General features: G+C 43.1%; 57 protein-coding genes, 3 tRNA genes and 1 pseudogene (2 of these 61 running past the window's edge). 25 read left to right on the top strand and 36 right to left on the bottom strand.

Annotated elements, in window-relative coordinates; genetic code table 11:
* The 7 genes from EIH25_RS06880 to EIH25_RS06850 all read right to left on the bottom strand — a co-directional run.
* Positions 1-850 carry the 5' portion of a Dam family site-specific DNA-(adenine-N6)-methyltransferase gene (locus tag EIH25_RS06880; RefSeq protein ID WP_124100032.1) on the bottom strand. Its footprint begins 1,046 nt before the window's first position, so 850 of the gene's 1,896 nt are visible here — the first part of the coding sequence; it begins with the start codon at positions 848-850; its stop codon lies off the left edge, out of view.
* Positions 851-865: 15 nt separating this feature from the next.
* Positions 866-1,081, bottom strand: a complete 216-nt coding sequence (locus tag EIH25_RS06875; protein ID WP_124101287.1) for a helix-turn-helix transcriptional regulator — start codon at positions 1,079-1,081, stop codon at positions 866-868.
* A 189-nt stretch (positions 1,082-1,270) separates the two neighbouring features.
* Positions 1,271-1,516 carry a DUF6061 family protein gene (locus tag EIH25_RS06870; RefSeq protein ID WP_124100030.1) on the bottom strand — a complete coding sequence of 82 codons (246 nt, stop codon included), beginning with the start codon at positions 1,514-1,516 and terminating at the stop codon, positions 1,271-1,273.
* Positions 1,513-1,812, bottom strand: a complete 300-nt coding sequence (locus EIH25_RS06865; RefSeq protein WP_124100028.1) for a hypothetical protein — start codon at positions 1,810-1,812, stop codon at positions 1,513-1,515. Before EIH25_RS06865 ends, EIH25_RS06870 begins: the two co-directional genes overlap by 4 nt.
* Before the next feature lie 145 nt (positions 1,813-1,957).
* A complete protein-coding gene (locus EIH25_RS06860; protein WP_124100026.1) occupies positions 1,958-3,274 on the bottom strand; it encodes a plasmid recombination protein in 1,317 nt (438 codons plus the stop codon).
* 395 nt (positions 3,275-3,669) lie between these two features.
* A complete protein-coding gene (locus EIH25_RS06855) occupies positions 3,670-3,924 on the bottom strand; it encodes a complexin-2 (protein ID WP_124100024.1) in 255 nt (84 codons plus the stop codon).
* A 131-nt stretch (positions 3,925-4,055) separates the two neighbouring features.
* Positions 4,056-4,907 (bottom strand): AAA family ATPase, encoded by an 852-nt coding sequence (locus EIH25_RS06850; RefSeq protein ID WP_347561950.1) that lies wholly within the window; start codon positions 4,905-4,907, stop codon positions 4,056-4,058.
* A gap of 3 nt (positions 4,908-4,910) precedes the next feature.
* On the opposite strand from EIH25_RS06850, the pseudogene proA reads away from it, so the two are divergent.
* Together proA and EIH25_RS06840 are read left to right on the top strand one after the other, a co-directional pair.
* A pseudogene (gene proA / locus EIH25_RS06845) lies at positions 4,911-5,195 on the top strand (gamma-glutamyl-phosphate reductase); the annotation flags it as partial.
* Positions 5,196-5,484: 289 nt separating this feature from the next.
* Entirely contained in the window at positions 5,485-5,808 is a 324-nt protein-coding gene (locus EIH25_RS06840) for a hypothetical protein (RefSeq protein ID WP_124100022.1), read from the top strand.
* Between the two features lie 246 nt (positions 5,809-6,054).
* Here the strand turns inward: EIH25_RS06840 and EIH25_RS06835 are convergent, their stop codons facing one another.
* The 4 genes from EIH25_RS06835 to EIH25_RS06820 form a co-directional block, all read right to left on the bottom strand.
* Positions 6,055-6,423: a hypothetical protein gene (locus EIH25_RS06835; RefSeq protein WP_124100020.1), complete on the bottom strand. Its 369-nt coding sequence runs from the start codon at positions 6,421-6,423 to the stop codon at positions 6,055-6,057.
* Positions 6,424-6,448: 25 nt separating this feature from the next.
* Positions 6,449-7,132 carry an HAD family hydrolase gene (locus EIH25_RS06830; RefSeq protein ID WP_124100018.1) on the bottom strand — a complete coding sequence of 228 codons (684 nt, stop codon included), beginning with the start codon at positions 7,130-7,132 and terminating at the stop codon, positions 6,449-6,451.
* Positions 7,133-7,210: 78 nt separating this feature from the next.
* Positions 7,211-8,755: a glutamine-hydrolyzing GMP synthase gene (gene guaA / locus EIH25_RS06825; RefSeq protein WP_124100016.1), complete on the bottom strand. Its 1,545-nt coding sequence runs from the start codon at positions 8,753-8,755 to the stop codon at positions 7,211-7,213.
* A gap of 192 nt (positions 8,756-8,947) precedes the next feature.
* Complete coding sequence (locus EIH25_RS06820; protein WP_124100014.1) at positions 8,948-9,391, bottom strand: MarR family transcriptional regulator; 444 nt, start codon at positions 9,389-9,391, stop codon at positions 8,948-8,950.
* A 568-nt stretch (positions 9,392-9,959) separates the two neighbouring features.
* Between EIH25_RS06820 and EIH25_RS06815 the strand changes: the two genes are divergently transcribed.
* The 9 genes from EIH25_RS06815 (at position 9,960) to EIH25_RS06775 (ending at position 18,708) form a co-directional block, all read left to right on the top strand.
* A complete protein-coding gene (locus EIH25_RS06815; protein WP_124100012.1) occupies positions 9,960-10,439 on the top strand; it encodes a hypothetical protein in 480 nt (159 codons plus the stop codon).
* Between the two features lie 38 nt (positions 10,440-10,477).
* Positions 10,478-11,134: a hypothetical protein gene (locus EIH25_RS06810; RefSeq protein WP_124100010.1), complete on the top strand. Its 657-nt coding sequence runs from the start codon at positions 10,478-10,480 to the stop codon at positions 11,132-11,134.
* Between the two features lie 22 nt (positions 11,135-11,156).
* Positions 11,157-12,272, top strand: a complete 1,116-nt coding sequence (locus EIH25_RS06805; RefSeq protein ID WP_124100008.1) for an ABC transporter permease — start codon at positions 11,157-11,159, stop codon at positions 12,270-12,272.
* A gap of 5 nt (positions 12,273-12,277) precedes the next feature.
* Positions 12,278-13,390 (top strand): hypothetical protein, encoded by a 1,113-nt coding sequence (locus tag EIH25_RS06800; RefSeq protein WP_124100006.1) that lies wholly within the window; start codon positions 12,278-12,280, stop codon positions 13,388-13,390.
* Between the two features lie 14 nt (positions 13,391-13,404).
* Positions 13,405-14,070, top strand: coding sequence for an ABC transporter ATP-binding protein (locus tag EIH25_RS06795; RefSeq protein WP_124100004.1), 666 nt, complete (start codon positions 13,405-13,407; stop codon positions 14,068-14,070).
* A 677-nt stretch (positions 14,071-14,747) separates the two neighbouring features.
* Entirely contained in the window at positions 14,748-16,697 is a 1,950-nt protein-coding gene (locus tag EIH25_RS06790; RefSeq protein ID WP_124100001.1) for a cellulase family glycosylhydrolase, read from the top strand.
* A gap of 789 nt (positions 16,698-17,486) precedes the next feature.
* Positions 17,487-17,720, top strand: a complete 234-nt coding sequence (locus tag EIH25_RS06785) for a hypothetical protein (RefSeq protein WP_124099999.1) — start codon at positions 17,487-17,489, stop codon at positions 17,718-17,720.
* Positions 17,710-17,910 carry a hypothetical protein gene (locus EIH25_RS06780; protein ID WP_124099997.1) on the top strand — a complete coding sequence of 67 codons (201 nt, stop codon included), beginning with the start codon at positions 17,710-17,712 and terminating at the stop codon, positions 17,908-17,910. The genes EIH25_RS06785 and EIH25_RS06780 overlap by 11 nt, the downstream gene beginning before the upstream one ends.
* A gap of 3 nt (positions 17,911-17,913) precedes the next feature.
* Complete coding sequence (locus tag EIH25_RS06775; RefSeq protein WP_124099995.1) at positions 17,914-18,708, top strand: zonular occludens toxin domain-containing protein; 795 nt, start codon at positions 17,914-17,916, stop codon at positions 18,706-18,708.
* 183 nt (positions 18,709-18,891) lie between these two features.
* Here EIH25_RS06775 and EIH25_RS06770 read toward each other — a convergent pair.
* Both EIH25_RS06770 and EIH25_RS06765 read right to left on the bottom strand, forming a co-directional pair.
* Positions 18,892-18,981, bottom strand: a tRNA-Ser gene (locus tag EIH25_RS06770).
* Between the two features lie 45 nt (positions 18,982-19,026).
* Positions 19,027-19,115, bottom strand: a tRNA-Ser gene (locus tag EIH25_RS06765).
* Between the two features lie 336 nt (positions 19,116-19,451).
* Between EIH25_RS06765 and EIH25_RS06760 the strand changes: the two genes are divergently transcribed.
* From EIH25_RS06760 to EIH25_RS06745, 4 genes are all read left to right on the top strand, one after another.
* Positions 19,452-20,012, top strand: coding sequence for a manganese efflux pump MntP family protein (locus EIH25_RS06760; RefSeq protein WP_124099993.1), 561 nt, complete (start codon positions 19,452-19,454; stop codon positions 20,010-20,012).
* Between the two features lie 170 nt (positions 20,013-20,182).
* Complete coding sequence (locus EIH25_RS06755; RefSeq protein ID WP_124099990.1) at positions 20,183-21,097, top strand: M15 family metallopeptidase; 915 nt, start codon at positions 20,183-20,185, stop codon at positions 21,095-21,097.
* A 412-nt stretch (positions 21,098-21,509) separates the two neighbouring features.
* Entirely contained in the window at positions 21,510-21,698 is a 189-nt protein-coding gene (locus EIH25_RS06750) for an alpha/beta-type small acid-soluble spore protein (RefSeq protein WP_124099988.1), read from the top strand.
* 209 nt (positions 21,699-21,907) lie between these two features.
* The gene (locus EIH25_RS06745) at positions 21,908-22,456 is read left to right on the top strand and encodes an acetylglutamate kinase (RefSeq protein ID WP_124099986.1); all 549 of its coding nucleotides are present in this window, start codon (positions 21,908-21,910) and stop codon (positions 22,454-22,456) included.
* Between the two features lie 140 nt (positions 22,457-22,596).
* Here the strand turns inward: EIH25_RS06745 and EIH25_RS06740 are convergent, their stop codons facing one another.
* The 9 genes from EIH25_RS06740 to EIH25_RS06700 all read right to left on the bottom strand — a co-directional run bounded on the left by EIH25_RS06740 (position 22,597) and on the right by EIH25_RS06700 (position 30,531).
* On the bottom strand, positions 22,597-23,382 hold the full coding sequence (locus EIH25_RS06740) for an RnfABCDGE type electron transport complex subunit B (RefSeq protein WP_243113109.1): 786 nt from the start codon (positions 23,380-23,382) through the stop codon (positions 22,597-22,599).
* Between the two features lie 38 nt (positions 23,383-23,420).
* Entirely contained in the window at positions 23,421-24,656 is a 1,236-nt protein-coding gene (locus EIH25_RS06735) for a 2-hydroxyacyl-CoA dehydratase (RefSeq protein WP_124099982.1), read from the bottom strand.
* Between the two features lies 1 nt (position 24,657).
* Positions 24,658-25,233 carry an RnfABCDGE type electron transport complex subunit A gene (locus tag EIH25_RS06730; protein WP_124099980.1) on the bottom strand — a complete coding sequence of 192 codons (576 nt, stop codon included), beginning with the start codon at positions 25,231-25,233 and terminating at the stop codon, positions 24,658-24,660.
* Entirely contained in the window at positions 25,230-25,928 is a 699-nt protein-coding gene (locus tag EIH25_RS06725; protein ID WP_124099978.1) for an electron transport complex subunit E, read from the bottom strand. The genes EIH25_RS06730 and EIH25_RS06725 overlap by 4 nt, the downstream gene beginning before the upstream one ends.
* Positions 25,918-26,478 carry an FMN-binding protein gene (locus tag EIH25_RS06720; protein ID WP_124099976.1) on the bottom strand — a complete coding sequence of 187 codons (561 nt, stop codon included), beginning with the start codon at positions 26,476-26,478 and terminating at the stop codon, positions 25,918-25,920. Before EIH25_RS06720 ends, EIH25_RS06725 begins: the two co-directional genes overlap by 11 nt.
* Positions 26,475-27,413, bottom strand: a complete 939-nt coding sequence (locus EIH25_RS06715) for an RnfABCDGE type electron transport complex subunit D (protein WP_124099974.1) — start codon at positions 27,411-27,413, stop codon at positions 26,475-26,477. Before EIH25_RS06715 ends, EIH25_RS06720 begins: the two co-directional genes overlap by 4 nt.
* Positions 27,414-27,428: 15 nt before the next feature.
* Positions 27,429-28,733 carry an electron transport complex subunit RsxC gene (gene rsxC, locus EIH25_RS06710; RefSeq protein WP_124099972.1) on the bottom strand — a complete coding sequence of 435 codons (1,305 nt, stop codon included), beginning with the start codon at positions 28,731-28,733 and terminating at the stop codon, positions 27,429-27,431.
* A 63-nt stretch (positions 28,734-28,796) separates the two neighbouring features.
* The gene (locus EIH25_RS06705) at positions 28,797-29,804 is read right to left on the bottom strand and encodes an FAD:protein FMN transferase (RefSeq protein WP_124099970.1); all 1,008 of its coding nucleotides are present in this window, start codon (positions 29,802-29,804) and stop codon (positions 28,797-28,799) included.
* A 73-nt stretch (positions 29,805-29,877) separates the two neighbouring features.
* Positions 29,878-30,531 (bottom strand): helix-turn-helix transcriptional regulator, encoded by a 654-nt coding sequence (locus EIH25_RS06700; protein ID WP_124099968.1) that lies wholly within the window; start codon positions 30,529-30,531, stop codon positions 29,878-29,880.
* A gap of 243 nt (positions 30,532-30,774) precedes the next feature.
* On the opposite strand from EIH25_RS06700, the gene EIH25_RS06695 reads away from it, so the two are divergent.
* The 3 genes from EIH25_RS06695 (at position 30,775) to EIH25_RS06685 (ending at position 33,174) form a co-directional block, all read left to right on the top strand.
* Positions 30,775-31,407, top strand: a complete 633-nt coding sequence (locus tag EIH25_RS06695; protein WP_124099966.1) for a histidine phosphatase family protein — start codon at positions 30,775-30,777, stop codon at positions 31,405-31,407.
* Between the two features lie 66 nt (positions 31,408-31,473).
* The gene (locus EIH25_RS06690) at positions 31,474-32,322 is read left to right on the top strand and encodes a hypothetical protein (RefSeq protein ID WP_164489186.1); all 849 of its coding nucleotides are present in this window, start codon (positions 31,474-31,476) and stop codon (positions 32,320-32,322) included.
* Positions 32,323-32,340: 18 nt separating this feature from the next.
* The gene (locus tag EIH25_RS06685; protein WP_124099962.1) at positions 32,341-33,174 is read left to right on the top strand and encodes an RluA family pseudouridine synthase; all 834 of its coding nucleotides are present in this window, start codon (positions 32,341-32,343) and stop codon (positions 33,172-33,174) included.
* 425 nt (positions 33,175-33,599) lie between these two features.
* On the opposite strand, the gene EIH25_RS06680 is transcribed toward EIH25_RS06685, so the two are convergent.
* The 4 genes from EIH25_RS06680 to EIH25_RS06665 all read right to left on the bottom strand — a co-directional run bounded on the left by EIH25_RS06680 (position 33,600) and on the right by EIH25_RS06665 (position 37,747).
* On the bottom strand, positions 33,600-34,049 hold the full coding sequence (locus EIH25_RS06680) for a GNAT family N-acetyltransferase (protein WP_124099960.1): 450 nt from the start codon (positions 34,047-34,049) through the stop codon (positions 33,600-33,602).
* A 162-nt stretch (positions 34,050-34,211) separates the two neighbouring features.
* Complete coding sequence (locus tag EIH25_RS06675; RefSeq protein ID WP_124099958.1) at positions 34,212-35,543, bottom strand: trypsin-like peptidase domain-containing protein; 1,332 nt, start codon at positions 35,541-35,543, stop codon at positions 34,212-34,214.
* Positions 35,544-35,628: 85 nt separating this feature from the next.
* Positions 35,629-36,963, bottom strand: coding sequence for a HAMP domain-containing sensor histidine kinase (locus tag EIH25_RS06670; protein WP_243113108.1), 1,335 nt, complete (start codon positions 36,961-36,963; stop codon positions 35,629-35,631).
* A 79-nt stretch (positions 36,964-37,042) separates the two neighbouring features.
* Positions 37,043-37,747, bottom strand: a complete 705-nt coding sequence (locus EIH25_RS06665; RefSeq protein WP_124099954.1) for a response regulator transcription factor — start codon at positions 37,745-37,747, stop codon at positions 37,043-37,045.
* A gap of 691 nt (positions 37,748-38,438) precedes the next feature.
* On the opposite strand from EIH25_RS06665, the gene EIH25_RS06660 reads away from it, so the two are divergent.
* The 5 genes from EIH25_RS06660 (at position 38,439) to EIH25_RS06640 (ending at position 42,544) form a co-directional block, all read left to right on the top strand.
* Positions 38,439-38,711 (top strand): co-chaperone GroES, encoded by a 273-nt coding sequence (locus EIH25_RS06660; RefSeq protein ID WP_124099952.1) that lies wholly within the window; start codon positions 38,439-38,441, stop codon positions 38,709-38,711.
* A 45-nt stretch (positions 38,712-38,756) separates the two neighbouring features.
* Positions 38,757-40,394 carry a chaperonin GroEL gene (groL, locus tag EIH25_RS06655; protein ID WP_124099950.1) on the top strand — a complete coding sequence of 546 codons (1,638 nt, stop codon included), beginning with the start codon at positions 38,757-38,759 and terminating at the stop codon, positions 40,392-40,394.
* A gap of 262 nt (positions 40,395-40,656) precedes the next feature.
* A tRNA-Arg gene (locus EIH25_RS06650) sits at positions 40,657-40,733 on the top strand.
* A gap of 672 nt (positions 40,734-41,405) precedes the next feature.
* Positions 41,406-41,855 (top strand): hypothetical protein, encoded by a 450-nt coding sequence (locus EIH25_RS06645; protein WP_124099948.1) that lies wholly within the window; start codon positions 41,406-41,408, stop codon positions 41,853-41,855.
* 56 nt (positions 41,856-41,911) lie between these two features.
* The gene (locus tag EIH25_RS06640) at positions 41,912-42,544 is read left to right on the top strand and encodes a DUF5710 domain-containing protein (RefSeq protein ID WP_124099946.1); all 633 of its coding nucleotides are present in this window, start codon (positions 41,912-41,914) and stop codon (positions 42,542-42,544) included.
* 106 nt (positions 42,545-42,650) lie between these two features.
* On the opposite strand, the gene EIH25_RS06635 is transcribed toward EIH25_RS06640, so the two are convergent.
* Positions 42,651-44,513: an ATP-binding protein gene (locus EIH25_RS06635; RefSeq protein ID WP_164489185.1), complete on the bottom strand. Its 1,863-nt coding sequence runs from the start codon at positions 44,511-44,513 to the stop codon at positions 42,651-42,653.
* Between the two features lie 451 nt (positions 44,514-44,964).
* Here EIH25_RS06635 and EIH25_RS06630 point away from each other — a divergent pair, with 451 nt between their 5' ends.
* On the top strand, positions 44,965-45,174 hold the full coding sequence (locus EIH25_RS06630) for a hypothetical protein (RefSeq protein WP_124099942.1): 210 nt from the start codon (positions 44,965-44,967) through the stop codon (positions 45,172-45,174).
* 45 nt (positions 45,175-45,219) lie between these two features.
* Here the strand turns inward: EIH25_RS06630 and EIH25_RS06625 are convergent, their stop codons facing one another.
* The 8 genes from EIH25_RS06625 to EIH25_RS06590 form a co-directional block, all read right to left on the bottom strand.
* Entirely contained in the window at positions 45,220-46,131 is a 912-nt protein-coding gene (locus tag EIH25_RS06625) for a site-specific integrase (RefSeq protein ID WP_279254441.1), read from the bottom strand.
* Positions 46,132-46,472: 341 nt separating this feature from the next.
* Complete coding sequence (locus tag EIH25_RS06620) at positions 46,473-47,312, bottom strand: helix-turn-helix domain-containing protein (protein WP_164489184.1); 840 nt, start codon at positions 47,310-47,312, stop codon at positions 46,473-46,475.
* A gap of 280 nt (positions 47,313-47,592) precedes the next feature.
* A complete protein-coding gene (locus tag EIH25_RS06615; RefSeq protein WP_124099936.1) occupies positions 47,593-48,768 on the bottom strand; it encodes an Ig-like domain-containing protein in 1,176 nt (391 codons plus the stop codon).
* Between the two features lie 29 nt (positions 48,769-48,797).
* The gene (locus EIH25_RS06610; protein WP_124099934.1) at positions 48,798-49,532 is read right to left on the bottom strand and encodes a M23 family metallopeptidase; all 735 of its coding nucleotides are present in this window, start codon (positions 49,530-49,532) and stop codon (positions 48,798-48,800) included.
* A 2-nt stretch (positions 49,533-49,534) separates the two neighbouring features.
* A complete protein-coding gene (locus EIH25_RS06605) occupies positions 49,535-51,358 on the bottom strand; it encodes a type IV secretory system conjugative DNA transfer family protein (protein ID WP_206425694.1) in 1,824 nt (607 codons plus the stop codon).
* Between the two features lie 15 nt (positions 51,359-51,373).
* A complete protein-coding gene (locus EIH25_RS06600; RefSeq protein ID WP_124099932.1) occupies positions 51,374-52,045 on the bottom strand; it encodes a hypothetical protein in 672 nt (223 codons plus the stop codon).
* Positions 52,046-52,067: 22 nt separating this feature from the next.
* Positions 52,068-52,514 carry a single-stranded DNA-binding protein gene (gene ssb, locus EIH25_RS06595; protein WP_124099930.1) on the bottom strand — a complete coding sequence of 149 codons (447 nt, stop codon included), beginning with the start codon at positions 52,512-52,514 and terminating at the stop codon, positions 52,068-52,070.
* Entirely contained in the window at positions 52,474-52,764 is a 291-nt protein-coding gene (locus EIH25_RS06590) for an AbrB/MazE/SpoVT family DNA-binding domain-containing protein (RefSeq protein ID WP_124099928.1), read from the bottom strand. The genes ssb and EIH25_RS06590 overlap by 41 nt, the downstream gene beginning before the upstream one ends.
* Before the next feature lie 458 nt (positions 52,765-53,222).
* Between EIH25_RS06590 and EIH25_RS06585 the strand changes: the two genes are divergently transcribed.
* The gene (locus EIH25_RS06585; protein WP_124099926.1) at positions 53,223-54,047 is read left to right on the top strand and encodes a hypothetical protein; all 825 of its coding nucleotides are present in this window, start codon (positions 53,223-53,225) and stop codon (positions 54,045-54,047) included.
* A gap of 535 nt (positions 54,048-54,582) precedes the next feature.
* On the opposite strand, the gene EIH25_RS06580 is transcribed toward EIH25_RS06585, so the two are convergent.
* Positions 54,583-57,671 carry the 3' portion of a SpaA isopeptide-forming pilin-related protein gene (locus EIH25_RS06580; RefSeq protein WP_124099924.1) on the bottom strand. The gene runs 691 nt beyond the window's last position, so 3,089 of the gene's 3,780 nt are visible here — the last part of the coding sequence; its start codon lies beyond the right edge, outside the window; the stop codon is at positions 54,583-54,585.

Here is a 57,671-nt window from a genome sequence, read left to right as displayed (position 1 = left end):
GCAAAGTCTGCTGTTTAGGCGGAATAGCTACAATTACATCTTCGCCTTTTCGTGTATTTCCGTTGCAAGAAATATGGCGTTTTGTTTGGATTACGTCAATGGTGAACGGAGCATACAGTTCATGCACCAGCGGATGGTTGGAATTAGTCAGAATAACATGACATCCTCGTTCGTGGAGCTGCATAATCATCTTCGCAAGCTCTACGTGATCTTCTTCGTAAAACTGTTCCTTCGTATAGCGCTTAAAATCTGCATATTCAGAGATAGGCAGATACGGAGGATCAAGAAAAACAAAGTCTCCGGGTTGAGCGTAATGCTCCAACACAAGCAGATAATCACCACAGAGGATTTCTGCCTTTTTCAGTGCTTCAGATGCGGCGTATAATCCTTCTTCGTCGCAGATTTTCGGGTTTTTATATTTGCCGTAAGGCACATTAAACTTGCCTTGCTTATTTACACGATATAATCCATTAAAACAAGTATGATTAAGAAAAATTGTTCGAGCTGCCGCTTCAGCTTGGGGCAAGGAAGTCCATTCCTGTTCTCTAACAGCATAAAACACTTCTTCTGTATTAGCGTATTTTTTCAAACAGGAAACTACATCGTCAACGTGATCTGCAATCTGTCGATACATATTGATCAATTCTGGATTGCTGTCGGCAATGATGGCGTTCTCCGGCTGTAATGCAAAGAACATTGCACCGCCGCCAAAGAAGGGCTCAATGTAACGACCATAAGAGGAAGGTACTTTAGGCAAAAGATCATTTAACATTTGCGTCTTTCCGCCTGCCCATTTGAGAACAGGCTTTGCTTGAATTGCAACGTTTTTTCTAACGGCTTGTTCTGCCATTGTGCTTTCCTCCTTTCATTTTGATGATGTATCTGGTGTAAGCTCCATTATATCTCCGATATCGCATTGTAATGCGGTGCAGATTTTCACCAGAACATCGGTCGTAACATTTTCATTTTTACCAAGCTTCGCCATTGAAGCATGACTGATACCTGCAGCAACACACAGATCTTTCTTTTTCATATCTTTATCAATTAAGATTTTCCATAATTTTTTATAACTAACCGCCATATCATTCACTCCAATAGCAAGTTTATCCGCTTCACAAAAAACTGAATCCAATTCAGCAAACGCTGATTTTAAGGATAGTATAGCATACTTCACTTCTTTTTTCAATGGGGTGAATGTAAATAATCATCGAAAACTCAACAAATTTGCACGAAATGCCCGCAGAATCGGCTCCTGCGGGCTATTTCTCACTCAGTTTTCAAAGGGCTTATATTGCGTGACCGCTTTCAAATACTTCTCCGGATCGCCGTTCAGTATTAGATCGGCGTACTCCAACGGCGCATTGTAGATCAGCCAGTCCAGCTCTGACCTCTGATACATATTGTCGGCAACCTCGTTCTCTACGGCGATGGTGTCAATGGAGATCATTGTACCGTCCGACAACCGCAGCTCCACGCAGGCGGTGTCGATGTTGAATTCACAAGATAAAATTTTCACTGTTCGCTCCTCCTTAAATTTTTAATGTATTTCTTTGCCAGTTCACCGGCAGCCTTGCAGCGTTCCTCTGTGTAGGGCGCTGTCAGCTTGAAGCCGAAGCGCCCTTTCTTGACTTCAAAGGTTTTACAGCCCAGCTCGTCATCGTCGATGAGCTTACATTCGTGGGGATATGATTCGGCAAAGGTGGTCATTCTGTTTTTGAGATCGGTGTTGTAGGTGCTGACCTCAATCCAGGGGCTGTCCTCGTCAAAATAGATGGCGGTTGTCTTTTGCTTCTTGGTAAGACCTGTTTTCATAAATACCTCCGATTTTTGAGATTTTTTCACGGTTCTACACCCGTGAAAAGTGGTGGATTTTCCGATAGGATTGAGCCAAACGATGCGGACTTCATTCAGCTCGCTCCCATTCGGAAATTTTTGTTTTTTACGGCTCTACACGCTATCAGCGGGCATCGTCCCGATTGCGGGTTTTATTGCGATTTCCCTTGAAGAAATCCCATAAATTATTTCGTGAAATGACTTCCTCATAGGTGTGAAGCCTGCTGCGGAGACGGTCGTTTTCTTTCTCCAAATCTGCCGTGCGGAGCCTGCCACGGACAGATTTGTATTCTGCAAGCTCCTTGGTCGCCTCGGAGAGTTTGCTCGTCAAATCTGCGATGGTGCTTCGCAGTTCAGCTATCAGCTTGTGTGCGGCATCCAGGGCTTTTTGCAGTTTACTTTCTTTTTTCTCCTGCGTGACGTGCTTCTTTGCCGCTGTGACCACCATATCAAAATCGTCCTTGTCCACCGTGACCTTATTGCCGATCAGAGTGGGCTTTGCTTCGATTGCATCAATTCGCTTGATATCAAGTTTTTGACTTTTGATACGTTCCTTGGTTTTGTCAAGCTGCTTGGATTCCTCTTCCTGTGCTTCCTGCAAATCTTGGATTTCCGACTGGAGTGCCGTCCTCGTATCCTGCAACTCGGACAAACGCTCCTGCTCCTTCATCACCTTGAATTGCGTTACCGTCAGATGTTCCTCGGAGCTGCCACGCTCACCACGCTCCACATCGGTGTATCCGGCTTTTCTCATATATTCAAAGAAATCATCCTGCAGCACCGAATAGGATTGCTTGAGAACAACTTTGCCGGTTTTTGTTTTCAGCGGCTTGCCGTCCTCACCGATAACCGGCTCGGAAGTCCATTTCTTGCTCATGCTCACCTGCATGATTCGCTCCTTGACCGTTCCGACCAGGGCGGGGTCTTTACAGCGTTTTGACCATTTGATTTTCTTTTCGACCACCGGCACATAGACTACATGAAGATGGTAGTGATATACGTCCTGCCCCAAGGCATCAAACATTGCCCGGTTGCGTTCATCGGCGTGCATCACAGCCGATAGGATATACTGTTCGCCGCCTACGATTTCCACGGCGGCTTTGTAAGCATCGGCGTAAAACTGTTTTGCGTAATCGTAGCCGCCGTGATTGTAGAAGTATGCGGAGTTTACGTCGAAAACCAATTCACCGACTTTCTCGGCATCGGCTTTCAGACCACGGGTGGAGATCGTTCCGTCTGCCACCATTTGCTCAAATATTTCAGCGTAACCGGCAGTCGGTTTTTTGAAATGGACGTTCATCGAAGTTCGCTCCGGGACGATATCTTGATTGGAATAGGATTCGTTCTCTCGTTCATTATGACTTTGTGTTTTCCCAATGTCAGCATCGGGAAGCTTTGCGTTTCTTGCGCTTGTACGATGGATACCATCGCCTCTTGCCATAGGCATTTTCCTCCTGTGTTTTATTGGCGTTGTAGGGGTAACGATTTCGGAGAGACACTTTTGCGAAAGTGTAATAACCCACTATGATACTTTCATCCTACGGCTGCAAAGTACCGTGGGCTCTCCGAGGGGGTATGCGGCTTCTGCGGAAGCCTTACCGTCTTTTTCGGCTTGCAGGTAGTACCCAAACCTCAAAAAACGGTGTGGTCGGTATCTTGTTCGCATCGTGGTTTTGCTCACTTCATACCACCCACCGGCAGAGAGAATTTTGAAAATCCTCTCTGCCATCCATCTCAAAATCTGCGGATTTTTCGATGGGGACGGGGGATGCGTCGGGGCTGTGTCAGCCAATGCTTTGCCTTGTCTGCCATTCACAGGAGCGTGGCACGCTCCTGTCATAGCTCCCAAGGAGGAGTAGTCCAGCGATAGCTCTGCGGCACTCCACGGCGGTCAAGATATTCCTGCCTTGCCTGCTCCCGCTGTTCCTCGGTGGGGGCGGTTTTGTACTGCGAGTAAAGCTGACGGTTGAGCATCGCATCCAGCTTTTGCTTCAAGCCTTGTCTTATATCTTCATCGAAATCATCTTCGCCGTTCAGATGGTAAAGCACCAGATCGACGAAAAGCTCATAGGGTATCTGTACGGTTTTCATTCGCTTCCTTCCTTTCCGATAAGCTTCGAGCAAGGAGCTTATCGCCTATCCGCAACGATAGCGACGATTGCGACGGTTATATTGGTGGTATCAATTTCATCGTTGCGACCGTCGCAACCGTCGCACTTGGGTTATTCAGCAGCTTCCGTAATCGTGTAGGTCAGCGTGACCTTGCGCCCGGAGTGCTTGGCTTTGTTCTCATAGCTGATACCGTATTCGTCCATCAGCCTGCCGCATTTGACGTTGAGATATTTGGTTAAGGCGTTGGCTGCCATTCCTGTGTTGACCGCCTCGGCAAGTTCTGACGGCGAACCTGTCCACTCTCGCTGTTCTGCCGATACAAGCCTTGCCACAGCTTCCAGCACCGCATCGGGCGGCTCTTTATGAAGCTCTGTTTCCGTCTTGTCGAGATTCCATATCTGCGTTTCGGGGTCTTTGCTCAGATAGAGGATTTGGTCTTGCTGGTCACGCCCTACCACGTCGATGGTGGCTTCCAATGCAGTTCGCTTTTTCTTCTGCATCAGCAGAGAGCCGTCTGCACAGCCGAGTAATCCCGTTGTACCGGAGATCATTTCAAAGGTATCTCCTGCAGGCTGTTTGCGTGTGTGGTGGACGATGAGAACACAGATGCAATGCTTGTCGGCGAATTGCTTGAGTCTGCCGATAATCTCATAATCGCTGGCATAGCTGTAAGCCTCGCCGCCGACCTCACGGATTTTTTGCATTGTGTCAATAATAATGAGCTTGGTGTCTGGGTGTTCCCCGATAAAGAAGTCAAGCTGCTCATCGAGTCCGTTGCCGATTTTATTTGCCACCGTTGCGAAGTGGAGCCTGTCGCTGTCCTCTACGCCATACATCATAAACATACGGCTTTGGATTCGCTGATAATCGTCCTCCAGGGCAAGATAGAGAACGGTGCCGGGATGCACGTCGTATTCCCACAGCTTTTCTCCTGTGCTGACGTGGTAGGCGATTTGTGCCACCAAGACGGACTTGCCGACGCTCTGGAGCATATTGCGAAAGACTCGACGGGTCATTCGGAGTGCGTAGTGACCGAAAGCCTGTACGTCGCCGAGGAATTTCAGAGCCGGGTAGATTCCGCCTGCGTATATGTAAACTGCTCCACGCGCTTTACCGACGGGGAGGAGTTCGGCTTGGGCGCGGAGGTAGGAATATCAACCCAGAAGCTTCACGCCAGAGGTCCAATGGGCTTAAAGGAGCTTACCACCACAAAATTCCTTATCAACGGCAGCGGTCAGATAAGGTCCTAGCCCTGACGCAGCGACAGCTGCTTTCGCTTTTTATGCTCTTATAAACAAGAACGGATCGCTTTGATTATACAAAACCGTAATTGAAGCTCTTTGCGCTTGGGCTGAACAAGCGGGGAAATAGAGAAACGGAGAAATCACAAAGGAACAATACGACCAATAGAGTTACCGCTATCCTTAACCTGACGCCGCACAGCGATGGGCGAAAGCGTCTTCACGGAAACTCAGCGGCGCAATGATTAAAGCGTTTAAAGGATAAACTGAAATAATTTCAGATGGGCAGGTAATCATAGTGGCAAAATATGAAATGAAGTATATGTTTGACTGGGGTTCAGGGACCTGCGTTTGGAGTATCAACGATAATGCAAACGACAGATACGGCTATCCTGTTATGATTGACGATTTGCCTATAAGTCAAGAACTGAAGGACGACCTTGAAACTGTAATTGAAAAGCACGATGAAGCTCTGGATTGGTCTGATCCGGCAGGAGATCTATTATGGGATCAAGAGCAAATCGAGCAGTTCACGCAAAAAGCGGTTTGTCTTTATAATCGATTATGTAATGAGTTAGACTCGGATTACAAAATTATCTTATGGAAGCATTGCTTGATATAAAATTGAAACAGACGCAAAAAGGCATTACCGACTGCATAAGTCAGTAATGCCTTTTTATAATTTATTAAGATGATTGTACTCGCAAACCACTTGAAACACACAATAAATGCATTTCGCGGTCTGCAAATTGCCCTTAATTACATGGTGCTAGAACCATGTATATAAATCATTAATAAAGAAAATATCAATTCGCTACTCACCATCATTCTAATCAACAAATTGGGAAGTTGTCATTTGTATTATTACCTACAATGCCGTTATCCAAAAGCATATGGCTGAAATTGCAGAAAAGGGTGTCATTACAAGCTTTTCTTTTTTGCTTTTGGAAATAAAATTAATAACTGTATTAAATGAGAGATATATTGCCATAACAATACAGATTATTTTTGTTATATTATCCGAAAACCATAATGGTATAAATCCTCCCATTTGCAAAATTATAACTACAAAAAATATTTGTAAAACAAGTTGTCCTACCAAAATAATTCTTAATCCCTTTGGAAAAATCTTATACTGTCCGCCCATTGTCAACTCCCCTAAAGGTAAACCACAAATTATGAGAATTGATAAGACAATTACTACCGAAAAAACGCTTGCTCCAATTATCGCTACCACTCTTTAAACTCCATAAATCACTGATTTAACAGCCTAATATTTGACAAAGCTGGCTTATGTCGTTTACCGAAAAAGTCTGCCCGTACTTATTCCCCGACTTCTTTCTGTCAACCAATGCAGTCTTAATTCCAAGTTGAGATGGAGCGATAATATCCTCTTCAGAGGAATCACCGACATATAGAACTTCCTCCGGGGAATAGCCGCACTCGTTCAGAATTGTTAGATAGAATTTTGGATTTGGTTTATACGCCGTTAAGCCTTCCGAGGTGTAGATTTTTCCGAAAACAAGCCCGTTATAATCAAAATTTTGAAGAAGCGGTTCTGTGTCAGTATTTGAGGCAATGATAACCTCATATTCTTTTGATAATCTCTTGATTGCTCCGGAAACCTCTGGATAAACAGCGCGGTTATAAAGGCTCTCCAACATAATTTTGACATCTTCCTGATAATCTCCTGCTATTCCATAAACTGAATACAACTCTGACAAATCTTTTATAAAGATTTCCCTCTCGGTCAAAAAGAGGGGTTGGCGCATCCGTTTTTTATGCAGTTGCTTCCATTCAGCATAAAATGCTTGAGGTTCAATTTCAGAATGGTTTTTCGATAAAATGCTTTCCACAGCATTGATTGATCCCGTTCCCGTAGAAATCAGTGTTCCATAAACATCAAAAAAAACAGCCTTAATTTTCATGTCCTCATCTATTTTCATCAAATCCCGATAGATTTAACCTCATAAAATGAAATTAAACAACCTACTTGCAATTAACTTTCTTGTACTCCTTAGATACTATTCCCACTCAATAGTTGCCGGCGGCTTTGTAGTTATATCATACACTACCCTGTTGATGTTCTTAACCTCGTTTACAATACGGCTTGAGCAGGTTTCGAGGACCTCGTACGGGATACGGGCGAAATCAGCAGTCATAAAGTCGGTCGTAGTAACGCCTCTGAGCGCAAGGGTATAATCATAGGTTCTGAAATCTCCCATTACGCCTACCGAACGCATATCGGTAAGCACCGCAAAATACTGATGTATCGAACGGTCAAGTCCGGCCTTTGCGATCTCCTCACGGAATATCCAGTCGGCGTCCTTAAGAATTTCAAGCTTTTCGTCCGTTATCTCGCCTATGATCCTTATTGCAAGTCCGGGTCCAGGAAAGGGCTGACGCCACACAAGGGTTTCCGACAGCCCCAGCTCCTGTCCCAGCTTTCTTGTTTCGTCCTTGAACAGCATTCTCAGCGGCTCGATTATCTCCTTGAAATCAACGTAATCAGGAAGTCCGCCTACGTTGTGGTGCGACTTGATTACCGCCGCGTCGCCCGAACCGGATTCTATAACGTCAGGGTAAATCGTTCCCTGAGCCAGAAAATCAACCTTTCCGAGCTTCTTGGCTTCAGACTCGAAAACCCTGATAAATTCTTCGCCGATAGTCTTTCGTTTGGTTTCAGGATCGGAAACGCCTCTCAGCTTATCCATAAACCTGTCCTTGGCGTTGACCCTAACAAAATTAATGTCCCAGTCCTTAAACGCGGCCTCTACCTCGTCTCCCTCATTTTTGCGCATAAATCCGTGGTCTACAAAAATACAGGTCAGCTGTCTGCCTACCGCCTTTGAAAGCAGCGCCGCCAGCACTGAGCTGTCTACTCCGCCGGACAGAGCAAGAAGAACCTTTCCGTTTCCTACCTTTTCGCGGATCTGCCTGATCGCGGTTTCGGCATAGTTTTCCATAGTCCAGTCGCCTTTGCAGCCGCAGACATTTTTCAGGAAGCTGTCCAGCATTCCGAGTCCATACTGGGTATGATTGACTTCGGGGTGGAACTGAACCGCGTAAAGCTTTCTTTCCTCGTTAGCCATAGCGGCGACAGGACAGCCGGCAGAATGAGCCACGATTTTAAAGCCCTCGGGAACCTCGGATATATAATCGGTGTGGCTCATCCAGGAAACCGCCTTTTCAGGCATATCCTCGACCGCGCCGAAAAGCGCGCAGGATCTATCATAACAGGTTTCCGTCTTGCCGTATTCGGAGGTTACGCAGTTCGCGACCTTTCCGCCCAGCATATGGGCCATCAGCTGGGAACCGTAGCATATTCCCAGTACGGGAATGCCAAGCTCAAAAATTCTCCTGTCAACGCTAGGAGCAGCTTCACCGTAAACGCTGTTGGGTCCTCCGGTAAAAATAATGCCGCTGGGAGCAAGCCGCTCTATTTCGTCGATCGTTACCTTGTTATAGGGCTTGACCTCGCAGTAAACATTACATTCGCGGACGCGGCGGGCAATAAGCTGATTGTACTGACCTCCGAAATCCAGAATAAGAATATGCTGATGTTCCATAGGCTTTAACTCATTCCTTTTCTAAAAAATATATAATAAATTATACCATGCTCCGGCTGTATTTGCAATAGCCGCGGCTGATTTTACAGGTAAATTTTTTTGCATACATAAAGGCAATACCGCACCGCCGCTGCCCCGCGGCATTTATATGCAGTATTGCCTTTTTGTAAATTCTCGGTAAGCCGAGGGTACTCATGCCTCGGCTTTTTTCAGTATTCCGATTATCTGCACCACCGCGTCGTGAAACTTTTCCATATCCTCATCGGAAATTCCGTTGAACTGATCCAACAGATCTCCCATTATTTCAGCCTTGGTCTTTTCAATAAAATCGTCTGCCTTTTCAGTAAGACGGATATTGATTATACGTCTGTTGCTGTTGTCCTGCATCCGTTCAATAAAGCCTTTTTCAACAAGCTGCGCCACAGCACGGGTTGCCTGCTCGTTGCTCGTATTGATCTTTGAAGCAAGCTGCGACATTGTAAGCTTTTCCTCGATGGCAAGCGCCAGCAGTATTATCTGCTGAGTTCTGGTTATCCCATATTTACGCTTATCAAAGGTATCAAAAACAAGCTTCCTGCAAAGCGGATACAGCTCATACATTGCGCCTATACAAGCAGTTCTTGTTTTGTTGTTCATATAAGATCGGCTCCTGTTGTTATGTAATATACATCTAATATTATAACACTCCTATGCCAAAAGTCAAGTCTTTGCCCATTTTCTACGTTTTTTTCGGCTATGCCGCAGAGCTGTCAGTCCGCAGGAGCTGACGGCAAGGCTATAGACATAAAACGATTTGACGGCAGAGGTTTTGATTCCTCAGGCAGCCGCCGCTTTTTATACAGGGAGCTTTTATTTTTCATATTATGGCTCTGCTGCGACACGATTCTACATTATTTTTATTATAAGGGTTATTTTTGGATTAAATCCAAATTATGTTGACATATAGCGGAACTTATGGTATAATAGGAGTAAATTAGAATTTATTAAAATATAATACTGGGATTTATATATTAAATAACGCTGAAATTTGCTGTAAAACTTTTGCTTTCGGCGTTTTAAAAAGGGGTGAGTCCGATGAAGAATAAAAAACTGCACAAAATTATCTCGCTTAATTTGTGCGGTTATACGAAATAAGCTTAACGGCATAAAAAACCATTGCTCGAAATACTATATTATAGTATAATTGGAAAGGAAAAATAAAGCTATGAAAAACATAAAAAAATACGTTAAAACTATTTTATCAGCAGGCATTATCATGAGCGTTTTCGCAATCAACGCAAGCGCGAATACCTTGCTGACAAAGCGGGTGGACGCTGTTCACAACGGAACCTCAGGCTCAGCTTATTCGTCCTATGTAGCTGTAAATACTACGGTTTTCGACGGAACCAAGCTTTATTGGACGGCCTCTGTCACAAATAAGCCCAGTTCTTCAACATACAAGAGCGCCGCTGCAAGCTGGAAGCTTTATAAGAATACCCAGCTGTTTTCTAATATCGGTTCGGCTTCCAATATTTCAGTAGGCAATACAACGTCAAGCGGAACGGTTTCCAGATTTATAGGCACCGGAAACAAAACATACGGACGCTTGAATAATATGTACAGGTTTTATATAAATGTTACCTGTCCCCCTGCTTACAAGTATATTACTACGTTTAATGCCGGAGGCGTTTTCTACGGAACATAATCAAAACGCTGTGCTCCGGTTCAAAAGGAGAAATGTTTATGCAGGATCTCAGAGAAATCATGGAATTTGTGTCGTCCCTTTTTAAGGGACGGCAGATCGATATTATAACCGGCGGCGCGTTCAAGGCTATATTTCTTGTCCTTTGCCTTGCGGTTGTCCTTCCTGTAGGTATCAGGAAAAAATACAGAACGGCGCGTATTCTGCTGATCATCCTTTCGGTATTTTCATACCTGACTTATTTTTCATATACATATATGCCCTTGCCGTTGGGACCCGCTGACGTAGAATACAACTTCGACAGCGTCAATCTTGTTTTGCAGCAGATGTGGCCGCCGCTGTTTGATATTGATTTTTTCAGAGATTTTTCCCTTGTAATTAACATATATCTTAAACCGTTCGCGCTTATGCTCGCGTTTTCGTTTATATGTACCGTAACCTTCAGAAAACTCAGAAAACCGGCCTTTTTTGCTGTTTTTGCCGTATCGGCAGTTGCTTTTGAAATCGTGTACGTCCTCGTCTGCAATTTTATTTCCGGAGGACTGAAGTATATTTACGACCTTACGCTGCCGTTCGCGGAGCTTTTCGCATTGATCGTCGGATATCTCCTTGCAAGGCTGCTGATATATCTTAACAGGGATACTGTCGATAAAATTTTCGCGGCTAAAAAAACCGCGATAAAAGAAAACGTAATATGATGGAGCAAAATAAGGGAGCAAAATGCGTTACATAAAATTCTTATTGTCAGAAACCTTTTCTGAATATAAAAAAACTCCGCTGCTGACCATAACGGCGTTTTTTACTCTGACCGTATGCTTTTTCAGCGTTTTTGTCAGTCTCAGAGTGCTTCAGAAAAATGTTGTCATATACCGTGATATCGAGCTGGCAAAGCGTACTTATTCCAATATTCTTGCAGTATCAGGCGACGACGGGGCTTCAGGCGCGGCGCTTGAGGATACCGTCCGAATGATCACATCGGAGCTTAACGGAAAAATAACCGGCTGTACTTTCAGTTACAGCGATGACAGCTTCCTGCTTCGCATAAAGGATTTCGGAGATATGCCGGGAATAACGCTCTACCCTGTTTCCGGCAGCGGTTCGTTTGAGCAGTTTGAAAATCGTATAATCGAGGGCAGAGGCTTCAGCGAAAATGAGCTGGAGGGTTCCGAGCCTGTAATAATCGTAGAAAAAAATCTTATGTATAACGGAAGCGAGATTTCAGTCGGGGATACGGTGACTCTGGGAGGAAAAGAGTTCAAGATCATAGGCATAGGAGGCGTTACTTCCGCGCCATTCGGAAGTATTGCACAGCTGAACGAAGCCGTTTCGATGAACGCCGACAAAATCGTCCTGCCGGACAGCGATAAGGATACGCAGGCCGAGCTGAAAGAAATACTGAAAACGGACGAGGAGCTGCTGTCGGATTATGAGCGGTCGGAGAACGATAACAGCAGAATACATACCGACCAGATCCTCATATCCGTTATGATCGCAGCGCTGGGAGGCATTATAACGATCACTCTTTTCAAGCAGATATTGAGAGAACAGCTTTCAAGAATCGCTCTTCTTAAAATCTGCGGCTGTCCCGATAAATGCGTCGCCGCCCTGCTTGTAACGGAAATAGTCTTTTACGAGCTGATCTCATTTGCCGCTGCCGCCGTAGGCTTCAGGCTTTGCGACGGGTTACTAAAAAAATGCTATCTTCCCAACGCGGTAAGCTTTTCGGCGCAGGCGGAGGTTCTTGTCATCGCGCTTGTGATGATAACCGCTTTTAATATGCCGTCAATAATCAAGGTGTCAAAAGTAAAGCCTTCCCGAATTGAAGTAAGGAGGTAGACGTCATGAAAAGATATTTGCCGCTTGTGCTTGACAGACTGAGAAACAACGTTGTGCTTTCGGTGATTCTCTGCATACAGTTTCTTATCATGATTTGCTGCGCCGCGATCTGCTTCGGCGAGCTGGAATTAACACGGCTGAAGCATAAAATGTACGAGGAAAGCAATCTGTCTGAATTTTATTATGTAGCCATGACCGACGACGAGGAGGCTTCGGAAAAAATAAAAAAGGCCGTTTCGGAATCTGGCGCTGAGCTTATGACCTTTGATACGATAAACGGCTATGACTCGTTTACAAATATCACTTTCTATTCAAAATCTGTATTTGACAGCGTAGACATTCATCTTTCAAAGGGGGAAATGATAGACTTTGACAGGGACTATAACGGAAGCGTTCCCTGTCTGGTTTCCTCCGAGGCCGCAAAAAAATACAAGGTCGGAGGTACATATACGATAGAGAACGAATACGGCGCTGTCGGAAGCTTTTACGTTTGCGGCACGGTAAAAAACGATTTGTTTCTGAGCGAAACCTACAGCGGATTTTTCTACGATACGACGATGATAATCGCCTATGACAAAGATAATATTATAAATAAAACCAATAACAGCCTCGGGCATTTTGAAATGATAAACACACAGGGTATAGACGGGTTTGAAGAAAAATATTCCGCCTTTATAGATAATCTGTATTTTCAGCCTTACGACTATTTCTATCAGAGCTTTCAGAAGCTTGAGCAAGAAAAAATAATGCCTTTTGTCGTGCTTGCCGTAACGTTTTTCGGGCTTTCCCTGACAGGACTTGTTTCCTACGGCGTCGTGTCCGCCAGATTTACCAAAAGACAGAACGGAATATTCTGCCTGTGCGGAGCCAAAACGCGAACGATCGCGGCAATTTCGTTTATGACGGTTCTTGCGCTGGTGATGATTCCGGCTGTTGTTTCGATACCAGTGATATTAAGAATCAAAACCGGTACCAATATAGGCGAAACAACGCTGATAAACGCCAACGGGTATTTTCTTTCCGTAGCAATATGCGCCGCTGTGCTTGCCGTGTCCGCCGTGGTTTCCGTTGCACAGATAAACAGAAAAAGAATAATAGAATCGGTAAAAGATTTTTAATTCGGAGGAGCAGAATGATAAAACTGGAGAACATAACGAAAATATATAACCAAGGAAGCCGAGCCGCCGTAAATGCTCTTAACGGAATAGACCTTGAGGTAAGCGACGGTGAACTGCTTTCGGTGATCGGAAGATCAGGCTCGGGAAAATCCACTCTGCTTAATATTATCGGCTGTATCGACACGCCTACGGAAGGAAGGTATTTTCTTGACGGCGAGGAAATATCGAAGCTCAGCTCTTCAAAGGTTTCGCGTATCCTTAACAGAAAGATAGGCTTTGTGCTTCAGGATTTCGGCCTGATGCTGGACAGGACGGTATATCAGAATTTGTCCTATCCGCTTATATTCAATTCCTCGTTAAAACAAAGCGAATTCAGGCAGCGCATAATGAAGGCTCTGGAGCTGGCGGGACTGCCGCTTCACGGCAATCCCAAGTGCGGGGAGCTTTCCGGCGGACAAAAGCAGAGAGTCGCGATAGCCAGAGCGATAATAAACGAACCGTCAGTTATACTTGCCGACGAGCCTACCGGCGCTCTGGACTCAAAGACGTCGGAGGAAATAATGAAGCTTTTTAAAACGCTTAACGATGAAGGCAGAACTGTTATAATCGTTACGCACGACCGAAATGTTGCCGCTCAGTGCAATAAAATTATTGAGATATCAGACGGCAGAATTATATAAATATGATTTTTTCCAATGGAAATAAGGGCATATGTTGAAAGGGACGGGTCGCTGCAGTTTTTACACTGCGGCGGCTCGTTTCGCGTTTTGCTGATTTTAATTCGGAGCAAAGCCCGATGTGAGCTCGCGGGGTATCAGCTGCGACGAAGCAACCTGCGCCAAACGCTGTCTTTTGACAGCGAAGAGCTTATAGCTTCTCAGACTTTCAGTAGGGGAATCCCCCCTACTGAAAGTCTGAATTGACCCCGCCGCCTTAGAGAGGCGAACGCCTTCTAAAGAAGGCGGGGGACATAGGCGCTAGGTTATAAATGTTTTCGCCTCCTGACAAATCAAATGAATACAGATTAATACAATTATATAGACCGCTAATAATTTTAGCATAAATTAGCTTGATTTGCATTGAAAACGAATACAAAATTAACTGAAAGTTTCGCTATCGTTTTCGTAAAAACTTAAATAAAATTATAGCATAGCCCCATAAAATCGCTTTTGTTTATGACATTTCAACAAAAACTTTTCTGAAATATTAGATATTTATACGAAATATATTTAAGTAAACGTTTTACAAAAATATTTTTATTGACATTCTAAATTAATGATTATATAATTTGCTTGTAAACAAAATTAATACCGGTATTAACAAGCTTTAAAACCTGAATTAAGCAAAAGGAGTTTTTATGGTGCAGACAAAAACATCTTACGGCAGATGCGCAAAGGTATTTGCGGCAGTTATTTTTGCTGTCGTAATTTGCATGGGCTTTTTTGATTTTTCAAAAGCAAATGCGGCGTCGTCCGGATTCTATGTAAGCGGAACCTCGATATGCGACGCTAACGGAAACGCGTTTGTTATGCGCGGCGTAAACATTGCTCACGCGTGGTATTCCGACAAGACTGAGGAATCAATCAGAGGCGCGGCCGACCTGGGAGCAAACACAGTAAGGATCGTGCTTTCAAACGGAGCGCAGTATTCAAAAACAAGTTCTTCGGAAGTACAGAATATCATCAATATGTGCAAATCGAATAATGTGGTTTGCATACTTGAGGTTCACGACGCGACCGGAAGCGACAACACCTACGATCTGGACAGGTGCGTGGATTACTGGATCGAAATGAAGAACGTACTGAGCGGCAGCGAGAAGTATGTGATCGTGAATATCGCCAACGAATGGTACGGTTCATGGAACGGCTCCCCGTGGGCGGAAGGCTATAAATCAGCTATACAGAAATTAAGAAACGCGGGAATTTCAAATATGCTGATGGTCGATTCGGCAGGCTGGGGACAGTATCCGGATTCGATCAAGGATTACGGCAGGTCGGTGTTCAATGCCGATCCGGATAAAAATACGGTTTTCTCCATTCATATGTACGAGTACGCAGGCGGAACCTCGTCTGCGGTAAAAAGCAATATTGACAACGCGCTGGGAATCGGCGTTCCTGTAGTGATCGGTGAATTCGGCGCGCAGCACTCCAACGGCGACGTTGACGAAGCAAGCATTATGAGCTACTGCACTCAGAAGAACGTCGGCTATCTCGGCTGGTCGTGGAAGGGCAACAATTCTGATCTGAGCTACCTTGACATTGCAAACAGCTGGGACGGATCAAGCCTTTCAAGCTGGGGAAATACGCTTTTTAACGGTACAAACGGCATTAAGTCAACCTCAAAAACCTGTTCTGTATACAGCGGGTCTTCAGGCTCAGGCTCCTCGTCGTCCGGATCGTCAGGATCTTCCGGAACTACCACCGACCAATACGGCGGCGTTTGGGGACTTGACGGAACATACTGCATAAAGAGCGTACACAGCGGAAAATACCTTGATGTATATTACGGCAAGGCGGATAACGGAACAAACATACAGCAGCACTCCAAAAACGGTACGGACGCGCAGAAGTTCAAGCTTGTAAGCGACGGAAACGGCTACTATACAATTTTTACCGCGGCGTCAGGTTACAGAAGCTGTCTTGACGTTTACAACTGGAGCAGGGAAAACGGAGCGAATATCAATCAGTGGGAATATCACGGCGGCGACTGCCAGAAATTCCAATTTGTAAAGATCGGCGACGCGTATGCGATAAAGACCAAGATCACCGACTGCTATTCCTGTCTTGACGTTTACAACTGGAGCACTGCGGACGGCGGAAATATCGCTCAGTGGGAATACTGGGGCGGAAACTGTCAGCTGTGGTACCTCGAGCCGGTATCTGAGTCTTCGTCGTCAGGTTCCTCCTCGTCGGGTTCGGAATCCTCCGGCGACAGCTATACGTCCCTGTTCTGGGGCGAATCGAGCGCAGGCGCATGGCAGCAGGCGGCTTCGGTGATGACGTCAAAGAACGGCGGAAGCTTTAATGCGGCTGACATCAGATCCAACGGATATTTCTATGTGGAATATTCCGGCACGCAGAATCAGGTGGAATTTATTCTCCAGAGCTGGTCCGGCGGCGCGGAATGGGCCAAGGTACAGCCGAGCGAAACCGGAACGGCTAACGGTCATTACTACGCTAAATATTCCTATGACAACTGCAAGGCTGCATTCGGCAGCTCCGATTTCAGCGGAAAGCTTGACCAGATCCATGCGGGCGCGGCAAACAGCGGAATCACCGTTTATTCCGTATGCTACTGCTACTATTGATAAGCACGAACCGCAGGCGAATTAACGCCTGCGGTTATTTTAAAACTTCGCGTTAGACGCGGGGTTCAGTGGAGCTTTAGCGATGAGACGTTAACAAAAACCTCCATATGATAAAATAAAACTACGGTCTGGCCAACTGTAGAGACAAAAGAGGAGATACAAAACAATGATAACAGACGAGGAAATTTATAAAATCTATTTTTTGCTACCTGATGATTTAAAAGAAAAGTTTCTTATATATTTGAAAAGCTTAAAAAATGATTAGTTTTCGTCTTGTAATGTTTTAAACATTTTGTAGGCTAGCATTTTCTTTTCATCAGATAACTTTGAAACAATTTCAATAACTTCTTTATCAACCGCTGTCAGCTCTATGCCTTCAGCGGTTTTTTCTTTGCCTGTAAGCAGAAAATCTGTTGATACTTCAAAGTAATCTGCTATTTTTTGAATTATCGCACCATTTGGAATACTTCCTTTTTTCCATGCTGTTCCTTGTTCCTGACTGCAAGCATAGCCTTGTTACCGCCCTACTTTATGACAATATTAATATCTTTTTTTACTATTATGCTTGCTATAGTTATTATTAAATTTGTAGTTTAAAGGGGTTGGTTATGTGAATTTCTTTGACAATATAAAAGCTATTTTCAACGGTATTTCATATATTTTAGGTCACAGAATAATTTTAGGTTCATTTTCTTTAAGCCTTGGCTCTATATTTATTGGTATATTGATTATTTACGCAAGCTGCACTTTGCTAAATTTTTTGTTTGAGAAAGGCGGTGACTAGTTTTGTTGGCTATATTAAAAATCTTTCTTTTTGGAATGTTTCTTGTTTTATTGTATTCCGCTTTGGTTGGCACTTTAAAATTTATAAAGGATTTACATGATTTTAAGCAGGAAAAGCAATTCAGCGGAAACAGAGAACAGCTTATAAAGCAATTAATGTTCGAGGAAGAGTGGAAAAGGTCTTTTAAAGATATTGACTTGAAAAACATATTGAAAGACGGTGATTATAATGTTTATTGATGAAAAAAATCCTGTAATCATGCTTTTAAAAATTTTAGGCTGTGATTTAACGGCAATATCAGAAATCAGTACATGGAAAGAAATGTGTATACTAGGTTTTGAATTTCTGTTTGCTTGCTTTATTCTTTATTGGTTTTTTAAGATGTTTTATAACCTTATGATTCGTTTTATGTCTGGAAAGTGGGTGTAACTTTTGATTCTTTTCGATTATTATAAACTTCTTCCTCGGTTTATTATGTATCACACCTATGACCGTTTAGAATACGCTTATTTTAACCTTAAAATGCTTTTTAATGGTTGGGGTATACATCTCTTTACGGGTCGTTTCGGAGCAGGCAAAACAAGCCTTATGATGATTAAAGCGTATGACTTATGTGTCCGATATCCTCAGCTTAGTATTTTAACTAACATCAAAATAAAGAATTTTCCTGCGCATACTGAAATCTTAGAATTAAATACGGCTCAGGATATATTAAACGCTCCGCAAAACTGTTTAGTATTGATAGATGAAATAGGCACTATATTTAACAGCCGTGATTTCTCAGGCGGTAAAAAAGCTGTTCCTAAGCCATTGTTTCAACACCTTTGTCAGTGTCGTAAACGCAGAATGATGATTTATGCTACTGTTCAGCGTTTTAATCTTTTAGATAAACAAATTCGTGATATTACCGCTACGGTAACGGCTTGTTCCTGCCATTTTCAGCACCCTTTTTCAAGATTGCTTACTGGTTATACTTATGATATTGAAGAGTATGAGATGTGGAATGAAAATCATACTTATATACCCAGAGCTATGTATAATGAAAGCTATATACAGACTAATCAGGACAGACAACTGTATGATACTTCAGAACTTGTACAAGGTATGTTGAATAAAGAATATTTGTCAGATGATGAGATACTTAATAACAGAGGTATTACAAATAATGACTTAACACCATTGGATAAAAAACAGAATAAGAGCATAAGAAAGAGGACAAGAATATAAATAACCGTCTGCACTGGTTGCCCTTGGGCAACGTGCAGACGGTTATCTTTTTGGGTCATATTTTTGGTCATACTTTCTTTATTTTTGGTCATATAAATGCATTTTTAAAACATTTGTTTTAATGCTGATAGATTAATAAAAAGCCTATTTTACGCCATTTGCGCAAAATAGGCTTTTATCTTCTGGCGCGGATTGAGAGATTTGAACTCTCGCGCCCCTTTCGAGACCTACTCCCTTAGCAGGGGAGCCCCTTCACCACTTGGGTAAATCCGCATGACGAATATATAATAAAACAGCGGAAAGCCTCCGCGAAAAAAATGGCGGACAGGGTGGGATTCGAACCCACGGTACGTTGCCGTATCACCGGTTTTCAAGACCGGCTCCTTAAACCACTCGGACACCTGTCCAGATAACTTGCAAGCTGAACAAAAACACTTACTGTTTTACCTGCGACTTTAATATTTTAGCATATTTTTTACTGCTTGTCAAGTGCTTTTTTTAAAATTGTTACAGCCGCCGGCTTACATCAAAAAACAGTTGATTCCGCTTGACATCTGCCGCAAAATATGCTATAGTATTTCAGTACCCTTGAGGGAGTAGTCAGCAGGCCTTGCTACGACGGTCTGCGGTAATGTCGACACAATGATTTTTTAATCCGGTATTATCTGAAAAGACGAGACTCACGGGCAGCGTTTCCGCGTTGCCTGTGAGCCTTTTTATTTTGACTGAGGAGAGAGATTTTTATGGGAATTGCCGAGCTTTTTATTCTGGCTGCAGGGCTTTCTATGGACGCGTTTGCAGTTTCAGTGTGCAAGGGGCTGGCGCTGAAAAACGTTCGGGCAGCGCATATGCTTTTGGCTGGGCTGTGGTTCGGGGGATTTCAGGCGCTTATGCCTGCGATAGGGTATTTTCTGGGAGTAAGCTTCAGTGAGAAAATACAACAGTTCGACCATTGGATAGCGTTTGTGCTGCTTTGCTTTATAGGCGCAAATATGATAAAAGAGTCCGTGAGCGGCAGCGCGGACGGCGCGGACGCCTCAATGAAGCCGAAAAATATGTTTTTGCTTGCCGTTGCTACAAGCATAGACGCTCTCGCGGTGGGAGTTACGTTCGCGTTTTTAAAAATCAGCATAGCGCCTGCGGTTTCGCTGATAGGCGCAGTAACCTTTGCTTTTTCAGCCTTGGGAATAAAGATAGGCAGTATTTTCGGAACAAAATATAAGTCGAAGGCTGAGCTTGCAGGCGGCGTTATTTTGATCCTGCTGGGTGCAAAAATCCTTATAGAGCACCTGTTTCTTTCGTGATAAAGTTTTGAGCCTGTTTAAATACTGCGCGTCAAGGTGTTTGGTATCGCCTGTTATTTTTGCCGCTTCTGAAATTGTTCGTAGCGCCGTGATTCGACTTGATTTTCATTGCACATGGTGCTATAATTAGAAAAACAGAATAATTGATAAAAAAATAAAGGACGTTATTTATGGATTATAATAAAGACGAGCTCGGACAGAATACAGATCAGACAAATAGTGAAGCTCCGCTTGGATCCGCGCCGATTCCTCAGGCGCGCCGCAGAACGGTTCAACAGATAAGACGGGACAGAATGCAGGCGATTGCCGTTATGATCGTTTTCGGACTGATCGTTGCGGCTTCTGTGATTTATTTTGTCACTTCGGGAAATAATAACGATGACGGCGGCTCGACGGTTAAAACCGACAGCGACCGTACCTCCTCCGGCGTATCGTCGGAAATCAGCTCGGCAGCGCCGGAGAAAGATTCCTCGATAAAAGACAGCCGATCTGAGGAGGAAAGCCGATCCGAAATAAAAGAAGCTGAAGGTCACGAGGTTGAAGTGATTGACGGAAGAACCTATATAGACGGGATACTGATAGTAAACAAAACCTACAGTATTCCCCGAACCTATGCGCCCGGAATGGACAGCGCCGCTGAGGAAGCGTTTTATAATATGGCGGGCGACGCTTATGCCGACGGGATAGTGCTTTATATCTGCTCAGGCTACCGCAGCTACGACGAACAGGAGCAGCTTTATAATTCCTATGCCGCTGAAAGAGGAGTAGAGGAGGCGGACGAGGTTTCCTCCCGTCCGGGTCATTCGGAGCACCAGAGCGGACTTTGCATGGACGTAAATACAACGGAATTCAGCTTCGAGGGTACGCCGGAGGCGATCTGGCTGGAGGAGCACTGTGCGGACTACGGGTTTATTATAAGATTCCCAAAGGGAAAGGAAAGTATAACCGGGTACGCCTATGAGCCGTGGCATATAAGATATGTAGGCGAAGCCGCCGCAAAGGAGATAACCGCTCAGGACATCTGCCTGGAGGAGTATCTTGACGTAACCTCGGACTATGCAAACGCGCAGGACGCTCAGAGCTGACGTTTTATTCGTCAGAATTTCTGGCGGCTTTGCATATCACCAGCTTCTTTTGTGTAATTTGCGTAAATAATCATCAAAAATTTATTAAAAAAGCAGAATTTTTTATTTGTTTTATCATAATCATTGACAAAAATGCATATGTGTTATACAATAAAAGTGTCCTGAATGTTAAGTTCTTATTTGTTTTTATAAAATAACGAGCTTTTTTGTCACAAGGGGCAGTGAAAAATTATAAGGGGAACTGCCCTTTCGGGCAAAGCCGCCGCACTGAGCGTTCGTTCAAAAGTGCAGGCGGCTTTAATAAAATAAAAAATTGAAAAAACTCTGAAAGAAATTACCTCTAATATTAAAAAAAACAACTCACATAATAATAAAGCAAACCCGATAAATTATTGAAAAGGAGTTGTACAAAATGAAAGGAATTACTACTGAGCAGGGAAGACAGACACTCGAAAAATTCAAGATGGAAGCTGCTAACGAAGTTGGCGTAAACCTCAAGCAGGGTTACAACGGAGACCTTACTGCCCGTGAAGTAGGTTCTGTAGGCGGTCAGATGGTCAAGAAAATGATCGACGCTTATAAGACTGGAACAGCAAAATAATAAAAGTCAGCTCAGGCGGCTGAAAAATGCCGATGAACGACTTTGCAGAACGGTCAGGAGAGATCCTGACCGTTCTTGTTATATAGTATGTAAAAAGCAATTTATAAAAGAAAATTAACAGAAAAGCGATTTTCTGTCCGGAGTAACATTTCAGGTCTGAGGTCATATGATAATATATAACCGTAAATTTTGATATTGAGGGGTATTTTATGAGAAGATCATGCGCCTGTAGCCGACAGGAAATAATCAATAGATTTCGTAAGCTCTGGTCACAGCACGTTTACTGGACCCGTTTTTTCATAATCAGCACCGCGGAGGACTTGCCTGATTTAAAATATGTTACCCACAGGCTGCTTGAAAATCCGGGAGATTTTGCAAAGGCTTTGAAAATATTCTACAGCGAAAAAATTGCCGGCGAGTTTAAAAAACTGCTGACCGAGCATTTGGAGATCGGCGGAGAGCTGGTGAATGCCGACAAGGATATGAACGCCGCAAAGGCCGACGAGCTGAGAAAAAAGTGGTATGCCAATGCGGACGAAATTGCCGAATTTCTTGCTGTTATCAATCCTAACTGGAACGAGCGGAAATGGCGGAATATGATGTACAGTCACCTGGGCATGACTGAAAAGGAAGCGGGTTTAAGACTGAAAAAGGAGTATCCGAAGGATATAGAAATGTTTGATTCTATAGAAAAAGAAGCGTTTGAAATGGCAGACTATATGGCGTCGGGAATTATACGGCAGTTCTGCTGCAATTGATCCTATGAGATCGTCTGCTGGACATCATGCTGCAAAATAAAACGCAAGCATGGCGGCTGCACTTTAACCAACCTGTGCAGCCGCCATGCTTTACGTTATGAGTCTTTTTATTGTTTGATACTGCCGGAGCATTATTATCGCTACAGCTCAACTATAGCCTTCATCGGACAGGCGTCCCTGCAGGTTCCGCAGCCGACGCAAAGCTTATAATCTATTACCGCATGATTGTTTTTTACCGAGATCGCTCCGTTAGGACATTTTTTGGCGCATATTCCGCAGCCTATACAGCCTCCGCTGCATATTTTTCTTGTGATCTTTCCCAGATCGGCGGAGGAACAGGCGACTTCTATTTTCTGCTTCTTAGGGCGGACTACGATCAGACTGTTGGGACATTCCTTTACGCAGAGTCCGCAGCCTATACATTTGGAGGAATCGACAACGGCGATCCTATTTACAATGGAAATAGCGTTTTGTGGGCATACTCTTACGCAGTCGCCGTATCCGAGGCAGCCGCTGGTACAGGTTTTTGAGCCGTTATAAAATCTGTTGCACGCCGCGCATGACTGGATTCCGTCGAAATCATATTTGTGAGTGGTCGCGTTGCAGTCGCCCTTGCACCGTACAAAAGCGGTTTCGGGCACTACCTCCTCGGCGGTCTTTCCCATTATCTCAGCCAGCTTGGCGGCGGATTCCGCTCCTCCCGGCTTGCACATATTGCAGGGAGCGTCCTTGTTTACTACCGCGTCCGCGTAATCGTTGCAGCCGGAGTATCCGCAGGCTCCGCAGTTTACCTGCGGCAGAGCCTCCTGAGCCGCCTCTAAACGCTCGTCAGTCTTGACGGCGAAGGCTTTTGAAGCGGCGGTAAGCAAAACTCCCGCAATAACGCCCAGTACAGCAAAAAGCGCTATTGGTATTATATATTCCAAGTTAATCCTCCTTTTCGTTGCTATTTTATTTTTTGAGTTCAGGATAGTATCATTTTTATACGGTTTGTACGGTTGACTTCAGACAGACCAGAGTCACAATCAAGGGTGTAAATAAATGCGTGGGGATATTGCTTTCTCAGCTTTGCGGTCACGCCTCTTACACAGGAATGGCTTACAAGACAGCCGAAAGGCACTGCCGCTATGGCTCTTGTGCAGCCGTTTTTGAGAGCTTCGGAAATTTCCGCTTCAATCAGCCAGCCGTCGCCCATCGTTTCTCCGTAACAGCGCGACTGGCTAAGCTTTTTAAGCTTTGTATATTCTGTAATGGGGTCAAACCCGTTATCGGTCAGCGCTTTGTTCATAAGCTTCTGTATGTAAACCATGAATTTAATCAGCAGCGGAGCGAATAATCCTGACGGAGTTATCCGGCCGTATAGCTTTATTTCTGTCGTACAGCAGTCTGCAAGATACATTACATATTGCGCGAAGCCGCCTATACGGAGCTCGCAGCTCTGTTGTCTTAAAATATCCTCCAGACCTCCGTTACCCAGCGCGCAGTATTTGATATAAAGCTCGCCTGCAAGGCAAACCTTTTTTACATTCCTCTGAATACGGGGTATTTTTGAAAAGCTCAGGCAGATTTTACCGAAGATGATTTTCATATCAGAAACCGACAGCCATTTTTTTGCGGAAAGCTGTATTGAAATTTTCCTCTTCCAGCTTTCGGTAAGCCTAAGCGTCTGACCTTTGTTTGCTTCGTAAGGAGAAACCTCATTATACAGCCGCATAAGCAGATCGCCGTAGAAAACAGCGGCACAGGCGGTAATTACCATTATCGGAGTGATACTGAATCCGCTGTGACGTTCGACTCCGCTTACATTCAGCGAAATTACCGGTATGTATTCAAAGCCGGCTTTTTTCAAAGCTTTTCTCAGCAGATAAATATAACTGCAGGCCCGGCAGCCTCCTCCCGTCTGGGGGAGCAGCAGAGCGGTTTTACGCGTATCATAGCTGCCGCTTTTCAGCGCGGTTATAAATTGCCCGATAATCAGATTTGCAGGAAAACAAATGTCGTTGTTTGTATGCTCGAGCCCCTCCGAGATTATGCGGTTAAGCGTTTTGGGTGAAGAAGCGCTTTCAAGCGCCTCGGCTTTGTATCCGCCCGCGCGAAACGCTTCTACGATAAGCGGGAAATGAAAATCAAGCATTGAGGGAATTAGAATCGTATGAGTTTTACGCATCGGCGGCGTAAATTCGGCATATTGGCTTTTCATATTATCCGAACAGACCGCCGAAGCCCATAAAGCTGAGAGATACGATAGACGCCGCGATAAGCGTCGAGGGAACGCCTTTGAAGGTTTCCGGAATATCCGAATGTTCTATTCTTCCCCTTACTCCCGAAAACAGTATCAGAGCCAGTGAAAAAGCAAGTCCTGTTCCCAAGGCGTTGAATACAGACTGCACAAAGCTGTAGCCGTTGTCGATGTTGGCTACCGTTACGCCCAGTACGGCGCAGTTTGTTGTTATCAGCGGAAGATATACTCCCAATGCCGAGTAAAGGGGCGGCATTACCTTTTTCAGCACTATTTCTACCAGCTGAACGAACAGCGCGATAACGAGTATAAAGGCTACCGTTCTTAAATAGGTTATTTTGAATTTATCGAGCAGCATATATACCGGGTAGGTACAGGCTGTGGCGCATACCATTACGAATATTACCGCCCCGCCCATTCCGACGGAGGACTTAAGCTGCTTTGAAACGCCGAGAAACGGGCAGATCCCCATAAACTGCGACAGTACGACGTTGTTGACAAAAACGGCGCTGAGCACGATTATGATCAGGTCTTTCATTTTCCGCCGCCCTCCTTTTCACAGGTATCGCAGGAACCGCCGCATATCGAAGCGCTGGGGCAGCCCTCGCAGGATATCTCCTTAGGCGGTCTGCGGTTCGCAAGCTTGTTTACCAGAGCAATTATACAGCCCAGCACGAAAAAGCCTCCTGCCGGCATTATAAAAATAAGCATAGGCTCAGAGCTTATCCCCGGGATCTTCATTCCGAGCCACGAGCCTGCCCCCAGTATTTCTCTTACGGAGCCCATTGTAAACAGTGAAAGCGTAAAGCCAAGACCCATTCCCAGACCGTCCAGGGCGGAGGGCAGAACCTTGTTCTTTGAAGCGAAAGCCTCGGCTCTTCCCAGAATAATGCAGTTTACCGTAATAAGCGTTAAAAATACTCCCAGCGCCGAGTAAAGCGACGGCACATATCTCTGGAGTATAAAGCCTATAAGCGTTACAAATCCCGCGATTATTACAATAAACGAAGGAAGCCTTACCGCCTTGGGGATTACGTTTTTAAGCAGGGAAATGACGATGTTGGAGCAAACCAGCACAAACGTCGTGGCAAGCCCCATGCCTATTCCGTTTACCGCCATCGTGGTTACGGCAAGAGTAGGACACATTCCGAGCAGCGTCACAAGGGTCGGATTTTCCTTTATAAGACCCTTGGTAAACTGGTACCAGTTTGACTTCGTTTTTTTATCGGTCACTGAAGATCGCCTCCTTGTTTTGGGAGTAAAGCGTTACAGCCTTTTTGCACGCCGCCTTCATGCCCTTTGACGAGTAGGTGGCGGAAGTAATGTTGTCTACTGAATTTTCATCCGTTTCAGCGTCAAAGCCGATAAGCTTATCGAGGAAGGAGGCCTCCTGAACCTTTGTGCCGACGCCCGGGGTCTCTCCGATCTCAAGGAAGTATATCCCCTCAACCGCGCCCTCGGAATTTATTCCTATGAGAAGGTGAAGACCTCCCTTGGAATAGCCGTCCTCAACTAGCTCAACAAGGCATTTGTCCTTGCCGTCTGTTATTACCGAAACAACGCCGTCGGTATCGAAGGTTACCGGAGTTTTCTCCTCCGCGTCAGAGTCAAGCAGTATCTCATAATCCCCTTCGCCGAAAATATCCTCGCAGCCAGCCTTGAGCTCGTCGGTCATAACTCCCGTAGTATCAACGTAAGTCTTATTGTACGCTATCGCCAGAAGCCCCGATACAACAATGCATATCACCGTAAGCGCCAGAGGAGGCATTATACTGTTTTTCATTCAGCCTTACCCTCCTTTGCTTCCTTTTTATATATTCCTCCCACAGCTTTTCTGCGGGTAAACATATCTATGTACGGAGTAACTATGTTCATAAGCAGGATCGAATAGGAAACTCCCTCGGGGGCGGAGCACCAGAAGCGTATTACGCAGGTTATTATTCCGCAGCCGATCCCGAAGATCACCTTGCCCTTGGAGGTGATCGGAGTCGTTACATAATCGGTAGCCATGAATATCGCGCCGAGCATTACTCCGCCGGAAAGTATCTGATAAAGTCCGTCCCTGCCGGCAAGAGTGGAAAATACAAAAACCGTTCCTATAAACGCAATGGGCGCGTGAGGGGTTATTATTTTCATAGCCGCAAGGTAGCAACCGCCCAGCAGCAGGGCGCAGGCGGAAACCTCTCCTAAGCAGCCTCCGGTAATTCCCAGAAACAGCTCCGAATATTCAGCGTTTCCCGAAACAAGGGGGGTAGGCTGAGTAACTATCGCGTTTGCGTCGTAAAAGGGAACCGCCCATTGGCTCATTGCCGACGGAAAAGACAGCATGAGCACGATTCGGCCTACGATAGCCGGATTGGCGAAATTGTGTCCCAGACCTCCGAAAAGCTGCTTTGTGATCACTATGGCGACAAACGTACCTATAGCAGCCATCCAGTAGGGCAGCGTGACCGGCAGGTTGAATGCCAGCAGCATTCCGGTTACTGCGGCGGAAAGATCGCCGGTGCTGTTGGGACGTTTCATTATGATATTGCAAAGACGCTCCCAGGCCATTGCGGTGAGTATACAAAATCCCGTCAGCATCAGCGCCCTTCCGCCGAAAATAACCGCCGAAGCGATAAGCGCGGGACAGAGAGCGATGATAACGTGCAGCATGACCTTAGAGGTGGTGATAGAATCCCGTATGTGGGGCGACGGGCTGACTGTAAGCTTATCCAAAATCCATGACCTCCTTTACTTGCTTATGGCGAAGCCCTTGGCAAGCTGGTTTTTCTCAGCAAGATCTCTTTTCGCGGGGCAAACATAGGAACAGCTTCCGCAGTTCATGCAAAGGTTTATTTTCAGTTTGTTCAGCGCCGCTCTGTCCCCGCGGTCGTAGGCTCTTTCAAGCTCTGCCGGCATAAGTCCGACGGGACAGGCGCCGATGCATCTTCCGCAGCGTATGCAGTTTGTCTGTCCCGATTCAACGGTCAGTCCCTTGAGCGAAACCGGCTTCTTAAACGCCAGAAAAGCATTATTGGTCTTGCACACCGGAGTATCGGTATCGTATACGCACATACCCATCATAGGTCCGCCGGAGATCAGCTTATGTATCCCTTCAATATTGGTATCTGTAAGCTTAAGTATATCCGAAAGCTTCATTCCTATGGGGGCTCTGACGTTGCAGGGCGTCTTGACCGCGTCGCCGTCTATGGTCAGCCGCCTTTCGACCAGCGGCATTCCGGTTTCAAGATAGCTGTTTATAAATCCGACGGTAGAAACGTTCATAACAAGTATTCCGTGGTCGGAGGGAAGAGTGCCCTCGGTTATTATCCTGCCTGTAGCATTAAAGGCGATCACCTTTTCAGCGCCCTGAGGGTATGAAGCCTTGAGCCGGAGAACCTTATAGCCGTCCTCGCCCGCGAGCTTTTCCTCGAAAAGAGCTATGGCCTTTGGCTTGTTGCTTTCAATGCCGATATAAACGCTTTCTATCCCCAGCAGCTTTTTTATTTTCTTTATTCCGTTTATTACCCCGTCGGCGTTTTCGATCATCTCGCGATAGTCGCTGGTTATATACGGCTCGCACTCAGCGGCGTTTATTATCAGCGAATCTATCTTTGTTTTGCTTTCGTCGTAATCCAGCTTTACGTGGGTAGGAAAGCCCGCGCCTCCCAGTCCGCAGCAGCCCGATTCCCTTACCGCCTTTACAAGGCTGGCTTTATCGGTGACCTCAGGCGGAGTAACCTCCTTGGAAATCGTCTGAAGCCCGTCGCAGGCTATTTCCACAGCCTTGCAGGACTTTCCGTTAGCGAGCAGCATATCGCTTACCGCCGTGACCGTACCCGAAACGCTTGAATGGACAGGGCAGGACATATATGTTTCGCAGTCGCCCAGCTTCTGTCCGACTTCTACCTTGTCGCCGGTTTTGACCAGGGGAAGGCACGGAGCGCCCATATGCTGCGACATGGCTATTTTCACGGTTTCGGGGCATGGAACGGCGACAGTTTCAGCATTTTCCGTCCCCTTTCTGTGGGGAAGGATAATTCCGTTTAACCTCATTAGTTTTCCTCCTCAATTATGAATATACCGCACAAGCCGTATCCCGTCGTATACGGTATAAATTTACGCAAAATGAAAATCCGTATTCTTTATCTCGATACTGTCCCTCAGGCTTTCCGAGCAGTATATGTTGTTATTTTCGTCCAGAGCGATGACCTGAAATTCTTCACTGTCAAGATAACCGCCCAGCGTCTCTGTGCCGCCGATATAAATTTCGGTGGAAAGAAAATCCGTCAGCATTCCGTCGCCTGCGGAAATAACGGTGACAGAAGTAAGATCGGTTTCGGCAGGGTATCCGGTTTCAAGGTCAAATATATGCGAATACTGCTTTCCCTGCGCGGTAAAAAACCTTTCGTAGCCTCCCGACGTTGAAATAAAGCACTGTCCGCTTTCAAAGGAAAGAGCGGCTTCCGCCGGGTCGTTCGGGTTTTGTATATCGGTAACGAAAGCCGTTTTGTCAGGCTTCTGCCCGTAAACAAGGCTGGAGGAACCGAAGGTTATAACGGCGTATTGCTCGCCGCTTTCGTCAAGCAGTTTTTTTATCTCATCCAGCGCAAAGCCCTTGGCGCAGCAGCCGAAATTAAGTAAGGCGCCGTTTTCAAGCGCGATTCCGTCAGCCGTAAAAACAATATTCCCGCTTCCTATGGTTTCAAGCGCCGCGGAGATCTCGTTTTCCTTCGGAACATGGGGATCATCTCCGGTAACGCTCCACAAGTCGATCAGCCTTCCGGCGGTGCAGTCGGTATGAGGGTAGAGCTCATTAAGGCTTACCGCTCTTTTTATCAGCCGCTCGGTACTCCGCGAAACGCTTACAGGTTCGGACGAGCTGTTTATACGGCTTATATCGGAAGCCTCGTCGTAAGCTGAAAGCTGTTTATCAAGCTCTCTGACAAGGGCTGTATACTGGGAAATATCCGCTTTGGACGACGCCGTTACCGTACAGACGCAGTCCATCGCGACAAGCCGGACCGTCCGCGTCATATCGTTTCCGCCGTTCAGCGACATCAGCGCTCCCGCGGCGATCATTGCCGCTGCCGCCAGACATACCGCAAGGCTTTTGCTGAAACGCATGAAACTCTCCTTTCAGGCTTGAAAAAAATCATAAGCTGTGCTATAATGATTTAAAACATTCTCGGGAACACGGTTACGGCTTAAGCTCGGAAAGATCAAACTCCGGTATATACGCTTTCATCAGGTTTTCGCATTTTCCGACCAGTTCTCTCAGCTTTTGGGAGTATTCTATAGGCAGCTCGATCTCCTTGCTGTTTATTCTGCTGCTGTATCTGATGAATGTGTTGAGCCTTGACGGTTCCTCGGTAAAGATCTTTTCGGTTATCCTGTCCGCGATGTCAGGATCAAGGCTGAAAATAACCGAAGAATTTTTCGGGTTTGCTTCGTAAAGATGTCTGAACATTCTGTATACGCATACATAAATATATGCTTTTACCGACATTGATATTTCCTCAAGATCGGAGGTCTGAGCCAGCATTTCCAAAACCGCTATCGGTACGGTTATATCGTCGTCAGCTGTAAGCGGAAGCTCGGTTTCCGTCCCCTGCCAGGTACCGAATACGTCTTCGTACGGCACCTTATAGTATTTGATAAGCTTTATTACCGAGGGGACAGACCACATACGGAAGCCGCTTTCAAGCTGTGACAGGCTGCTTTGAGTAACGCCCAGTATTTTTGCGGCTTCAGTCTGGCTGATGTGCTTTGATTTTCTTATTTCGGCAAGCCGCCGGCCTATTTCTTTGCTGGATTCAAATAATTCTTTTCTATTGGTATAAGCGTTATTCATAATCTGCGTCCATTTTCCCGTTGGGAGAAAATGTACCTCCTTTCGGTGTTTTGCGGTTTGCTTGGAAAAACAAAATTGATACGGGTTAAAGAAGCTTAGCTTGAAAGGCTGTATTCAGACTGCCGTCTGATTTCGCCTGCTTGTAATATTTAGTATACAATATTCTTGGATTTTTGTAAAGCAGTTTTGTCGAATTAGCAGATAAAAAATTAGAAAACGTTATATATTAAGGAGAGATGAATTTTGAAAGGATACCGACTGGCGCTGGTGCGGCACGGAATGACTCAGGCGAATACCGACGGGAGATATATAGGGATCACCGACCTTCCTCTGAGCCGAGAGGGAGTAGCCGATCTTTATGACAAGGCTGAAAAGAGTTTTTATCCTTCCGTTCAGAAGGTCTATACTTCTCCCCTGAAAAGGTGTAAGCAGACCGCGGATATTCTGTTTCCAAACCGCTATACGGCGGAGCTGGGATTGCTTGCTGAAATGAATTTCGGGGATTTTGAAAACAAGACCGCCGAGGAGCTTATGGATAACGCCGCCTATAAAAAATTTCTTGAGGGCGGGCTTGACAATCCCGCGCCCAACGGAGAGTCGGCAAGGGATGTTGTAAACCGCTGCTATGAGGCGCTTAACATTATTATATCGGATATGATGTACGAGGGACTTACAAACTGCGCCGTTGTTACTCACGGAGGAATAATAATGAATATGCTGAGCTGCTTCGGAGTGCCGAAGCTGAAGCCTGCCGAATACAAATGCGATTTCGGCGAGGGCTTTGAGATTCTTATAACCGCTTCAATGTGGCAGAGATCGGGAGCGTTTGAGCTGTTGGGCGAATATCCTCCCGAATCGGACGGCTCCGGCTTCTGAATTAAAAAGTAAAGCCGGTCGTTATTTGACGGGACGGAAGCGCGGGCTTACGGCTGTATAAAAGAGGTGAGTGCGATTACAAACAAGGAAATAAAAGCCGAGGCGCTCAGGCGGCTCAAGGGCAACTGGGGCAATTGTATAGCTCTTACCGTGTTTATTCTGGCTTTTGTGTTCTTTCTGGCGCTTTGCGAGGTTATGATCTATCTGGTGCTTACGCTATTTGACGCCAGGGAATATTACTCCATGAGCTTTATGCTTCAGGACTGGTTCGGGCGTTTTTTTACAGGGCTGAGGATACTGCTGCTTTTCGTGCTGATAATGCCGGAGCTTTATATTGCCAGACGTCTTTATATTGAGATCGCCAACGGAAAGAGCTTCGTTGAGTCAAGGCAGTATATCCAGAATAATTTTAAAAAAATAGTTCCGAGAGGGCTTGTTACGGCGCTGGTTACGTCAATGCTCAAGCTGTTCGCGGCCGTTCCCCTTTTTATCGGCGTTTATGAGGTTTACTACTGGGGGTGGGTGTGCAAGCTGAATGAGCTTACTTCCTGGGGTCTTTTCTGCTTTATGCTCGCCTTGGGATTTACTGTTGTCTGGACCGGAGTGCTTGTTCATTACTGCATATCCCTCTGTCTTACGAATTACATCATGACCCTTAATCCCAGGGCGAATATTTTTGATGCCTGCGATCTTTCCGTAAGGCTTATGGAGGGCAAGCATTCCAGGTATTTAAGCTTTGTTTTTTCATTCGTTAAGTTTATACCGCTGCTTGTGCTGTTTTATCCTATATTTGCCGTGGCGCCGTATTATATGGTTTCCTACATAGTGTTTATGGAGGATCTTATGGGAAGCTACTGGCAGGATAAGCTTCCGGCAATGATACAGCGCTGGAACAAGCACCATAAGAATAAATAAGGAGCGTTGACCTTTGATATGTCTGTCAGGATTATTATTACCGCCGGTGAAAGCGGAAGAACTCTGGGCGAGGTGCTGTCCGGCCGCGGCGTTTCCAGAAGGCTGATAACAACGCTCAAGCGTATTGACGGAGGCATTACCAGAAGCGAAAGGACAGTCAGGACCGTAGACAGGGTAAGCGCCGGCGACGAAATACTGCTTAAGGAGCGTGATTTGAAAACACTTGAGCCTAATTTCAGCCTTAGCGTTCCGGCGCTTTACGAGGACGAATGCCTGATAGTTTTCGACAAGCCTCCCTTTATGCCTGTTCACCCTTCGGTAAAGCATCAGGGCGATACGCTGGGAAATTTTTTCGCCGCGCGTTTTCCCGAAGTTTCATTTCGTCCTGTAAACCGTCTTGACCGCGACACCTCCGGCTGCGTTATCTGCGCCAAAAGCCGTTACAGCGCGGCAAAGCTGCAAAAAAGCTTTGAAAAGACGTATTACGCGGTATGCTGCGGTCACCCTCCCACCGAAGGGAGAATAGACGCCCCCATAGCCAGAGAGCGGGCTTCTATCATAAAAAGGATCGTTTCTCCCGACGGGCAGCCCGCCGTTACAAATTACCGTATAGCTGCCAGAAACGAAAAATATTCGCTTGCCGAGATTCATCTTGAAACGGGGAGAACGCACCAGATAAGAGTGCATTTTTCGCACATCGGCTTTCCTCTGGCAGGCGACGACCTATACGGCGGCAGCAGGGAGGATTACAGCCGTCAGGCGCTTCATTGCTCCTCGGTAAGCTTTATCCACCCTGAAACAGGACTCAGGGTCAGCGTTTCTTCGCCTCTGCCTGAAAATTTTCACATATGAAAAGCACAGGAGCTGTTTGTATTATAACCTAGCGCCTATATCCCCCGCCTCTAAGGCGGCGGATTCCATTCAGCGTTTCAGTAAGGGAATTAATTTTCTATTTAAATACTGAGTAGCTGGATCTTCGCTGTCAAAAGACTGGGTTTGGCACGGCTGCTTAGTCGCAGCCGATGAAGAGCCACGCTCACATCGGGTTTTGCTCCGAATTAAAAGTCAGATCAGACAAAACAAAAGCGGACGGCCTTGTGGCATCCGTGATAAGGAAGTTACATAAAAAATACATGGATAAGCAGAAGTCCTCACCCTTTTCAGGGTGAGGACTTCTGCTTTGGATTGTGGCATCGCAATCCGATGCTCGCTAAACCTGTGGCACGGTCGTTTTGAAAGTGATTTCATATCAAACCTCTAAGCCAAATATCTAATTATCATATTGTTGACTTAACAAATAGCTGATCAATTGAGCCATATATTGTTTTATAATCACCCAATTTTTCAAATCCGTATTTTTCATATAGCCCGATTTCTCCGCTCATAATATATACTTTTTCATATCCTATCTCACGAGCATATAAAATTGCGCTTTGAATCATCAACTCTGATAATCTATTGCCACGGTATGCTTCATCAACAAAAACAAATCCTATAAATGGTGTAAACTGATATTCTTTTGGCAACTCGTCCTTTTCAGCAAATGTGCAGAATCCTGCCACTTTTCCATTTACACAAGCAACAAACACTCTCTCCCATGTATTAAAGTCATTATTTTTCATTTTTTGAGCCAAATAGGGACCTGCTTTCCACGAGCATTTTTCAGCCAAACAAATGGTTTCATTCCAATATTTATGTATTTGGGTCATGCAATAAATTTCAGTCATATATCCCCCGGATAAAAATTCCTATTTATCGTATTGTAAGTATAGCACATAATCATAATAGAATCAACATTACTCTCGGCAAGCTGACATATATTCTGCCTAGTTAAATAAATTAAAGGGACACTTCCTTACGAAGAGTCCCTTTTCGACCGTCCGCTTTTGTTATTCATCGCCGTTCGTATTTTCAATAAGCGAGCCGTTATCCTCCATAAGCTCAAATTCTATCTCGAATTCTTCGTCTTCTCCGGACGCCGAGGCTCTGTAAACCTTAGCAGTTATCTTATCTCCCGGCTTTTTAGCGGCAAGAAAAGCCTGAACGGATTCGCTGTCTGAAACCGCCTCTCCGTCAAACTCGGTAATAATATCGTCCGGCTTAAGTTGAGTGTTTGCAATGTCGCAGTCCTCGTCGATGGAAACCACATATATTCCGGCTCTTGTGCCGTACATCTGAGCGGTGGTTTCGCTTATTGAGTAGAAGGTAATGCCCACTCTCACTCTGTTCTGTACATAGCCGTATTCCATAAGGTTTTCAATGATCGGCTTGGCGGCGTTGACCGAGATCGCAAAGCCGATTCCGTCGTAGTCGCTGGACGCGAGCTTTGAGGAGGTTATTCCTATTACCTGCCCCCACATATTCAGCAGAGCGCCTCCCGAGTTGCCCGGATTGATCGCCGCGTCTATCTGAATACAGCTCATTGCAAGAGCGGAGTTTTCAACCTTTATCTGACGGTCCAGTCCCGAAACTATTCCTTTTGTTACTGTGCCGTAAAATCCTGCGGGCGAGCCTATCGTAACAACGTCCTCTCCCACGCTTACGCTTTCCGAATCTCCGAACTGCGCAGGGGAAAGCCCTTTAGCGGGGATTTTGATAACTGCAATATCGCTGGCGGTATCAAGTCCGATTATTTTTGCCTCATATTCCGTTTCGTCAGAAAGCACGACCTTAATGCCTTTTGACGCGCCGTCTACTACATGAGCGTTGGTAAGAATATAGCCGTCCTCGGTCATGATTATTCCGCTGCCCTGACCCGCTGGCGCGAAGGAGGTGCCGGTTTGGTAGATCTCAATTGACACCACTGACGGCGAAACCGCCTCGGCTATTCCCTGAGCGGTATACCTTCCGTCGTCGTCATAAAACCTGTCGTCAAGCTTGGGCGTTTCCGCGATCGGCAGAGTAAACTCTATGCGCTGATCCCCCGCGATAAGGTTTGCAAGCCAGCCTCTTCCTTTGACCGCGACGGTAATTACAGACGCGGCGGCAAGCACGATAAACAGCATAGCGATTATGACAGCTGCCGATAGCTTCCTGTTCCTTTTTTTCTGTACTGCCGCTATTTCGCTCCAGAACTCGTCGGAACTGAAATTTACCGAATCGGGCTGCATTGAGTAAGGCTGCTGACGGTTTTCAGTCTGACCTTCGTTTCCCTCACCGTCCGTACTGCCGTCGGTCTGCTTGTTCTGCGGAACGTTTTCCATATCGTCAAAAAAGCTCAAAATAATTCCTCCCGGGAAAGTTTGAACCGCCCCCCAATCGTGCGGATATATTCTTTTCCTGAATTACATTCTATCAGAAATTACGTCAGTCGTCAATAAGCTTGTTGGGAACGGTAAAAACAAACTCCGTATATTCGCCCTGAACGCTTCTTACCATTATCTTTCCGTTGTGAAGCTTGATAATGGAGCGCACTATATTAAGTCCCAGACCGACTCCGGAAGCGTCAAGCCCTCTGGATTTATCCGTTTTATAGAATCTGTCGAATACCAGCGGAAGCTCCTCCTCGCTCAGTCCGTCTCCGCTGTTTTTGATCGAAATAACAGTCATATAGCCTACCGGAGTAAAGGAAAATTCAATATAGCCGCCGTCATTTACAAATTTTATGGCGTTTTCTATCAGATTATACATGACCTGATGGATCAGGTCGCTGTCAGCGTAAAGCATTACTCTGTCAACGTCCAGACCTTTTATCTCAATATGCTTTTCTTCCAGCTTGTTCTCAAACGTTACAAGCGAGTCAACAATAGGCTCAAGCGCGGAAAAATACTGCATATCCGGCTTCAGCTCTCCCGCCTCGATTTTTGCCAGATTAAGCATGGAGCGGACGAGCCTCGTAAGCCTGTGTACCTCCGACGAGATTATTTTAAGGTAACGCTTTTCCTCTTCCTTCGGGATCGTTCCGTCCAGAAGTCCGTCCACAAAGCCGCCTATCGAGGTCATAGGCGTTCTCAGCTCATGAGAAACGTTGGCGACAAAGCTGTTTCTCATGGTGTCGTAATTTTTCAGCGAGGCGGCCATATCGTTGAAGGCGTTGCTCAGCTCCTCAAACTCCTGGATATTGTAAGACGGCAGAGTGACTGAAAAGTTGCCCTTTCCTATTTCCTTTGAAACGCTTGCTATTTCTTTTACCGGCTCTGTAAGCTTCATAGTGGTGAAATAAACGATTATCAGCACAACGATAATAACTAAAACCATTGACATACCGAATATCTCCATTATATTCCATATATAATCGTCCTGATTTGATTTGGTGCTTACCGCCAGCAGATAGTAGGAGGGTCCGTTCGCTTCAAAGGAAATTCCCACGATATGACACTGCTCTTCAAACGCTCCGTCAAAATCTCCGAAAACATAGCTGCTTTCCGGACCGAAGCTGTCGAGCATATCCTTGGGGATTTTTACATTTTCATAGGTTCCGTCGTAATTAGAGCTTAATATAACGCAGCCGTTTTTGTCTGTAAGAATAAAATCGGCGTTGCAGCCCATGGAATATTCTTTTATCTGCTCCGCCACCTGTTCCTTCCATTCGGACGGCGAAGCCGTCATGACCGTCTTTGAGCCTTCCGCCAGCGAAAGGACGTTTTTTTCCAGCAGGTCCTTCTTTTCACCCACAAAATACCGGGAAGAAACAAGCAGCAATACTGCACCTAAGCATATAAAGCTTATGAGTATTACTGCTGAACAGATAATAAAGTATTTTGAAAAAATGCTTCGGCGATTACTCATGCGCGTTTTCGAGAGCCTCAAATTTATAGCCTACGCCCCAGACTGTTTTAAGCGCCCATTTGTCGGAAACGCCCTCGAGCTTTTCACGAAGTCTTTTTACATGAACGTCGATCGTTCTGGAATCGCCGTAATACTCAAATCCCCAGACCTCGTCCAGAAGCTGATCGCGGGTGTATACCCGGTTCGGATTTGAAGCGAGATGGAAAAGCAGCTCAAGCTCCTTAGGAGGAGTGTCGATGACCTTGCCGTCAACCCTCAGTTCATATCTTGTCATATTTACCGAAAGCTTGTCATACTTGACTTCCTTTATTTCAGCTTCTCCCGAAGCCTGTCCTACGCGCCGATATACAGCCTTTATTCTTGCGATTACCTCTTTAGTGTCGAACGGCTTTACAACATAATCGTCCGCTCCCAGCTCAAGACCCAGAACCTTGTCAAAGGTTTCTGATTTCGCTGTGATCATTATGATCGGAACGTTGGATTTCTTTCTGATCTCACGGCATACCTGCCATCCGTCGATGCCTGGCAGCATAATGTCAAGAAGAATAATATCCGGTTTAAGCGCGTTGAATTTAACGACTGCCTCTTCACCGTCATGCGCAAGTATAACTCCGTAACCCTCTTTTTCAAGATAAAGTCTGAGAAGCTCGCAAATATTCTTGTCGTCGTCAACAACTAAAACTCTGCCCAGTGACATAAAATCTTCCTCCTTCAGTCGGGTTTTGCTGCGGCCTTCATTTTTTTGAACAATCCGCAAGGTATTTTTCAATTAATATAAGCATTATAACAAATTCACATTCAAATATATTGTATATTTAATGAATAAAAATATAACAAATAGTAAATTTCAAGAATATCGCAAACTGAGGTTTATAAAGCGACAATAATTAGATAAATTAATTAATAATACTGGCTTTATATGTAAAGCAGCAGAGTTTATGAACAAAAGAGAGTGTATATTGATTAAGTTATTAAAAACTATCCAAATTATATTATATATTAAATGCATTTTTGTGCAAGCCTACAAAGTTTTGAAAAAAAGCATATATAGACTTGAAATTTCGGAAAAAGGTATTATAATATAATTAGCACTCGAAAAGAAAGAGTGCTAACACTTTGACAGCTTGTCTGCTAAAACTCTGAAATTGTTTCAGCTGAAGCAATTATATTAAGTGTCAGGCAAACAATTACTGCGGCTTGCGCATATCCGCTTGATATTACCTGATCTCCGGGAGGAGGTTCGGGCGTTGGCTATCCGCATGGGCTGTAAGGCTTAACGGAATGACCGGGCGGCGGAAGGCTGAGGCCGCTTGTTGAATGACGGGGCGGCGCCCCAAGTGAAAATCAAAGGGAATGTTCCCAAAACAAATCAGAAGGAGAGGATTATTATGACGATCAGACCGCTTCAGGACAGAGTAGTAATTAAAAAAGCTGAGGCAGAGGAAACCACTAAAAGCGGAATTATCCTTGCCGGCTCCGCAAAGGAAAGACCGGAGGTTGCCGAGGTTATGGAGGTAGGACCGGGAAACAAGGACGTTAGTATGTCCGTTAAAAAGGGCGACAAGGTTCTTATCAGCAAATACAGCGGAACAGAGGTCAAGGTTGACGGAGAGGAATATACCATAGTTAAAATGGATGACATTTTAGCGGTTGTTGAATAACAGTTATATTATTTTATTGAGATAATTAAACGGAGGTTGATTGAAATGGCAAAGAATATAATTTACGGCGAGCAGGCTAGGAAATCGCTTCAGACCGGTATCGATAAGCTTGCCGATACCGTAAAGATCACTATGGGACCAAAGGGAAGAAACGTAGTTCTCGATAAGAAATTCGGTTCTCCGCTGATCACAAACGACGGCGTTACCATCGCTAAGGAGATCGAGCTTGAGGACGCTTTTGAAAATATGGGCGCTCAGCTGGTAAAAGAGGTGGCTACAAAGACCAACGACGCCGCCGGCGACGGAACGACTACGGCTACTCTGCTTGCTCAGGCTCTGGTACGCGAGGGAATGAAGAATATTGCCGCCGGAGCTAATCCTATGGTAGTTAAAAAGGGTATGGCAAAGGCTGTAGACGCTACTGTTGAGGCGATAGTTGAAAATTCAAAGAAAATTGAAGGCTCAGCCGACATTGCAAGAGTCGCGACTGTTTCTTCCGGTGACGAGAGCGTAGGCGAGCTTATTGCCGAGGCTATGGAGAAGGTTTCCGCCGACGGAGTTATTACTATCGAAGAGTCTAAAACTGCCGAGACCTACAGCGAGGTCGTTGAGGGTATGCAGTTTGACAGAGGCTATATTGCTCCTTATATGGTTACCGATACGGAAAAGATGGAAGCGGTTCTTGACGACGCTTACATTCTTATTACCGACAAGAAAATTTCAAATATTCAGGAGATCCTGCCGCTGCTTGAGCAGATCGTTCAGTCGGGAAAGAAGCTGCTTATCATTGCTGAGGACGTTGAGGGAGAAGCGCTTTCTACTCTTATCGTCAATAAGCTGAGGGGAACATTTACCTGCGTTGCCGTCAAGGCTCCCGGCTTCGGCGACAGAAGAAAGGAAATGCTTCAGGATATCGCTATCCTTACAGGCGGTCAGGTGATTTCCGAGGAGCTTGGCCTTGAGCTGAAGGAAACGACTATAGAGCAGCTCGGAAGAGCAAGACAGGTCGTTGTTCAGAAGGAAAATACCATTATCGTAGACGGCTCGGGCTCATCCGAGGAAATAAAGGCAAGGATCCATCAGATCAAGGCTCAGATCGAAACGACTACTTCAGATTTTGACCGTGAAAAGCTTCAGGAAAGACTTGCTAAGCTTTCGGGCGGCGTAGCTGTAATCAAGGTAGGCGCTGCTACAGAGGTTGAAATGAAGGAGAAAAAGCTTCGTATTGAAGACGCTCTTGCTGCTACAAAGGCGGCGGTTGAAGAGGGAATAGTTGCCGGCGGCGGAACTGCTCTTATCAACGCTATGCCTGTAGTAAAGAAGCTCTGCGACAAGCTTGAGGGCGACGAGAAAACGGGAGCTAAGATCGTTCTCCGCGCGCTTGAGGAGCCTGTACGTCAGATCGCGGCTAATGCCGGTCTTGAAGGCAGCGTAATTATCGACAAGATCGTACGCTCCAGAAAGGTAGGCTACGGCTTCAACGCCTACACAGAGGAATACGTTGACATGATCCCTGCCGGAATCGTTGATCCTACAAAGGTAACACGTTCAGCGCTTCAGAACGCGGCTTCTGTAGCTGCAATGGTTCTTACAACGGAAAGCCTTGTGGCCGACATTAAGGATCCGCAGGCTGACGCTGCTATGGCTGCTGCCGCTGGCGGCGGAATGGGTGGAATGTACTAATTTTCCGCGGAAAATGATTTGAATTGCAAAATCCGCTCAGCTGGACTTGCCGGCTGAGCGGATTATTATTGCTGAGCCGCATGGCAAGAGCAAGCGGATATTGGATTATATAGCTATATTTTGGGCTGTATAATTACAGCGGTTCACTTATGAATAAAATGTAAAAACACCCGAAGGGCGTCGGCGATACTTGACATATTGATTCCGCGGTGATATAATAATATAGTTGAAATGAAGCAGAATTTTATTTCTGCTTTTATATGCGCTGCTAGCTCAGCTGGATAGAGTGACTGGCTACGAACCAGTAGGTCAGGGGTTCGAGTCCCTTGCAGCGCGCCATACTTAAAGAGCGAAACCCACAACTGAATAAAGTTATGGACTTCGCTCAATAAGTATAACTACCCATTGAGCTACATTATAAATCGAACAAGATGGCTGCTTGCGATTTATAATATAAATGTTTTTGTTTGATGGTTTCTTTCGCTCCACTTTTTCCGAGCGGCTGAGATTACATCATACCTCAGACTTTAACGTCCCTTTTGATTGGACGAAGTGACTGCTGTGCGGTGGCTCACTTAAACCTACCAGCTGGGGCAAAACTCTTGAGGTCAAACTCCTTGATAACGGTGTCGCTAGTGCATACTTCACCGTGCAATTAAGGTTAATTGCAAATTTATTTGCAAAAACAAAAGAGCTTTTCAGATGTCTTTCCACAAACGATCTGAAAAACTCTCTTGACAAATGTATCCTAAGCGTGCTACAATGAACACGAATAATAGGCATTCACCTAAAGGTTTCACAGTTGTGTCGTGACATCTGTGTTGCTTGGGTTACGTTTTCTGCCAGGAAGACGTAACCTGTGGTGGGTGTCTTTTGTTATACCCACATATATAGATTACCATAATTTATGATAGTTGTCAAGTGTTTTTTTGACAATTATATGTGGTTTTTAGTTAGTTTTTCAATTTTTCAAAAAAGTGCGACATCATGTCGCAGTATGGGGTGTTAGCTATGAATGAATTTACAATCAGAAGTGTAAACAGATGGGAACTGAATGTTAATCTGATATTATTAGCTTTTGTTTTTATCTTGACTGTTATAATGGGGTTTTTAATAAAAGCTACTTCACTATTGTTATTTGCTGTTATTTACAAAATATCTTATTTGCTAACATTTGCATGGTTAATCTCACTGCTTATTAATATAAATGGATATAATAAAAATATAACGATTCAAAACGGCAATATCCAAGGGAAAGATGGAATATTTAGCAGCTATAACATTTTAGTTTCAGATGTTGTTGCTGTTCATACATACCGCAAAGAATCATCATTAAGAGATATAGTTGAAATAAGAACAAATTACACTATTTATAGAGTAGGCGGAATTAGAAGAAAAGACGCGATTAAATTCATGGACGAGCTTTCTAAATATAAATATTTTGAAAGGTCTGTCGGTTAAGGTCCTAATATTATTATGTCATAGTAATAAAAATAAAGAAAAGAGGAAAATAAATTATGCTTTTACTTAATGTCCCATATGAAGAAAAAGAAGAAGCAAAGGCTCTGGGTGCACGATGGAAACCCGAATATAAAAAGTGGTCAGTATTTCTTGGAAAGGATTATTATAAATTTGATAAATGGATACCTAAAAACAGCGGAGATATTATATTGTGCGATTATATATACATAATTGTTGGAAAGCACGAATGTTTTAAATGTCATAAACAAACTTCCGTTGTGGGTCTAGGCGTTGAGAAGTTCATGTATATAACTGAAGATGAAAACGGCAAAAGAAATTATAAGTATAATAAAGACGATATACATATTTGTCCTTTTATCAAAGAACTTCCGAAAAACATATATGATTTTGCAGCTGAAAAATACGGTTTAAAATACGGTTATTCTAACGTCGTTAAAGGCAGTTATTTAGCTAATCACTGCCAGAATTGCGGCGTTATACAAGGTAACTTTTATTTATTTGATGAAGTTGATTCGCCTTTTTTTCTTTATGAAGCAAGTGACGTAAAAAAGCTTGAAATCTTTAAAGTTAAGCTGCCTTATGATATAATCTGTAATGCAGAAATAAGCTATCTTAGCAGTGATTATTTAATTAAGCAATATGGAAACATTCAAGAATTAAATTTATGACTGCGACATGATGTCGCAGTCTGGAGTGTTAATTTTTGAATAAAAAGCAACGCAGTTTGAACTCTTGGGGTCAAACTGCGTTTGGGATTATCTAATAAGTTCAATATCAATTGGTAGATTTCTTTTTTTCATATGTACCATTATTAATATCTCTAATTTTTTTGAACCAGTCCTCAATTTCATTCCAACAGTTCATTTTTACCAAAGTTTCTTTTGTTATTTTTTTAGATACACTTTTATTTAATATCTGCTTAATTGCAATCTCACGCTCTCTCAAGTCCTTTATTTCCTGTTTTACCAAATTGAGTAATATCTTAGGAATATCTATAGAAGACCAATTATTTTTATACTTTGACAAGTCGATATCAAATTGATTCTCAATTAGTTCAGGTGCAATATAGTTTTCCGTTTCCGGCAATACAGTATGCCAACCAAATCTTCTTCCATCATCTTCTTTTTGTATTTCTTCTATAGTCGTGATATACTTTTTTACATCGTTATCAACAATATATATTTCTTTTATAGACGATTCACTAAAATAATCCTTATTTATCCAATCAATCAGATTGCCACCACTCAATGGAATCAAAGAAAAATCATTATCTGACAAATCAACTATAGCTTTCAATTCAGGTATATTATGATTTATCGTTGTCAAAAAATTTACATCATTTGGTCCCTCTACATATACTACTGTTTTTGTTTTTGCATAGGGTAAAATTCCAAGTGATTCTGCAATTCCTTTTATTTTGCTCTCATTCTCTTTTTCAATATGTGGTATTCCACTTTCATTCTTCTTTATAAAAATAAGTTGATTAACATCTACCATCTTTGCAATCTCAGGAGTATGACTAGTTACAATAATTTGATGTGTCTCTTTTTCTGATAATTCCAATAATGTTGATAGAATCATGCGTTGATAATCAGGATGCTGACTTGTTTCAGGTTCTTCAATCGCATATATCATTTGACGATTATCATTTTCTCTCAGCTTCTCCTCTGCGTCTGCTCTAAAATAGCTTAATAGAATTAAACGTCTTACACCACTGCCACGTTTGTTAAGAGGAATATCATTATCAGATACTAAATCAAAACTAAAAGATGAGTCTATTGGTTTTAAAGTAACTTTGGGCTGAATATTTTGTGCTATACTTGAATCTAATTCTGAAAGTTTTTTAATGGTCTTTCTGCCTATTTCTTCTACTTTTTGCTTTACCTCTTCCTGCATTTGCGTAATCTGATTTTCCATATCAGCAACCACAGATTTTGTAACCGCCTTTAATGGATCTTGAATTTCTGCATCTTTATCTGTATTTTTTCTGTCTGATTCAAACAAACAAAACATTGGTAGTTGCTTACTAATGCTTTCCCAAATCTTTTTCCCATCTTCCTTAGAAATATCTATATCAGTGAGTGCTAAGTCAATTGGCTCATTAAGTTCTTTTGCATAAATAGCTTTTCTTAATTCAGCTGATTTTGTTCTAGTCTCAGGAACATAAATTGGTTCATTTTTATACAAATCATATCTTTTTTGCAAAACTGATATTTTTTCTTGTATTAATGGAGGACTATATTTGGTAGGATACATAGCAACTATATACGTTTTTTGGCTACTAGCAGTTATTTTCCCCTTAGAGCAATCCCAAGTGTGTTTAATTTCTAAAAAGCCTTCATCATTCAGAAGAAATTCATCTTTACAAGTTGAAAAATTAGTTGCATCAACAAGTATTTTTCCGTCTCCAACATCAAAACAACAAGAAATCTCAATGATTGGTTCTGAATTAAAAACAGATAAATCGCTTATATCTATTTTTATCTTTTCAGAATTAAAGAAAATTTCAAGAGCTTCTAAAATTGTTGATTTTCCAACATCATTTCTTCCTATAATTACATTCATATTACTATCAAAATCAATAACAATATTAGTATATCCTCTGAAATTTTTTAATTTTAATCTCTTTAAAATCATATTATCACCTTTAATCATCATCTATAAGTATTATTAAAAACTTGTCTATAAATGTTGTTAATAATAAGATATAATGTTATCTGATATATCACTAATTCACTTATACAGTTTAGCGCTACGCTACTTTTTCCTCAAAACCATTCTTTTCAATTCTTGCTTTACAAATAATCAACAATAAAAATTCCACCAAAGCAAGTATAACATGGTTCATAAAGTTTAAAAGAAATTTATAATATATAATTATCTCTCTTAACATCATTATACACCACGCTTCTGTTAATTACAATACTTTTTGCCAAATAAAAAGCGTTTTGCTCACATTTTCTACAAATTTATATAATTTGCCATGCTATTTTTATGCGATCTGCCATTAAATAAAAACAGATTTTTTGTGAAAACAAATATGCTACAATAAATACAAGAATATATATTTGCAATCGGAGACTATGTTTTGAACGAAAGAATCATTTTTCATTCCGACCTTAATAATTTCTATACTTCTGTAAAATGTCCTTATCATCTCGAATACCGTGGAAAGCCTTTTGCCGTTCTTGGCGACCCTGAAGCTTGTCACGGAATAGTTCTTGCTTCTCCTCGCTTTGAGATATATATGAAACATTTCAAGCTTGTTCGAGAGATATATTTTGAGTATACTGATTAGGTAGAGCCTAGGTATGCCATAGTGTGTGCCGCATAATAAGTAATTTTATATTTTTTTCTCATAATCGGGAATATGTATAGAGTGGTTAAGAACGTCTGCGGTTTCTATTTTATCTTGAAAACTTAAATGCACATAAATATCAGAAGTAATTGCTGTACTGCTATGCCCAAGCCAAACGGATACTTGCTTCATAGGTATGCCTTGCCTGATTAACAAGCTTGCACAGGTATGGCGCAGGTCATGCAGACGACATTTATATCCCAATTTATTAATAATCTTTGCAAAGTCATTTGTAAGCGTATCTGGTTTTATTAAATCACCTAATTCGTCGACACAAACATACTGCAAATAACGTCGGCAATATGTTTTTTGATTCTTAATATAACTTATCACTTGAGATTTTTTTACCTTTTGAAGAAAATATAAAAGCTGCTCTGGACAAGGTAGGGTTCGGCGGCTTGATTTAGTTTTTGGTAAATCTGAAAATTGCAGTCCTTTCTTGACTTTCACTACTGTATGTGAAATATGGATTACTTTATGCTCAAAGTCAATTGCACTCCAGCGAAGCCCAAGAACTTCACTTCTGCGTAAACCTAAAAAAGCTGCAATAACAACCGGGATATGTATCCTGCTGTTTCTGGTTTGAGAAAAGACTTCATACAGCTGAGCTTCATCTAGCATATTACCTGAAAAACGTTCAATAGAAGGTTTATCAGCAACCATACAAGGGTTAACTGCAATTATTTTATTCTTAACAGCGTCATCAAGTGCCGCACAAATGTTAGAAGCATGCTTTCTAATTGTTCTGCCGCTAAGCCCTTCACGAAGTTTATCTGTATAGTATTCTTCAAGTAATTTCGGAGTGATCTGCCCTATCAAAACTTTATGATTGCGAAAATAAGGCTCTATATGCTTAGTGACTTGAATTTCATAAGCAGCATAGGTATTGTTTTTTATTTTGATTTGTGATTTTTTTTACCAATCTAATATCCAATCTGCAAACAATTGATCAGTCCCTGAACCGCAGTTATACCGCTGCTTCAGCTCCATATTTTCACGAGTAAGCGCAACGACCAATTTTTCTAATTCAATCTTTTCTTTGAATATAGTTTCAAAGCTCATAATAATACCCTTTTTCACTATAATATTTATAATTATCTATTATTATCTATTATATAACAAAAAAAGATAAAATCAATACCAATAAATTCATTACAACAAATTTCTAAATTTTTATACTATTTTTTACCTAAAATTTTGAAAGAAAAAGCACGCTCCGTGCCGGATCCAAGGCAGCTTCAGCTTCGCAGCACGTTCAGAAGCTTCATAAATCCCGATCGAAGCTGCAAACAGAATTTTTGCAAATTATCATGTATTGTATCGCTTATCTTTGTAAAAGTATGTAAAATACTGTTCTTTTCAATATTTAAGTACTTAGGTGGGTTTTTAATATGCTTATCAAAATTTATACCACCCCGTGTATGACCGAAGCCGGCACACCGTAGCTTCAGCAGCATATGCAGACGCGCCGCCTTTTCCTTTGCCTTGCGGTAAGAAGATAGAATAATATTGAAAAGAAAAAATCTCAGCTTAAGGCTAACCGTAACATAGTTGTTATGTCCGTAGTCGCCTGCAGTGCAGACATAATGCTCCCTTGCAAGTGTTCCCAGTTCTCCTAACAGCTTGACTTTCGATATGCAGGTAGCCCTTGAAAGCCCTGTGAGAGAGCTGATTTGATTGTACGAAGGGAAGGCGCGGCCGCTTGTATTAGCGCAGTGATTAACAGCGCAGTAAACCATCAAAGCAGACTTACCCGCTTTACTGAGTATAAAATAAAAAAGCCTGCGGTCTATTCTGCTGAAATTTCCCTGCAAGCGATTTAAGATGTATTCATTTGTGGTTCTGCGCCCGTTTTTAAAGCGCGGTATCACCTTCAGAAGATCTTTGCTGTGCAGCTCCTTAATGGCAGTCTGAACGGTGTTTACACAAAAACCTGTATGAGCGGATAAGGTATGAAGCTTTATTTTAACTGTGCCTGTAAAATAAAATCTGTTAGTAATAAGAACGTATATAACAAAAGCTGAAGCGGACAGCTTAAGCTCAAACATCACGTTAGGTACCTTATAATACCGTTTCATTACTTTTATTCCTTTCATATCACAAGTAAACTTTTTGTTAAATATAGCTGATATAGTTGACGTTTTGCAAAAAATATGCTATTATTTAAGAGGTTAAGAGATGTACTTTTTCTTTCATTTCTTTAAGTAAAAAAATGGGTGTTTGTTTTTTATAGCGCCATAATTACAAAAAAAGCTCCCTGAACGGAAGCTGAGAAATGTAAGACGGTTTGGTGAACCATATGTATGTCTTCAAAAACTGATCGGCTGTTTCGGTGGGAGGAAACAGCCGAATTTTTTATTATTGTACAGTCACCATACAGGAAGCAGACAAGCTTCCGTCCTGAGATGTGGCGGTAATAATAGCTTTGCCTTTGCTTTTAGCAGTGATTCTGCCGCTGCTGTCTACAACTGCTATATCGGGATGGTTACTCGACCATGACACACTTTTGTTATCGGCATTATCCGGTGATATTACAGCCGATATGCTTACAGACTTATTGACGGGTAATATAACGTTATTTGCAGTATATCCTGTATTCAGACTTATACCTGTTACGTTTATCACTGTTTTTCTAGTCGTCGCTGCGGCGGTTTTTGCAGCGGTAGTCGTTGTCGTCGTGATCACAGGCTTGGAAGCTGTTCTGACAGTATTTATTTTATTGCTACTCTGAGCGGAAACCGTCTTTTTTGTAGTTTCCGCTTTTTCAGTTTTCTTTTTAACGGTCGTTACCGCTTTTTTCGTTGAGGAGGTCTTTGAAGCAGTCGTTGTAGTCGCTGCCGATGAGGTTGTCGTAGTTTGAGCTGCGGTGGCAACAAGCTCAGGCTGCCATGTTTCTGTGTCGGAAAACGTCGTTTGCTTAGTTCCGGCATAAGTTTCAGCTGCTACTGAATCGTTGTTATCGGTCCGATTTGAAAACAGAAACACAGTAAAGATTCCGGCAAAGACCAGCAATATACTGGCGCAGATCAAAACGCTGTATTTTTTGTCGAAGCGCAGCAGAAGCTTTTTCTTTTCAATATTTTTGTGTTCGTTACTTTCATCGCTGCCGCTGACAAGCTCAGGAAACAGCCTGATCCAGCCTAATGCGTCCATGCCTTCAGTCAAACAACGCTCAAGCTCTCTGCATTGCTCCTGCTCGTCTTCAGCAGTAACTATATTCAATATGTCAAGCTTTAATATTGCTTTCAGAAAATCGGCAGAGCGTGTTTTTGCTCCCGGATATATAAAAATGATGGACGTATCCTTATATATAATTAAAAACTGCTCCGCCAGCTCCGACAAATCTTCATCGCTTTCTGAAATGCAGCTTCGCTGAAGAATTATTCTTTTGCAGTGTTTGTGCAGCTGCATATCCTTTTTGAGAAAGGTTTGAAAAGAATAGCTGTTTCTGACTGTTTTAATTTCTATGTCGCCGCCGGCACAGCTTTGCAGCTTTTTTTGAAACTGTATATCAACTATAGCGTATGTTTGCATTTAAATTATCTCCTATTTTCAATGTTAAATCACTTTGCATTCCCGACAATAACAACATTATCCCAATGGTGCTTAATAATTTCCTCATCAAACTCTTTCTCGCCTATGTAAGGCAAAGGATCAACAGGCTCATAATCGGAATCGCCATACATCTGAAAGCAGAAGATCATAGTAGCATGATCCACGTCAGCCGTAAGAGCGTGACCGATTATTTCTCCCTGTTCTACACTGTCTCCGGCTTCAACGTGTTCAGCCTCCATGTCCACAGCCCAGTATTTACTGTATAAATACCAATTTGCCTCGTCGTCCACAGGCGCTTCGTGTTCAACGACAATATACCAGCCTCCAAGCGCTTCGGACGAATCAACCTCGACTACCTCTCCGTCAGCGATGGCGTAAAGATTATCGCCGTCGCAGTTGTAGGTAAGATAATCAAGCGTCCGTCCGTTTACTTCATCACCAAAGTAATGCTGTATTGTCCGGTTAATAGGCATACCGAAATCATAGCCTTCAAGAACAGTCTGATCCTGCTGTATAAGATCGGGACGTATCTGCTGTATGATATACAGCTCCTCCGCCGGAGTGCCTTCAAGCAGCAGATGTTCTTTGATCCATTCAGCCGGCATAGATAAAGCGGTCGCTATAAGTATAATTATAAAAAGAGGAAACAGCATTATCAAAGCTATGACTGCGATTGCAGCGTTTCTTCCGGCGTGACCGTTATCCTGCTGGATTAATTTCATGAGCAGCAGATATTTAGTCATTATTATCTGCCTCCTGCCGTCCCCATCATTTCCAGCTTATAGTCAGGAATCTCAAAGCGCACTCCCAAACGTTTGGAGCCTGCAAAAAAGAGCGCCTGACCTCTTTTCTTCTTCAATAATAATTCTTCCTCGGCTTCGGTAAGGTTGTAAAGCTGCTTCAGCTCCAGCAGATTCTGTCCGTCTGTGCCGAAAAGCACTTTGTAGCAAGGTATATCAAGCATTGCCTGTCCGTACAGCTTAATATCAGGATCAAGAAAATCAACAACGCTGTGGGATATGATAACTATTCCGGCCTCGTATTTCCTGTCCTGCTTAATGGAGTTTCTGTGCCAGGCAAGCGACTGAGGAACGCTGCGGTCAATAGACAGATAAGCCTCGTCTTCATAGAGTAATACTTTAGTTTCTCTGTCTTTAGTCATCTGCTCCCAGCACCAGGTCAGTATGTTAAAATACTGAGTCCGCTTAACTGTGTCCGGCGTTGTCTGAAGCGCTTTGGTGTTCAGTACGATAATATCAGCTTCTGTATCGAGCGTCGTGTGACCGTTCCATATAAAGTTGTCCGAGCCTTCGGATATATCTGTAAGCAGCTCTACAAGCTCCCGATAATCTTTATCGCCGCCGCTTTCCTCCAGCTTCTGCTTTAGCAGCCTATAGAGATCTGAAAAAATCGGAAAATCAGTATGCGACAGCTTTGTAACGTCTGTTTCCCAGGTTATATCAAACTGACTGTACAGCTCGATTATTGTTTTTTTCAATAATGACTTCTGTATCATAGTTAAATCAGGAAGATACATTGAAAAGAAAATTTCGAGGGTCTTAATATGAAGCGCAAGATCTCCCATGCCGTTTCCATCGTCTATGTATAATCTGTTCAGCTCTTTTTCTTCGTCCTTCGGCGCCGGACGTATTTCAAGCGGATTTATCCTTGTATTGCCGCCTCCGCCCAGATTAATGACCGCTCCGCCGAGATTATGAGCAAGCTCAACATATTCCGCGTCAGGATCAATAAAAATCTGCTTTACTCCGTTTTTAAACTGAATTATCGCAAACGCCTTGACAAAAGCCGATTTGCCTTGACCCGCCTGTCCCATTATAACCATATTTGAATTTGTGCGGTCGCCGCCTCTGTACCAGAAGTCGATCATCATAATATTGTTGTCCAGAGATTTAGCAAAATAGTCTCCGTTTACATCGGAGAAGCCGGACGAGCTGAAAGGAAAACCGCCGATAAGCGTTGTCAGTGGCACTATTCTGTTGCTTATCTGATTTACCTCCGGATCTAAAGTATAGGTGGGAACGCATTGCTTAAGTATTTTATCTTGTCTTCTTGAGGCAAGTCTGGTCTTTATGCCCATACCGGACAGAATTGATTTTGCACGTCTTGAAGCTCTCTGCAGCTCCTTATCGTTTGGAGCAACCGTAAGAAAGTTTATCCCCATTTGGCATACTGAGATACCCTCGTTGTCAATTTCCTGCATTAGCTTTCTGCTGTCATTTGCGGCAGTTTCAGCTCTTTGCTGCTTAAGAGGATTATTGTTTTCTTCAGCTTCATTTTCCTTGTTGATTATGTTTCTGTTAAGCGCGTCTAAAAATTCCGCTTCGTCGACCGGTGAAACTCCTATGCTGACAATGGAGTTTTCCATATTAACGATTCTGGTAAGCCAGTCGTAGTCAAGCCTGCCGGGATATTTACTCACAAAATATCCCTCCGCCTTATACCCTGATATTTCAATATCCTTTATGTTATTGAATAATGACTGAGGGGATATGACGTTCACTACAGAATTATTTATCTGTTTATCTGCTGAAGTGTTTTTCTTTTTCAAGCTTATTACCTCCTGCTATTTTCTGATTCTCGGCAGCGCGAACGCGGGGTCGTCGTAAATCTCGTCCTTGACAGCCGGATTAAAAATCAAATTGCAAAGCTGTATGATTTCCTGACGGCTGAGCAGCTGTGTCTCGAGCTTCCTGCTGTCATTCCAGTGCGTGATAAAATCCTCTCGTTCTTTAACATAGTCGTCCTCTGCCTTGCTCCAGGTTACTATGTAGAATTTCTTTTCAACCATTGTTCCGGAAGCCGCCATGCTGTTCATATAGTTTATTTCATCTGATATTATCAGCTTTCGTACATTAGACCCGGTTCTTTTCTGCTCGTTGAGATTATCTAGATACGGCTGAACATCGAACGGCTGCGGAACTGCAAGAAGCTTATACGGAGTTCTGATCGACGACAGCGAGCCGGAAACAATTTTTACAAACTCCGCCTTTTCACGCTTTGTCATCAGCTCGGTATTTACCGGGGATATTCTGAAAACGGAGATTATATATCCGTCTCTTGTATAAATAGCATCGTCTATATCTATGACGTTTGTCCATGTATTTGCGGACATTTTTCTTGCTGTTTCTTCCTTTGATGCGCGACGCGGCACGATTATTTTATTGTACACAATGTATGAGGCGTATATCAAAAGACATACGCCCAGCATAACAACAGATATTATTGTATTATCCATAGCTTTCTTTTCCTTTTCAAAATTAAAATGGTACTCCGCCGTCGCTTATCAAATCATATTCCTCAAAATTCCCCGTATTAAGCGGATCGTCAGGAGGTGGAAGCTCATTTTGCGGAGGTCTGCTCTGATGACCGTCTTGTCCCTGGGGTTTTGGTTCTCCTGTGAAAGACGTATTATCTACAAAAACCTCTGTAACATAATGCCTTGTGCCTTTTTTATCATCGTAGGTTCTCGTCCTGAGTTGTCCTTCAATGGCTATCATTCTGCCTTTTGCAAAATACTTGCCAATAAAGTCCGCCTGCTGCCGCCATGCTACACAGTTTATAAAGTCGGTCTGATGGTCTTCATTTTGTTTTGCGTAATTTCTCTGAACCGCGACGGTAAAGGTGAGCACTGAAAACCCGTTAGAAGTTTTTCGGAGTTCAAGCTCATTTGTAATACGTCCCATTAGAATTACTCTGTTGATCATTTTTGTCCTCCTTCCCCATCAGCTCAGCCATACACTCGGAGCAGACAGTCTTGTCCTTGTACTCTATTACGTCCTCAGCGCTGTTGCAGAATATGCAGGTGCGCTGAAACTTTTTGAGTACGATCATATCGCCGTTTGTGTAGATTTCAACTGGATCACACGGATTCAAGTCGAATGTTCTTCTCAGCTCGATAGGCAGCACTATCCTGCCCAGCTCGTCTACTTTTCTTACAATTCCTGTTGATTTCATAATTTTAACCTCCATAAATTTAAAAATTGATATATAAAAAAGCCTTGCATAAGCAAAGCTTTTTGACATAATATTTAGCGTTGTTTTCAGTAATTTCATTTAAAATCTCGCTAGTGATTGAATTCGTTGCTTACTGCTTTTGTCAGTCTTTCAACAAACTTTTCAAAATCATCATCAGACATTAACATAGCCTTTTCGACAATATGTCTTTCCCTTGCTTCTTTATCGGTCGGCTTGTGAAAATCATCTAAAGAATTGAACCACTTGTGTCGAGGGCTGAATACAGTTTGTTAGGGTCTTTCATTTCACGTTATCACTCCTTTGTTTCTTTCCGAATAAAAATTACAATATAAAATAATTTGATTTATAAATACAAATTTCTACATTTATTTAAATTGATTGACAACATCCTTTATATATGCTATAATTGCTAAAAATAGTGAAAGGATGGTTGCTTTATGACAATAAGCATTTTAAATTTAGTTATTTCTTTGTTAAGCGGTATGGTTGTTCCAGTAGTGTTGCATTATCTCCCCAATAAGAGAGAAGCTTCTCATAAAAGGGAAGTGAACAAACACAAAATACAAAAGGTACAAAGTTACAATACTTATATATCACAAGAAAATAGTAACTATCAAAATAATAGTAATTATCAAAATAATAGTAATTATCAAAATAATAGTAATTATCAAATTGGCAGTAACATTCAACATAATAGTAATAATACTACCGTGATTATATCAAATAATGAAAAGACTAAAAGCAATGCAGATACGGATGTATCGATTGTGTATATGCTAATTTTGATCGGTATACTAGGATATGTATTTGTAAAATATCATTCTATGATTTTATTGATTATGATGATTTTATTCTCATTGTACATCGGATTCCCCAAAGATAGATATAAAATAATATTAAAAAGCAAATCTGATATCTGGTTTGTTTTGACTTTTATTGTTTCTATTATATTTTTTGTTTTTCCGTTTGGCACAACGAGCAAATACATTGAATTTCTAGATAACGCTAATATTCTTGATATTAGCAATTTAAAATATACTGTATATGCAGTAATGCAATGCATTTCTTCTATTTTGTGGATGCTAATGCTGTTAATAGATGTTGCTTGTAAAATGACAACCAAATTACCTAACGCCATATATAATTATTCTATCACAAAGTCCAAAAATAAGAAAGCTCTATTGTTTTTGGCTTCTGTTGCTGCAATAATAATGTCAAATTTATTGATTATTATCATTATCCCCATCCGCCCAATCTCGTAATTCGCAAATCATGTTTGGTAACTTTAATGACGGTGAGTATAACGAGATTAGTGTTGTGATATTGAATGTAATAATATGTGAAACTATTAACCCATAATAAAGTCCAAGATGGTAAACAGCAATAATAAAGATACCTACTTGGCATAAAGCATAAATTAAGTATTTTTTTAGCTTATGTTTATTCTTACTGTTGATTATTACATACATCCTAATGCACCATAAAAGTGTGTATATGGCGTATATCACTATTGCAAAAATCATAATAAATTCTACTAAATATTTTGCAATTGATGTTACAATAGAATTATTTTCATAACCCATAAGAGTAAAATCTTTTATATGAAAAGTTGACAAGATAATACTACATATGAAAATCAGAAGTATTATTACTATAATTAAAGTAATTATTTTTTTCATTTTTATTCTTTTCCTCCTTATAGTTGGAGATGTCAGTTTTAATCTTGATAAACGAATTACTATTTCAAAACTCAGAGCCTGTCACAAACGTGCCAGGCTCCGAATTTTATCTTAATATTTACTTTTCATTTTTTCTTTTGAGCGAAAGCATAAATCCACCGAGAAGCAGTATTGCCGGAATACCTACAGCCGCGGATCCGGTTGCCGGAGGTGTGTCAGGAACAGAAGGCGTCTCAGGAATCTTCTCATTATTTACTACAACATTTGTAGTTTCAGCATAGAACACCTGAACAGTCTGATCGTCTGCAACCATATAGCCGACCGGAACAGTATCGCCGTTTTCGGTGATAGTGTAGGTTCCGATTGGAATACTTGTAAATGTGGCTTTTCCGTCCTTGTCGGTCACAGCTGTGAGCATGATCTCTCTGCCAGAATCAGATGTGCCGGAAAGAATAAACTCTATACCCTCAAGATCGGTCATACCCTCAGTAGTCTTCTGAATCTGGATCGAACCTGTCTTTTCCTCGTTGTTTATCTCAACCGTCGTGGTTTCCGCATAAAAAACGCTTACCTCCTGCGGCTCGGCAGTTAAGTAAGCATACGGTACAGTTTTTTCATTTTCGGTAATTGAGTAAGTTCCGATTGGAACGCTTGTAAATGTGGCTATTCCGTTCTTATCTGTCACAGCCGTTATTTTAATATCTCTACCGGAATCAGATGTGCCGGAAAGAATAAACTCTATGCCTTGAAGATTCGTCATACCCTCGGTTGTCTTGTTGATCTCAATCGTTCCGCTTTTCTCAACGTTATAGATCTCAGCGTTTACAGTTTCAGCTTCATAAACCGTAACCTTTATCGGATCGGCAACCATGTATGCGATCGGAACAGTATCAGCGTCTTCAGTTACAGTGTATGTTCCTACCGGAACAGCCGTGAAAGCAGCAAATCCGTCTTTGTCGGTAACAGCGGTAAGCTTTACCTCATGACCAGAATCAGAAACGCCGGAAAGAACCAATGTGATACCCTCCACATTCATCATTCCTTCGGTGCGCTTCTGAATCTGTACTGTTCCTGTAGCGTCTGAATTGTACATGACAACATAAGTAACGCTGCCGTCTGCATTTACAGTAAACTCTATGTCGCTTGTCAGCGCATAGCCGTTAGGCGCGATAGTTTCCTTGAGCGTATAAGTTTCTCCGGCAATCAGAACGCCTTCGATATAGTGCGCTTCGTTTCCTGATACCCATTCGTCTACAATGTTTCCGTCCCGATCAATCACCTGAAGGGCAGCTCCTGGCAACTCATCATCACAAGTAATGTCTTTCTTTGAAATCTCAACCTTTGTGGCTTCGTCTATCATAACGACAAGCGGCAGACCGTCGTTTGATACTGCCGTTACTTCGGTGTTATCGGCGAATATTTTACCGTATTCGTCGATAGTAACGGAAATATCGGTAGCTATGCAGTAGCCCGACGGTGCGTAGTATTCATGCAAGGTATAGTTTCCGGCGGCAAGTCCTGAAACAATATGCTCTGTTTCGGCAGACGTCCATTCTTCAACAACGCCGCCTGTTTCGTCAATAAGCTGCATTTGAGCACCTGAAATTTCTGCTCCGTATGCGTCCTGCTTTGAAACAGCAAACTTTATTTCCTCGTTTTCAATATTCAGCACAACGTCTGAAAGTCTTGAGCTTGTAAGCTGTACAGGCATATTTGCCTTTACCTCATACATGGTATCGTCTTTAACGTAGCCAGAAGGAGCCTCAATTTCCTGAATGTAATATGCTCCCCAGCCGGGTAATGTAGTATTAAAATATGTTGTAGAACCACTTGAATTAATATGTTCGATTTCCTGTCCTGCCGAATATATCAGCGTATCATTGAAATACACGTCCTCGGAAGCGTAAAGTCCGAATACTCCGTCAGAAAGAAAAGTTTCTGTACCTGAAATATATTTATTGAATCCGGCACGGAAGTGATACGCCTGATTAACAAAGTTTACGTCATTTTTATTCTGCGATAACTTTATATTTCCGTTGTAGAAGCCAAAGCTGTCATAGCTTTGTATTTCCTCAAAATATATTCTTGATAATTCCTCAGGTACATTTCTAAGCCTTGCCGTTCCGAAAAAGCTGTAGTTGTTTGTATTGTAATAGCCGTCATAATCGGAATACAGGCTAAGAACGGCAGCATTGTCCACATTATCGGTAAGACCTGTGTAATTTGCGATAAAATATCTCTCACTTGAATGTTCTGTTCCTGTCTGTGTGTCTGGTTCGGCGGTAATGTACTTCTTTACTCCGTTGTCTATTACATACGCTCTGAACTTCGTTGCTGAATAGATCTTTTCAAGCAGCGCGGTGTCTTCAATCTCCGAGCCGTTCCAGTCCTGAGCTGATTTATATACGTCTATATGCGAGCCTGTTCCGCTGTTTTTAACGGTTAGGCTTGTTGTTTTATCCGCATTGACTGTAACATGAACGTCTCCGGCAAGCTTAAAGCCGTCTGCTGTTTTGTACTCGGAAAGATTGAACGTTCCGGCAGGAAGTCCTTTTATCTGAAGCGTTCCGTCTGCTCCGACCCTGTAAAGACTTGCCGAGCTGCTGCTGTCTGTTGTAGTGTTGGCGTATGTATATGCTTCGTCTGAATCCTTTGTTGAAGTCAGATAGCGTCTTGTATTATCTGAATCCAGGAAAGATAACTGGAATAGGATACTGTTATACTGTTCGGCTGTGCCGTTGACTTTCTGTCCGCTTGCAGTAAGAAGCTGTTTGTTTAGCTTCAGATTTCCCGTTGCGGAAGTAAGCTTGAAATATGCCTGAATAGGGTCATCTTTCATAGTGTAAGAAATCTTTGCCTGAGATGAGTTGTTTGGGTTCTTCACTGCAAGGAAAACAGGCGTACATTCCTCGATTTTGTTTGCGTACTTTGCTTTTGTCTTAGTCAGAGAAAGGATCTGATCTTCAACAATCTTTCTGCCGGCTTCGGTTGCGGAGATCTTCAGCTTTGAACCGCTTCTTGTAAATGTCACTCCGCTTACGCTTGGCAGCTTGAATTGTGAAAGAGCGCTGTCCATGATGATCGTTGTTTCCCAGCGGCAGGTTGATTTGTTGTATTTCAGTTCATATGTTGCTTTTATTAAACTTAAAGTTGAATCATTGTCAACCGTTCCTTTCGGATAACTGCCATGATCCAATACGTCGGCTT

The sequence above is a fragment of the Ruminococcus sp. Marseille-P6503 genome, from assembly GCF_900604945.1.
In the GTDB taxonomy this organism is placed as follows: Bacteria; Bacillota; Clostridia; order Oscillospirales; family Ruminococcaceae; genus FB2012.
The sequence above is the reverse complement of the archived record's forward strand: the minus strand, read 5'-3'. Positions and strand labels throughout refer to the sequence as shown.

Bases quoted from the DNA above. Each gene is read 5' to 3' on its own strand.
- EIH25_RS06620 (WP_164489184.1), bottom strand. From the start codon at position 47,312: ATGAAACGGTATTATAAGGTACCTAACGTGATGTTTGAGCTTAAGCTG.
- EIH25_RS06585 (WP_124099926.1), top strand. From the start codon at position 53,223: ATGACAATAAGCATTTTAAATTTAGTTATTTCTTTGTTAAGCGGTATG.
- EIH25_RS06810 (WP_124100010.1), top strand. From the start codon at position 10,478: ATGCAGGATCTCAGAGAAATCATGGAATTTGTGTCGTCCCTTTTTAAG.
- EIH25_RS06705 (WP_124099970.1), bottom strand. From the start codon at position 29,804: ATGCGTTTCAGCAAAAGCCTTGCGGTATGTCTGGCGGCAGCGGCAATG.
- EIH25_RS06680 (WP_124099960.1), bottom strand. From the start codon at position 34,049: ATGACTGAAATTTATTGCATGACCCAAATACATAAATATTGGAATGAA.
- groL (WP_124099950.1), top strand. From the start codon at position 38,757: ATGGCAAAGAATATAATTTACGGCGAGCAGGCTAGGAAATCGCTTCAG.
- EIH25_RS06720 (WP_124099976.1), bottom strand. From the start codon at position 26,478: ATGAAAAACAGTATAATGCCTCCTCTGGCGCTTACGGTGATATGCATT.
- EIH25_RS06820 (WP_124100014.1), bottom strand. From the start codon at position 9,391: ATGAACAACAAAACAAGAACTGCTTGTATAGGCGCAATGTATGAGCTG.
- EIH25_RS06790 (WP_124100001.1), top strand. From the start codon at position 14,748: ATGGTGCAGACAAAAACATCTTACGGCAGATGCGCAAAGGTATTTGCG.
- EIH25_RS06800 (WP_124100006.1), top strand. From the start codon at position 12,278: ATGAAAAGATATTTGCCGCTTGTGCTTGACAGACTGAGAAACAACGTT.
- EIH25_RS06780 (WP_124099997.1), top strand. From the start codon at position 17,710: ATGTTTATTGATGAAAAAAATCCTGTAATCATGCTTTTAAAAATTTTA.
- EIH25_RS06860 (WP_124100026.1), bottom strand. From the start codon at position 3,274: ATGGCAAGAGGCGATGGTATCCATCGTACAAGCGCAAGAAACGCAAAG.
- EIH25_RS06660 (WP_124099952.1), top strand. From the start codon at position 38,439: ATGACGATCAGACCGCTTCAGGACAGAGTAGTAATTAAAAAAGCTGAG.
- EIH25_RS06665 (WP_124099954.1), bottom strand. From the start codon at position 37,747: ATGTCACTGGGCAGAGTTTTAGTTGTTGACGACGACAAGAATATTTGC.
- EIH25_RS06805 (WP_124100008.1), top strand. From the start codon at position 11,157: ATGCGTTACATAAAATTCTTATTGTCAGAAACCTTTTCTGAATATAAA.
- EIH25_RS06735 (WP_124099982.1), bottom strand. From the start codon at position 24,656: ATGAAAAGCCAATATGCCGAATTTACGCCGCCGATGCGTAAAACTCAT.
- EIH25_RS06750 (WP_124099988.1), top strand. From the start codon at position 21,510: ATGAAAGGAATTACTACTGAGCAGGGAAGACAGACACTCGAAAAATTC.
- EIH25_RS06830 (WP_124100018.1), bottom strand. From the start codon at position 7,132: ATGAAAATAGATGAGGACATGAAAATTAAGGCTGTTTTTTTTGATGTT.
- EIH25_RS06760 (WP_124099993.1), top strand. From the start codon at position 19,452: ATGGGAATTGCCGAGCTTTTTATTCTGGCTGCAGGGCTTTCTATGGAC.
- EIH25_RS06610 (WP_124099934.1), bottom strand. From the start codon at position 49,532: ATGACTAAATATCTGCTGCTCATGAAATTAATCCAGCAGGATAACGGT.
- EIH25_RS06865 (WP_124100028.1), bottom strand. From the start codon at position 1,812: ATGAAAACAGGTCTTACCAAGAAGCAAAAGACAACCGCCATCTATTTT.
- EIH25_RS06795 (WP_124100004.1), top strand. From the start codon at position 13,405: ATGATAAAACTGGAGAACATAACGAAAATATATAACCAAGGAAGCCGA.
- EIH25_RS06685 (WP_124099962.1), top strand. From the start codon at position 32,341: ATGTCTGTCAGGATTATTATTACCGCCGGTGAAAGCGGAAGAACTCTG.
- rsxC (WP_124099972.1), bottom strand. From the start codon at position 28,733: ATGAGGTTAAACGGAATTATCCTTCCCCACAGAAAGGGGACGGAAAAT.
- EIH25_RS06730 (WP_124099980.1), bottom strand. From the start codon at position 25,233: ATGAAAGACCTGATCATAATCGTGCTCAGCGCCGTTTTTGTCAACAAC.
- ssb (WP_124099930.1), bottom strand. From the start codon at position 52,514: ATGATCAACAGAGTAATTCTAATGGGACGTATTACAAATGAGCTTGAA.
- EIH25_RS06815 (WP_124100012.1), top strand. From the start codon at position 9,960: ATGAAAAACATAAAAAAATACGTTAAAACTATTTTATCAGCAGGCATT.
- EIH25_RS06640 (WP_124099946.1), top strand. From the start codon at position 41,912: ATGCTTTTACTTAATGTCCCATATGAAGAAAAAGAAGAAGCAAAGGCT.
- EIH25_RS06875 (WP_124101287.1), bottom strand. From the start codon at position 1,081: ATGGCGGTTAGTTATAAAAAATTATGGAAAATCTTAATTGATAAAGAT.
- EIH25_RS06855 (WP_124100024.1), bottom strand. From the start codon at position 3,924: ATGAAAACCGTACAGATACCCTATGAGCTTTTCGTCGATCTGGTGCTT.
- EIH25_RS06645 (WP_124099948.1), top strand. From the start codon at position 41,406: ATGAATGAATTTACAATCAGAAGTGTAAACAGATGGGAACTGAATGTT.
- EIH25_RS06700 (WP_124099968.1), bottom strand. From the start codon at position 30,531: ATGAATAACGCTTATACCAATAGAAAAGAATTATTTGAATCCAGCAAA.
- guaA (WP_124100016.1), bottom strand. From the start codon at position 8,755: ATGGAACATCAGCATATTCTTATTCTGGATTTCGGAGGTCAGTACAAT.
- EIH25_RS06615 (WP_124099936.1), bottom strand. From the start codon at position 48,768: ATGCAAACATACGCTATAGTTGATATACAGTTTCAAAAAAAGCTGCAA.
- EIH25_RS06600 (WP_124099932.1), bottom strand. From the start codon at position 52,045: ATGGATAATACAATAATATCTGTTGTTATGCTGGGCGTATGTCTTTTG.
- EIH25_RS06635 (WP_164489185.1), bottom strand. From the start codon at position 44,513: ATGATTTTAAAGAGATTAAAATTAAAAAATTTCAGAGGATATACTAAT.
- EIH25_RS06590 (WP_124099928.1), bottom strand. From the start codon at position 52,764: ATGAAATCAACAGGAATTGTAAGAAAAGTAGACGAGCTGGGCAGGATA.
- EIH25_RS06755 (WP_124099990.1), top strand. From the start codon at position 20,183: ATGGATTATAATAAAGACGAGCTCGGACAGAATACAGATCAGACAAAT.
- EIH25_RS06745 (WP_124099986.1), top strand. From the start codon at position 21,908: ATGAGAAGATCATGCGCCTGTAGCCGACAGGAAATAATCAATAGATTT.